61 protein-coding genes (2 of these 61 running past the window's edge) are annotated in these 53,867 nt (G+C 60.0%); 33 read left to right on the top strand and 28 right to left on the bottom strand.

Annotation, left to right across the window (positions count from 1 at the left end; genetic code table 11):
- Together ACR0A2_RS01895 and mazG are read right to left on the bottom strand one after the other, a co-directional pair.
- Positions 1-702 carry the 5' portion of a nucleoside hydrolase gene (locus ACR0A2_RS01895; protein ID WP_480833872.1) on the bottom strand. The gene continues 240 nt to the left of window position 1, outside the view, so 702 of the gene's 942 nt are visible here — the first part of the coding sequence; its start codon is at positions 700-702; the stop codon falls past the left edge of the window.
- 54 nt (positions 703-756) lie between these two features.
- Entirely contained in the window at positions 757-1,623 is an 867-nt protein-coding gene (mazG, locus tag ACR0A2_RS01900) for a nucleoside triphosphate pyrophosphohydrolase (RefSeq protein WP_480834455.1), read from the bottom strand.
- A 66-nt stretch (positions 1,624-1,689) separates the two neighbouring features.
- On the opposite strand from mazG, the gene ACR0A2_RS01905 reads away from it, so the two are divergent.
- The 4 genes from ACR0A2_RS01905 to ACR0A2_RS01920 all read left to right on the top strand — a co-directional run bounded on the left by ACR0A2_RS01905 (position 1,690) and on the right by ACR0A2_RS01920 (position 5,337).
- Positions 1,690-2,853 carry a M20 aminoacylase family protein gene (locus tag ACR0A2_RS01905; RefSeq protein ID WP_480833873.1) on the top strand — a complete coding sequence of 388 codons (1,164 nt, stop codon included), beginning with the start codon at positions 1,690-1,692 and terminating at the stop codon, positions 2,851-2,853.
- A 12-nt stretch (positions 2,854-2,865) separates the two neighbouring features.
- A complete protein-coding gene (speB, locus tag ACR0A2_RS01910; RefSeq protein WP_152458210.1) occupies positions 2,866-3,834 on the top strand; it encodes an agmatinase in 969 nt (322 codons plus the stop codon).
- Between the two features lie 87 nt (positions 3,835-3,921).
- Positions 3,922-4,869 carry an agmatinase gene (gene speB / locus ACR0A2_RS01915; protein WP_480618275.1) on the top strand — a complete coding sequence of 316 codons (948 nt, stop codon included), beginning with the start codon at positions 3,922-3,924 and terminating at the stop codon, positions 4,867-4,869.
- A 66-nt stretch (positions 4,870-4,935) separates the two neighbouring features.
- Positions 4,936-5,337 (top strand): DUF1499 domain-containing protein, encoded by a 402-nt coding sequence (locus tag ACR0A2_RS01920; RefSeq protein WP_480618276.1) that lies wholly within the window; start codon positions 4,936-4,938, stop codon positions 5,335-5,337.
- A gap of 15 nt (positions 5,338-5,352) precedes the next feature.
- On the opposite strand, the gene ACR0A2_RS01925 is transcribed toward ACR0A2_RS01920, so the two are convergent.
- Positions 5,353-5,634: a hypothetical protein gene (locus ACR0A2_RS01925; RefSeq protein ID WP_152458207.1), complete on the bottom strand. Its 282-nt coding sequence runs from the start codon at positions 5,632-5,634 to the stop codon at positions 5,353-5,355.
- Between the two features lie 62 nt (positions 5,635-5,696).
- Here ACR0A2_RS01925 and prfA point away from each other — a divergent pair, with 62 nt between their 5' ends.
- The 3 genes from prfA to ACR0A2_RS01940 all read left to right on the top strand — a co-directional run bounded on the left by prfA (position 5,697) and on the right by ACR0A2_RS01940 (position 8,414).
- Positions 5,697-6,752, top strand: coding sequence for a peptide chain release factor 1 (prfA, locus tag ACR0A2_RS01930; protein WP_171232029.1), 1,056 nt, complete (start codon positions 5,697-5,699; stop codon positions 6,750-6,752).
- On the top strand, positions 6,749-7,594 hold the full coding sequence (gene prmC / locus ACR0A2_RS01935; RefSeq protein ID WP_480833874.1) for a peptide chain release factor N(5)-glutamine methyltransferase: 846 nt from the start codon (positions 6,749-6,751) through the stop codon (positions 7,592-7,594). The genes prfA and prmC overlap by 4 nt, the downstream gene beginning before the upstream one ends.
- 241 nt (positions 7,595-7,835) lie before the next feature.
- Positions 7,836-8,414 carry a DUF4167 domain-containing protein gene (locus ACR0A2_RS01940; RefSeq protein ID WP_224852773.1) on the top strand — a complete coding sequence of 193 codons (579 nt, stop codon included), beginning with the start codon at positions 7,836-7,838 and terminating at the stop codon, positions 8,412-8,414.
- 54 nt (positions 8,415-8,468) lie between these two features.
- Here ACR0A2_RS01940 and rsmA read toward each other — a convergent pair whose 3' ends face one another.
- The 5 genes from rsmA to lptG form a co-directional block, all read right to left on the bottom strand.
- Positions 8,469-9,311 (bottom strand): 16S rRNA (adenine(1518)-N(6)/adenine(1519)-N(6))-dimethyltransferase RsmA, encoded by an 843-nt coding sequence (gene rsmA / locus ACR0A2_RS01945; protein WP_480833875.1) that lies wholly within the window; start codon positions 9,309-9,311, stop codon positions 8,469-8,471.
- 84 nt (positions 9,312-9,395) lie between these two features.
- On the bottom strand, positions 9,396-10,361 hold the full coding sequence (gene pdxA, locus ACR0A2_RS01950) for a 4-hydroxythreonine-4-phosphate dehydrogenase PdxA (RefSeq protein ID WP_171639361.1): 966 nt from the start codon (positions 10,359-10,361) through the stop codon (positions 9,396-9,398).
- Positions 10,358-11,611 (bottom strand): peptidylprolyl isomerase, encoded by a 1,254-nt coding sequence (locus tag ACR0A2_RS01955; RefSeq protein ID WP_152458202.1) that lies wholly within the window; start codon positions 11,609-11,611, stop codon positions 10,358-10,360. Before ACR0A2_RS01955 ends, pdxA begins: the two co-directional genes overlap by 4 nt.
- A complete protein-coding gene (locus tag ACR0A2_RS01960; RefSeq protein ID WP_480833876.1) occupies positions 11,602-13,764 on the bottom strand; it encodes an LPS-assembly protein LptD in 2,163 nt (720 codons plus the stop codon). Before ACR0A2_RS01960 ends, ACR0A2_RS01955 begins: the two co-directional genes overlap by 10 nt.
- Positions 13,764-14,864, bottom strand: a complete 1,101-nt coding sequence (lptG, locus tag ACR0A2_RS01965) for an LPS export ABC transporter permease LptG (protein WP_480834457.1) — start codon at positions 14,862-14,864, stop codon at positions 13,764-13,766. The genes ACR0A2_RS01960 and lptG overlap by 1 nt, the downstream gene beginning before the upstream one ends.
- A gap of 229 nt (positions 14,865-15,093) precedes the next feature.
- Between lptG and ACR0A2_RS01970 the strand changes: the two genes are divergently transcribed.
- Genes ACR0A2_RS01970 through ACR0A2_RS01980 form a run of 3 tightly spaced genes read left to right on the top strand, consistent with a single transcriptional unit; the run spans position 15,094 to position 18,101 of the window.
- Complete coding sequence (locus tag ACR0A2_RS01970; protein ID WP_480833877.1) at positions 15,094-16,560, top strand: leucyl aminopeptidase; 1,467 nt, start codon at positions 15,094-15,096, stop codon at positions 16,558-16,560.
- A gap of 4 nt (positions 16,561-16,564) precedes the next feature.
- A complete protein-coding gene (locus ACR0A2_RS01975) occupies positions 16,565-17,023 on the top strand; it encodes a DNA polymerase III subunit chi (RefSeq protein ID WP_171167813.1) in 459 nt (152 codons plus the stop codon).
- Positions 17,024-17,054: 31 nt separating this feature from the next.
- A complete protein-coding gene (locus tag ACR0A2_RS01980) occupies positions 17,055-18,101 on the top strand; it encodes an aldo/keto reductase (protein ID WP_480833878.1) in 1,047 nt (348 codons plus the stop codon).
- 76 nt (positions 18,102-18,177) lie between these two features.
- On the opposite strand, the gene ACR0A2_RS01985 is transcribed toward ACR0A2_RS01980, so the two are convergent.
- Positions 18,178-19,164 carry a GlxA family transcriptional regulator gene (locus tag ACR0A2_RS01985; protein WP_480833879.1) on the bottom strand — a complete coding sequence of 329 codons (987 nt, stop codon included), beginning with the start codon at positions 19,162-19,164 and terminating at the stop codon, positions 18,178-18,180.
- Positions 19,165-19,297: 133 nt separating this feature from the next.
- On the opposite strand from ACR0A2_RS01985, the gene bcoG reads away from it, so the two are divergent.
- The 4 genes from bcoG to ACR0A2_RS02005 all read left to right on the top strand — a co-directional run bounded on the left by bcoG (position 19,298) and on the right by ACR0A2_RS02005 (position 22,821).
- Positions 19,298-20,212: a 3-dehydrocarnitine:acetyl-CoA trimethylamine transferase BcoG gene (bcoG, locus tag ACR0A2_RS01990; RefSeq protein WP_152458196.1), complete on the top strand. Its 915-nt coding sequence runs from the start codon at positions 19,298-19,300 to the stop codon at positions 20,210-20,212.
- 61 nt (positions 20,213-20,273) lie between these two features.
- A complete protein-coding gene (locus ACR0A2_RS01995) occupies positions 20,274-20,591 on the top strand; it encodes a hypothetical protein (RefSeq protein ID WP_171231512.1) in 318 nt (105 codons plus the stop codon).
- An 8-nt stretch (positions 20,592-20,599) separates the two neighbouring features.
- Positions 20,600-22,066: a carnitine 3-dehydrogenase gene (locus ACR0A2_RS02000; protein ID WP_480833880.1), complete on the top strand. Its 1,467-nt coding sequence runs from the start codon at positions 20,600-20,602 to the stop codon at positions 22,064-22,066.
- A complete protein-coding gene (locus tag ACR0A2_RS02005) occupies positions 22,063-22,821 on the top strand; it encodes an SDR family oxidoreductase (protein WP_171639370.1) in 759 nt (252 codons plus the stop codon). Before ACR0A2_RS02000 ends, ACR0A2_RS02005 begins: the two co-directional genes overlap by 4 nt.
- 1 nt (position 22,822) lies before the next feature.
- Here ACR0A2_RS02005 and ACR0A2_RS02010 read toward each other — a convergent pair whose 3' ends face one another.
- The gene (locus ACR0A2_RS02010; protein WP_117868740.1) at positions 22,823-23,005 is read right to left on the bottom strand and encodes a hypothetical protein; all 183 of its coding nucleotides are present in this window, start codon (positions 23,003-23,005) and stop codon (positions 22,823-22,825) included.
- Between the two features lie 79 nt (positions 23,006-23,084).
- A complete protein-coding gene (locus ACR0A2_RS02015; protein ID WP_171639371.1) occupies positions 23,085-23,954 on the bottom strand; it encodes a helix-turn-helix domain-containing protein in 870 nt (289 codons plus the stop codon).
- Positions 23,955-24,062: 108 nt separating this feature from the next.
- On the opposite strand from ACR0A2_RS02015, the gene ACR0A2_RS02020 reads away from it, so the two are divergent.
- From ACR0A2_RS02020 to ACR0A2_RS02030, 3 genes are read left to right on the top strand one after another with little or no spacing between them, the layout of a single operon-like run.
- Positions 24,063-24,266, top strand: coding sequence for a DUF2061 domain-containing protein (locus ACR0A2_RS02020; protein ID WP_170344057.1), 204 nt, complete (start codon positions 24,063-24,065; stop codon positions 24,264-24,266).
- Positions 24,259-25,161 (top strand): fatty acid desaturase, encoded by a 903-nt coding sequence (locus ACR0A2_RS02025; protein ID WP_480833881.1) that lies wholly within the window; start codon positions 24,259-24,261, stop codon positions 25,159-25,161. Before ACR0A2_RS02020 ends, ACR0A2_RS02025 begins: the two co-directional genes overlap by 8 nt.
- 21 nt (positions 25,162-25,182) lie before the next feature.
- On the top strand, positions 25,183-26,085 hold the full coding sequence (locus ACR0A2_RS02030) for an EamA family transporter (protein WP_171639373.1): 903 nt from the start codon (positions 25,183-25,185) through the stop codon (positions 26,083-26,085).
- Here ACR0A2_RS02030 and ACR0A2_RS02035 read toward each other — a convergent pair.
- The 4 genes from ACR0A2_RS02035 to ACR0A2_RS02050 all read right to left on the bottom strand — a co-directional run bounded on the left by ACR0A2_RS02035 (position 26,082) and on the right by ACR0A2_RS02050 (position 30,937).
- Positions 26,082-27,428 carry a DEAD/DEAH box helicase gene (locus ACR0A2_RS02035; protein WP_480833883.1) on the bottom strand — a complete coding sequence of 449 codons (1,347 nt, stop codon included), beginning with the start codon at positions 27,426-27,428 and terminating at the stop codon, positions 26,082-26,084. The genes ACR0A2_RS02030 and ACR0A2_RS02035 overlap by 4 nt on opposite strands.
- 185 nt (positions 27,429-27,613) lie before the next feature.
- Positions 27,614-28,543: a glycosyltransferase family 2 protein gene (locus tag ACR0A2_RS02040; RefSeq protein ID WP_480833884.1), complete on the bottom strand. Its 930-nt coding sequence runs from the start codon at positions 28,541-28,543 to the stop codon at positions 27,614-27,616.
- Positions 28,540-29,283: a hypothetical protein gene (locus ACR0A2_RS02045; protein WP_480833885.1), complete on the bottom strand. Its 744-nt coding sequence runs from the start codon at positions 29,281-29,283 to the stop codon at positions 28,540-28,542. Before ACR0A2_RS02045 ends, ACR0A2_RS02040 begins: the two co-directional genes overlap by 4 nt.
- A gap of 49 nt (positions 29,284-29,332) precedes the next feature.
- The gene (locus ACR0A2_RS02050; RefSeq protein WP_480833886.1) at positions 29,333-30,937 is read right to left on the bottom strand and encodes a peptide chain release factor 3; all 1,605 of its coding nucleotides are present in this window, start codon (positions 30,935-30,937) and stop codon (positions 29,333-29,335) included.
- 109 nt (positions 30,938-31,046) lie between these two features.
- On the opposite strand from ACR0A2_RS02050, the gene ACR0A2_RS02055 reads away from it, so the two are divergent.
- The 8 genes from ACR0A2_RS02055 (at position 31,047) to ACR0A2_RS02090 (ending at position 38,481) form a co-directional block, all read left to right on the top strand.
- Positions 31,047-31,409, top strand: coding sequence for a SnoaL-like domain-containing protein (locus tag ACR0A2_RS02055; protein WP_480833887.1), 363 nt, complete (start codon positions 31,047-31,049; stop codon positions 31,407-31,409).
- Positions 31,410-31,482: 73 nt separating this feature from the next.
- Positions 31,483-32,262: an SDR family oxidoreductase gene (locus ACR0A2_RS02060; RefSeq protein ID WP_480833888.1), complete on the top strand. Its 780-nt coding sequence runs from the start codon at positions 31,483-31,485 to the stop codon at positions 32,260-32,262.
- Positions 32,263-32,264: 2 nt separating this feature from the next.
- Positions 32,265-33,377: a hypothetical protein gene (locus ACR0A2_RS02065; RefSeq protein ID WP_480833889.1), complete on the top strand. Its 1,113-nt coding sequence runs from the start codon at positions 32,265-32,267 to the stop codon at positions 33,375-33,377.
- Between the two features lie 106 nt (positions 33,378-33,483).
- A complete protein-coding gene (locus ACR0A2_RS02070) occupies positions 33,484-34,533 on the top strand; it encodes a methyltransferase domain-containing protein (protein ID WP_480833890.1) in 1,050 nt (349 codons plus the stop codon).
- 80 nt (positions 34,534-34,613) lie between these two features.
- Positions 34,614-35,708, top strand: coding sequence for an ABC transporter ATP-binding protein (locus ACR0A2_RS02075; protein WP_171231521.1), 1,095 nt, complete (start codon positions 34,614-34,616; stop codon positions 35,706-35,708).
- 114 nt (positions 35,709-35,822) lie between these two features.
- On the top strand, positions 35,823-36,605 hold the full coding sequence (gene surE / locus ACR0A2_RS02080; protein ID WP_480445317.1) for a 5'/3'-nucleotidase SurE: 783 nt from the start codon (positions 35,823-35,825) through the stop codon (positions 36,603-36,605).
- The gene (locus tag ACR0A2_RS02085; protein ID WP_152458180.1) at positions 36,602-37,252 is read left to right on the top strand and encodes a protein-L-isoaspartate(D-aspartate) O-methyltransferase; all 651 of its coding nucleotides are present in this window, start codon (positions 36,602-36,604) and stop codon (positions 37,250-37,252) included. The genes surE and ACR0A2_RS02085 overlap by 4 nt, the downstream gene beginning before the upstream one ends.
- Positions 37,253-37,314: 62 nt before the next feature.
- Positions 37,315-38,481, top strand: coding sequence for a LysM peptidoglycan-binding domain-containing protein (locus tag ACR0A2_RS02090; RefSeq protein WP_480833891.1), 1,167 nt, complete (start codon positions 37,315-37,317; stop codon positions 38,479-38,481).
- Positions 38,482-38,542: 61 nt separating this feature from the next.
- Here the strand turns inward: ACR0A2_RS02090 and ACR0A2_RS02095 are convergent, their stop codons facing one another.
- Both ACR0A2_RS02095 and ACR0A2_RS02100 read right to left on the bottom strand, forming a co-directional pair.
- Entirely contained in the window at positions 38,543-39,214 is a 672-nt protein-coding gene (locus ACR0A2_RS02095) for a helix-turn-helix transcriptional regulator (RefSeq protein ID WP_480833892.1), read from the bottom strand.
- 21 nt (positions 39,215-39,235) lie between these two features.
- Positions 39,236-39,541, bottom strand: a complete 306-nt coding sequence (locus tag ACR0A2_RS02100; protein WP_480833894.1) for a hypothetical protein — start codon at positions 39,539-39,541, stop codon at positions 39,236-39,238.
- A gap of 221 nt (positions 39,542-39,762) precedes the next feature.
- On the opposite strand from ACR0A2_RS02100, the gene ACR0A2_RS02105 reads away from it, so the two are divergent.
- The 4 genes from ACR0A2_RS02105 (at position 39,763) to ACR0A2_RS02120 (ending at position 42,280) form a co-directional block, all read left to right on the top strand.
- Complete coding sequence (locus tag ACR0A2_RS02105; RefSeq protein WP_152458176.1) at positions 39,763-39,978, top strand: twin-arginine translocase TatA/TatE family subunit; 216 nt, start codon at positions 39,763-39,765, stop codon at positions 39,976-39,978.
- 6 nt (positions 39,979-39,984) lie between these two features.
- On the top strand, positions 39,985-40,443 hold the full coding sequence (tatB, locus tag ACR0A2_RS02110) for a Sec-independent protein translocase protein TatB (RefSeq protein WP_480833895.1): 459 nt from the start codon (positions 39,985-39,987) through the stop codon (positions 40,441-40,443).
- Entirely contained in the window at positions 40,440-41,321 is an 882-nt protein-coding gene (gene tatC, locus ACR0A2_RS02115) for a twin-arginine translocase subunit TatC (RefSeq protein WP_480833896.1), read from the top strand. The genes tatB and tatC overlap by 4 nt, the downstream gene beginning before the upstream one ends.
- A 116-nt stretch (positions 41,322-41,437) precedes the next feature.
- Entirely contained in the window at positions 41,438-42,280 is an 843-nt protein-coding gene (locus ACR0A2_RS02120; RefSeq protein WP_170344072.1) for an ATP-binding protein, read from the top strand.
- 60 nt (positions 42,281-42,340) lie between these two features.
- On the opposite strand, the gene ACR0A2_RS02125 is transcribed toward ACR0A2_RS02120, so the two are convergent.
- Complete coding sequence (locus ACR0A2_RS02125; protein WP_170344073.1) at positions 42,341-42,985, bottom strand: SDR family NAD(P)-dependent oxidoreductase; 645 nt, start codon at positions 42,983-42,985, stop codon at positions 42,341-42,343.
- A gap of 42 nt (positions 42,986-43,027) precedes the next feature.
- A complete protein-coding gene (locus tag ACR0A2_RS02130) occupies positions 43,028-43,276 on the bottom strand; it encodes a hypothetical protein (protein ID WP_480445311.1) in 249 nt (82 codons plus the stop codon).
- On the opposite strand from ACR0A2_RS02130, the gene ACR0A2_RS02135 reads away from it, so the two are divergent.
- A complete protein-coding gene (locus ACR0A2_RS02135) occupies positions 43,275-43,550 on the top strand; it encodes a hypothetical protein (protein ID WP_480445309.1) in 276 nt (91 codons plus the stop codon). The genes ACR0A2_RS02130 and ACR0A2_RS02135 overlap by 2 nt on opposite strands.
- Before the next feature lie 24 nt (positions 43,551-43,574).
- On the opposite strand, the gene purF is transcribed toward ACR0A2_RS02135, so the two are convergent.
- The 4 genes from purF to ACR0A2_RS02155 form a co-directional block, all read right to left on the bottom strand.
- Positions 43,575-45,098 carry an amidophosphoribosyltransferase gene (gene purF, locus ACR0A2_RS02140; protein ID WP_171639384.1) on the bottom strand — a complete coding sequence of 508 codons (1,524 nt, stop codon included), beginning with the start codon at positions 45,096-45,098 and terminating at the stop codon, positions 43,575-43,577.
- Between the two features lie 642 nt (positions 45,099-45,740).
- Positions 45,741-46,334, bottom strand: coding sequence for a CvpA family protein (locus ACR0A2_RS02145; protein ID WP_152458169.1), 594 nt, complete (start codon positions 46,332-46,334; stop codon positions 45,741-45,743).
- Positions 46,335-46,374: 40 nt separating this feature from the next.
- Positions 46,375-47,739 (bottom strand): DNA repair protein RadA, encoded by a 1,365-nt coding sequence (gene radA, locus ACR0A2_RS02150; protein ID WP_152458168.1) that lies wholly within the window; start codon positions 47,737-47,739, stop codon positions 46,375-46,377.
- 121 nt (positions 47,740-47,860) lie between these two features.
- Positions 47,861-48,463, bottom strand: coding sequence for a DNA repair protein (locus ACR0A2_RS02155; protein WP_480833897.1), 603 nt, complete (start codon positions 48,461-48,463; stop codon positions 47,861-47,863).
- Here ACR0A2_RS02155 and ACR0A2_RS02160 point away from each other — a divergent pair.
- Positions 48,456-48,611 carry a hypothetical protein gene (locus ACR0A2_RS02160; RefSeq protein ID WP_480833898.1) on the top strand — a complete coding sequence of 52 codons (156 nt, stop codon included), beginning with the start codon at positions 48,456-48,458 and terminating at the stop codon, positions 48,609-48,611. The two genes, ACR0A2_RS02155 and ACR0A2_RS02160, sit on opposite strands and share 8 nt — an antisense overlap.
- Positions 48,612-48,793: 182 nt before the next feature.
- Here ACR0A2_RS02160 and ACR0A2_RS02165 read toward each other — a convergent pair whose 3' ends face one another.
- Positions 48,794-49,246: a paraquat-inducible protein A gene (locus tag ACR0A2_RS02165; RefSeq protein ID WP_224852706.1), complete on the bottom strand. Its 453-nt coding sequence runs from the start codon at positions 49,244-49,246 to the stop codon at positions 48,794-48,796.
- A 102-nt stretch (positions 49,247-49,348) separates the two neighbouring features.
- Between ACR0A2_RS02165 and ACR0A2_RS02170 the strand changes: the two genes are divergently transcribed.
- The gene (locus ACR0A2_RS02170) at positions 49,349-49,777 is read left to right on the top strand and encodes an acyl-CoA thioesterase (protein ID WP_152458165.1); all 429 of its coding nucleotides are present in this window, start codon (positions 49,349-49,351) and stop codon (positions 49,775-49,777) included.
- On the opposite strand, the gene ACR0A2_RS02175 is transcribed toward ACR0A2_RS02170, so the two are convergent.
- Genes ACR0A2_RS02175 through alr form a run of 3 tightly spaced genes read right to left on the bottom strand, consistent with a single transcriptional unit; the run spans position 49,774 to position 52,330 of the window.
- Positions 49,774-50,520, bottom strand: a complete 747-nt coding sequence (locus ACR0A2_RS02175; RefSeq protein ID WP_480833899.1) for an ABC transporter ATP-binding protein — start codon at positions 50,518-50,520, stop codon at positions 49,774-49,776. The genes ACR0A2_RS02170 and ACR0A2_RS02175 overlap by 4 nt on opposite strands.
- Positions 50,517-51,299, bottom strand: coding sequence for an MlaE family ABC transporter permease (locus tag ACR0A2_RS02180; protein WP_480833900.1), 783 nt, complete (start codon positions 51,297-51,299; stop codon positions 50,517-50,519). Before ACR0A2_RS02180 ends, ACR0A2_RS02175 begins: the two co-directional genes overlap by 4 nt.
- The gene (gene alr, locus ACR0A2_RS02185) at positions 51,296-52,330 is read right to left on the bottom strand and encodes an alanine racemase (protein WP_480833901.1); all 1,035 of its coding nucleotides are present in this window, start codon (positions 52,328-52,330) and stop codon (positions 51,296-51,298) included. The genes ACR0A2_RS02180 and alr overlap by 4 nt, the downstream gene beginning before the upstream one ends.
- 240 nt (positions 52,331-52,570) lie before the next feature.
- On the opposite strand from alr, the gene ACR0A2_RS02190 reads away from it, so the two are divergent.
- Entirely contained in the window at positions 52,571-53,110 is a 540-nt protein-coding gene (locus tag ACR0A2_RS02190; protein ID WP_480833902.1) for a GNAT family N-acetyltransferase, read from the top strand.
- Between the two features lie 46 nt (positions 53,111-53,156).
- Here the strand turns inward: ACR0A2_RS02190 and ACR0A2_RS02195 are convergent, their stop codons facing one another.
- A protein-coding gene (locus ACR0A2_RS02195) for a Hint domain-containing protein (protein WP_480833903.1) crosses the window boundary here: on the bottom strand, positions 53,157-53,867 show its 3' portion. The gene runs 336 nt beyond the window's last position; the window shows 711 of its 1,047 coding nt (coding positions 337-1,047); its start codon lies beyond the right edge, outside the window — the gene reads right to left on this strand; it ends in the stop codon at positions 53,157-53,159.

Here is a 53,867-nt window from a genome sequence, read left to right on the forward strand (position 1 = left end):
TTTTTCCTTGTCGAACCTCTCAAAAAAATCGGTCATCTCGGCGACAGCGATTCCGACTTTGTTTCCCAGCGCACGGAACGCATCATTGCGGGGTTTGGTGACCAGCGCCTTATGCGTCACATCCAGCGGCATGACCACGATAGGCCTGCCGGATTTGAAAACGATATCAGCGGCTTCTGGATCGACGTGAATGTTGAATTCAGCTGTCGGGGTGATGTTGCCGACCTCGAAATACGCTCCGCCCATCAGAACGATTTCCTGTACCCGGTCCACTATGTCCGGTGCTTTGCTGAACGCGGTCGCGATATTTGTCAGTGGCCCCAGCGGGCAAAGGGTTACCGTGTCCGGTTCTTCAGCGCGCAGGGTGTCGATGATGAAATCCACCGCGTGCCCCTCGGTCAGCGGCATCTGCGGATCGGGCAGGTCCGGGCCATCCAGACCTGTCTTGCCATGCACATGCTCGGCCGTGACCAGCGGGCGGTTCAACGGTCTGTCGCAGCCCGCATAAACAGGTATGTCGGTCCGGCCCGCCAGTTCGCACACGATCCGAGCGTTCTTGGCGGTCAATTCAAGGGGCACGTTGCCTGCGACCGCCGTGATGCCAAGAACCTCGATGTCCTCCGGGCTGGCCAGCGCCAGCAGGATGGCGACGGCATCGTCCTGTCCGGGATCGGTGTCGATGATGATCTTGCGAGAGGGCATGGGTGTCTCCGGTGGTCGTGAAGGTGGGACACTCGCAAGTGTCGGGTGCCTTGTCTACCCGTTTCTGGGTGCGGCCATGACATCAACCGGCGGGAGTTTGCCGTTGGCGCGATGCTCTTCGGTTTTGACCTCGTCCCAGAGCGCATCCATCTCGGTCAGGTCGCTTTGCGAGGGGGTCTTTCCCCGTTCGGCCAGCCGGGCCTCGACCTGTTCAAAGCGACGGGTGAACTTGGCATTGGTGCGGCGCAGGGCGGCTTCGGGTTCGATACCCAGGTGGCGGCCCAGATTGACCATCACGAACAGCAGATCGCCGAATTCATCCTCAAGCGCATCCGCGTCCATCTTGTCACGCGCCTCTTCCAGTTCGGCGGCTTCTTCGGTGATCTTGGCCAGTACGTGGCTGGCGTCGGGCCAGTCGAACCCTACGCGCGCGGCCCGTTTTTGCAGTTTGTGCGCCCGCAGCAGAGCTGGCAGGTTGGCGGCCACCCCGTCCAGCGCGCCTTTCTGTTCCTTGCCTGCACGTTCGGCGGCCTTGATGGCTTCCCAGTCCTTGGTCTGCTGTTCGGCGGATTTGTCGCGGGATTCGTCACCGAAGACGTGCGGATGCCGGGCCACCATCTTGTCGGACATGGTGCGAACCACGTCCTGAAAGGTGAAATATCCCGCCTCTTCCGCCATTTGAGCGTGGAAGACGGATTGGAACAGCAGATCGCCCAGCTCGCCCTTCAGCTCGTCCCAGGCCTCACGCTCGATGGCGTCGGCGACCTCATAGGCCTCTTCGATCGTATAGGGCGCGATGGTGGCGAAATCCTGTTCGATATCCCACGGGCAGCCGGTTTGGGGATCCCGCAGGCGGCGCATGATTTCCAGCAGGCGTTCGATCCCTGCGTCACTGTCATGGATCAGAGGATTATCGGCCATTGCGAACCCTTTCATTCCGGTGTCAGATGCATCCATCCCGCAGTCCCGATCAGGAGTCCACCCCAGATGCCCGTCGTCAACCGAATTGCCGATTTCTCTGCCGATATGGCCAGATGGCGCCAATATCTGCATACGATACCCGAGTTGGAGTTCGAGTGCTTTCAGACTGCCGCGTTTGTGGCCGAGCGTCTGCGTGAATTTGGGGTTGATGAATTGCATGAAGGGATCGCAAAGACCGGGATGGTCGCGATCATCAACGGGCAGGGCGACGGCCCGACCATTGGCCTGCGTGCGGATATGGATGCATTGCCGATCACCGAAGAAACAGGCGTCGAATATGCATCGAAGAATCCTGGAAAGATGCATGCCTGCGGGCATGACGGGCACACCACAATGTTGCTGGGCGCGGCGCGGTATCTGGCCGAGACGCGAAATTTCAGCGGCCGCGTGGCCCTGATCTTTCAACCGGCCGAAGAAGAGGGCGGCGGCGCGGGCGTCATGGTCGAAGAAGGCATCATGGAGCGGTTCGGGATCTCTGAGGTCTATGGCATCCACAACGATCCGGGGAATCCGGAAGGTACGTTCCACACGACGCCGGGGCCGATCATGGCTGCGGTCGATACGTTCGATATTCATATCCAAGGCGTCGGCGGCCATGGCGCCATGCCACATCAGACCCGCGACCCGGTTTTGGCGGCCTGCGGCATTGCGCAGGCAATCCAGACCATCGTCAGCCGCAACCACTATGCGGTGGAAGACCTGGTTGTTTCGGTCACTCAGATCCACGCCGGAACGGTGAACAACGTGATACCGGACACCGCCTATCTGAACGGCACGGTTCGTACATTCGATCCTTCGGTGCAGAAAATGGTGATGGAGCGGATGGAGCAGATCGTTCAGGGGCAGGCCGCGTCTTACGGTGTCGAGGCACGGCTGGAATATCAGGTGGGATACCCGGCGACGATCAACGATGCTGAAAAGGCAGCCTTTGCAGCGGCCGTGGCGCGCGAAGTGTCGGGGCCTGAACGGGTGGTCGACACAATGGGGCGCGACATGGGGGCCGAGGATTTTTCGTACATGTTGCAGTCGCGGCCGGGGGCCTATCTGTTCCTGGGGCAGGGTGAGGGTGCCGGGCTTCATCATCCGAAATACAACTTCAATGACGATATCGCACCGGTGGGGGCATCGTTCTTCGCTCGGATCGTGGAAAAGGCGCAGCCGTTGGGCTGATGGGGTAACGAAATGGCACTGGAAGACGCAAAAAACCAGGTGGATGAGGCGTTCACCAACCCGGACCTCAAAGGTCTGTCCTATGAAAACACCTTTGGCGGGGCGACCTCGTTTCTGCGCCGGCTGTATACCAAGGACCTGACCGGCGCCGACATCGCCGTGACCGGCGTGCCGTTTGATCAGGCGGTGACCAACCGCCCGGGCACCCGTCTTGGCCCGCGTGCGATCCGCGAGGCCAGCGCGCTGCAATCGCCCGATGCCCCTTATGGCTGGCCCTTCGATGCGCTGAGCGAGCTGGCAATCATCGACTACGGCGATATGGCCTATGACTATGCCAACATTCCCGCCTTTCCAGACACGCTGACCGACCATATCCGCACCATTCTGGCGGCGGATGTGGCCTCGGTCACGCTGGGGGGCGATCACTATATCAGCTTTCCGATCCTCAAGGCCTATGCCGAGAAATACGGGCCGATGTCGCTGTTGCAGTTCGATGCCCATACCGACACCTGGGCCGATGACGACATGAGCCGGGTGGACCACGGCACCATGTTCTACAAGGCGGTGAAGTCGGGGATCGTGGATCCGAAACGCTCGGTCCAGGTGGGAATCCGCACCACCAACGAGGACACGCTGGGCGTCAACATCATCGACGCACGCGAGGTCTACGAATCCGGCCCCGCTGCCGTGGCGCAGAAGATCAAGGGCATTCTGGGCGACAGCCCGGTCTATCTGAGCTTTGACATCGACGGGCTGGACCCGGCCTTTGCACCGGGTACGGGGACACCGGTCTGGGGTGGGCTCAGCTCCATTCAGGCGCAGATCATCCTGCGTGACATCGCCGGGATCAACATCAAGGGCGGCGACGTGGTCGAGGTGTCTCCGCCGTTCGATACGTCCGGCGCCACGGCGATTGCGGGGGCGCATGTGGCGACCCAGATCGTCTGCCTGTTGGGGTGGAACAAGCTGGCAAAAACATAACCGTTTGGATGCGCATTAACCATTGGTTAGCCATACTGCCGGTATGTGCTGGGTAAAGAAAGTTGAAGGGATGGGGATACAACGCGCATGACTGAATTCAATCAACCGGTCAGCGGCAATGATCTGGCGCGGTTTTCGGGGCCGAATACGTTTATGCGCCTGCCCCAGGCTGCCTCGTTGGCGGGGCTGGATGTGGCGGTTCTGGGGATTCCGATGGATATCGGCACCTCGTGGCGATCGGGCACCCGGTTCGGACCCAAGCAGATCCGCAGCGAAAGCGCAATGATAAGGCCCTACAACATGGCTACCTCGGCGGCTCCGTTCGACAGCTTGCAAATCGCCGACATCGGGGATCTGGCGATCAACACCTTTTCGCTTGCGGAAAGCCTGAGGATCATCAGGGAAAGCTATGATGCAATCCTGGCAAAGAACGTGACCCCGGTGGCGATGGGGGGCGATCACTCGATCACCCTGCCGATCCTGCGGGCCATTGCGGCAAAGCATGGGCCGGTGGCTCTGGTGCATGTGGATGCCCATGCGGATGTGAATGACGAGATGTTCGGCGAGAAAGAGACCCACGGTACCGTCTTCCGCCGCGCCTATGAAGAGGGGCTGATTGTCCCCGACAAGACCTTTCAGATCGGCATTCGCGGGTCGGGCTACGCGGCTTCGGATTTCACCGAAGCCAGCGATTGGGGTTTCCGCCAGTTCCCGGCCTGGGAATTGTGGCAGCAGAACCTGACGCAGATCGGCTCGCAGATCCGCAAGATCATCGGGGATCATCCGGTCTATGTCACCTATGACATCGACAGCCTGGACCCGGCCTTTGCACCGGGCACGGGTACGCCAGAGATTGCCGGGCTGACCACGCCGCAGGCGCTGCAATTGATCCACGCGTTGCAAGGTGTGAATGTGGTGGGGTGTGATCTGGTCGAGGTTTCACCTCCGTATGACCCGTCCGGCAACACGGCCCTGACGGCAGCCAACCTGATCTACGAGATGCTTTGCATCCTGCCGGGTGTGACGTCACGGTAAACCGGCCCGGAACGGCTTGCCCCGGCGCATGATCCGCATAGGGTTTCTGCAAGAGGGTAAAGCGGGATGAAAAGAATGGTTCTGTGGGCAGTGATCGCGCTGGTGCTTGGGCTGGGCGCTTACATCCGGCTGGCCCCGTCTGCGCCGACCCAATGGCATATTGCACCGGTTGCAGAGGTTGATCAGGACTTGCCGGGTGGCGTTCTGCGCGTTGTTGCAACCGGCCCGGAAGGGTTGCAAAAGCTCGATCGGATCGCCCGCGCCACGCCGCGCACCTCGGTTTTGGCAGGTTCGGTCGATGAGGGCATGATCACCTATGTCACCCGCACGAAATGGATTGGTTTCCCCGACTATACCACTGTTCGGCAGGACGGCGACACGCTGCGCATCCATGGCCGTTTGCGGTTTGGTCGCAGGGATTTCGGTGTGAACAAGGCACGGGTTGATGGGTGGTTGGAGCAGATGTAACTGTTCTACCGGCGCTCAGGACGCCTCATCCTGTTCAAAGTGATCAACTGGATCGCTCTGCAACCCGGACGATAAACACCCTTCCTGCACCTCGCGCCACATGGGCACGTTCAGGGACATCTGGCATTGTGCCGTGAACATGCGGCCGTCGACTTGCAGGCAGATCATCTCACCCAGTTCGATGCGGGACCCGGACGTGTCGGTGCAATAGCAATCGCGGGTCTTGCCGTCGGGGCCGATGTAATCGGCGAAAACCGGCGTGGACGTCAGCAGCAGGGCAAGCAAAATCCGTTTCATGACAGCAAGCTTAGCACGACGTGGCCCTTGACCAAAGCCCCCGGATGATAGACACCGCCGGGATGATCCCCGAAGAACGTCTTGAACAGATCACCCAGCGCTTCCAATACCTCGAAGCAGCCATGGCGGATGGCGCATCGGGCGGCGATATTGCGGCCTTGGCCAAGGAATATTCCGACCTCAAACCCGTGGTCGATCAGATCATGGCCTGGCGCCAGCTGGTGGCAGACCTGGCCGAGGCCGAGGCGATGTTGGCCGACCCGGATATGAAGGAGTTGGCCGAAGAGGAAATTCCAGATCTGCAATCGCGCATCCCCGAGGCGGAACACGCGCTGCAACTGGCGCTGCTGCCGAAGGATGCGGCGGATGCGCGCCCGGCAATGCTGGAAATTCGCCCCGGTACCGGCGGGGACGAGGCCGCTTTGTTCGCGGGCGATCTGTTGCGTATGTATCAACGCTATGCCGAGGCCCACGGGTGGCAGTTCGAGATCATCGAAGAACAGGCTTCTGATCTGGGCGGGATCAAAGAGGTGGTGGCCCATATCAAGGGCGACAACGTCTTTGCCCGGCTGAAATACGAATCCGGCGTGCACCGTGTGCAGCGCGTGCCCGAAACCGAAAGCGGCGGGCGCATCCACACCTCGGCGGCGACGGTGGCGGTACTGCCCGAGGCCGAAGATGTCGACATCCAGATAGACGCCAATGACATCCGTATCGACACGATGCGCAGTTCCGGCGCGGGCGGGCAGCACGTGAACACCACCGACTCGGCGGTGCGGATCACCCATATTCCGACGGGCTTGGTGGTCACAAGTTCCGAGAAGTCCCAGCATCGCAACCGCGAGATCGCCATGCAGGTGCTGAAAACGCGGCTTTATGACCTCGAGCGTCAGCGGATCGACAGCGAACGTTCCGCCGACCGGGCCAGCCAGGTGGGATCAGGGGATCGTTCGGAACGCATTCGCACTTATAATTTCCCACAGGGGCGGATGACGGATCACCGGATCAACCTGACGCTCTATAAACTGGATCAGGTGATGCAGGGGGATCTGGACGAAGTGATTGACGCGCTGACGGCGGATGATCAGGCCCGGTTGCTGGCCGAGATGGCGCAATGACGGGCCTGCAAACAGCAGCGCAGGCCATGGTGGCCGCAACCGCGCGTCTGAGGGCCGCAGGCGTGGATGACCCGGCGCGGGATGCGCGCCTGTTGTTGGCCCATGCCGCACGGATTGAAGCCAGCCGGGTGACGCTGATTGCCCCGGAAGAGTTGCAGCCCGAGATCGCTGAACGCTATGACCAGTTGGTTTCTTTGCGTGCCATTCGGGTGCCGGTGTCTCATCTGCTGGGCGAACGCGAGTTCTATGGGCGCAGGTTTCGTGTCAGTTCCGATGTTCTGGATCCACGCCCCGAGACTGAAACCTTGATCGAGGCCGCGCTGAGCGAACCTTTCGACCATGTTTTGGACCTCGGGGTCGGGTCGGGCTGTATTCTGGTCACACTGCTTGCGGAGCGTACCAGCGCTTCGGGCCTTGGGGTCGACCTGAGTGAAGCCGCCTGTCTTCAGGCCAGCGCCAATGCCGTGCTCCACAAGGTGCAAGGACGAGCCGAGATTGCGCAGTCAAACTGGTTTGAAGACATTGAAGGCCAGTTTGACCTGATTGTTTCCAACCCACCGTATATTTCCGTAACCGAAATGGAGGATCTTTCGCCCGAAGTGCGGGAGCACGAGCCGCGCATGGCGTTGACCGATGAAGGGGACGGGCTGGGCGCGTATCGGCAGATTGCGGCCTCGGCCCCGGATTATCTGCTGCCAGGCGGGCGAATACTTGTGGAAATTAACCCGACACAGGCAAATCTGGTGTCTGCCTTGTTTGATGCGGCGGGTTTGGCGGATATTCGCGTAATCCCCGATCTGGACGGGCGTGACCGCGTTGTCGGCGCAAAGATGCCGGGTTGAAACTGGTGTCTGAGGCCAAAAAACGCTGCCCCGAGTAAAAAAGCGTGTGAAAATTCGAGATTCCTCTTGTCTGCACGGTCAGGACATGTTTACTCAGGATTAGTCGGCGAGGTTGACGCTGTTGCAGCGCACCCCTGACGCCAAGCCCAAAAAAGTCGACATCCCGTCATGGCAAACGCCTCAGAGCAGTGCAAAAAACGGGTTGAGCGACAGCGCATTGATAAGGCTGACGTAAAGTAAGATGAGATCTTCCAAATCCCGCTCGCGGGCCAAGAACAACCGCAATCGTCCTTCCGGCGGTAACGTCGTAAACCGGGTTTTTGACAGCTCGGGCCCTGAAGGCAAGGTGCGTGGCACGCCGCAGCAAATCATTGATAAGTACAATCAGCTGGCGCGTGACGCTCAGCTGTCGAACGACCGCGTTGCGGCGGAAAACTTCCAGCAGCACGCGGAACATTATCTGCGCATGCTGAGTGAGGCGCAGCGCGAGATTGAAGCGCGCCGCGAAGAGCAGGAACGCCAGAACCGCGAACGCCAGGCCGAGCGTGACCGTGAGCGCGCCGAGCGCCAGGAACGTGAAGCGGCCCGACAGGCCGATCCCGCCGAAGCGCCGCAGCCGGACGTAATGGATTTCGCCGCACCGGACGCTGCTCCGGAAAGCGGTCTGGTCGAGACACCGGAAAGCAAAGGGGCCGAAGCCCCGGCGGCGGAGAAGAAGGAAAAGCCTGCGCGCAAGCCGCGGGCGCGCAAGCCCAAACCGGCGCCAGTGGCTGAAGATGCGCCCAAAACGGATGGCGACGCACCGGAAGCGGCTGAATAAGCCGGCATCAGAAACCGCAAAGCCCCGAGGTCAAGCCTCGGGGCTTTTTTGTGATCAGGGGTTCTGGACTTCGCGCGCCAGGGCACAGAACGCTTCAAGCGGAACCTGCTCTGCCCGTTCAGTGGGCTGGATACCTGCCGCCCGCAGGCGATCCTCGATATCCGGGGCAACGCCTTTGAGCGAGGCCCGCAGCATTTTGCGGCGTTGATTGAAGGCAGAGGCCACCACACGCGACAGGATCGCTGCGTCAGCAGGATAACGCGGTTCGGGCAGGGCGGTCAGGTGGACCACCGCGCTGGAGACTTTGGGCGGAGGGGTGAAGGCGCCGGGCGGAAGGGACATGGCGATGCGCGCCTCGGCCCGCCATTGGGCAAGGATGGCGAGGCGGCCATACGCCTTGCTGCCGGGCTGGGCCACGATGCGTTCGGCCACTTCGCGTTGGAACATCAGCGTCAGGCTCTGCCAGAAGGGGGGCCATTCAGGGGGTGTCAGCCAGCGCACAAGCAGTTCCGTGCCGACGTTGTATGGAAGGTTGGCCGCGATGCGGATTGGCGGGGTCAGGTGTTCCAGCGGGTTGATTTCGAGCGCGTCACCATTGATGACCTTCAGCCTTCCGGGATAGGCGGCGGCGATGTCGTTCAGGGCGGCGATGCAACGGGTATCTTTTTCGACCGCCACGACCTTGCGTGCGCCTTCGGACAGGAGCCCTCGGGTGAGGCCACCAGGACCGGGGCCGATTTCCAGTACGTCGCAGTCTGCAAGATCGCCAGCCTGACGGGCGATTTTGGCGGTCAGGTTGAGGTCCAGCAGGAAGTTCTGACCCAGGGATTTGCGCGCCGAGAGTTGATGTGTGGCGATGACCTCGCGCAGAGGGGGGAGATTGTCGATAGCACTCATGATCCGATTACCGTGACGCAGGCCGCAGGGGCAGCGCCAGAAGTTTTAAGCCTCCGGCGGGGATATTTTCAGCCAGATAAAGGATCAAGAGCCTTTTGCCATGCGTTGGGCAAGCTTCAGAGCTTCGATCAGGCTGGTTGGATTGGCGATGCCTTTCCCGGCGATATCCAGTGCAGTGCCGTGATCTGGCGACGTGCGGATGAAGGGCAGGCCAAGGGTGACGTTCACACCCCGGTCGAAATCCAGTGTCTTGATCGGGATCAGCGCCTGATCATGATACATTGCGATCGCCGCGTCATAGCGGGCGCGGGCAGCGGCATGGAACAGCGTATCCGCAGGGTGGGGTCCCGTCAGGGTCGCACCTTCCGGGTTCAGATCGGCCAGCATTGGGGCGATCCAGTCAAGCTCTTCGCGGCCCATTTTGCCGCCTTCGCCGGCATGGGGGTTCAGGCCGGCTATGGCGATGCGGGGGTGCTGTATGCCAAACTGGTCGCGCAGGCCGCGCGCGGTGATTTCGATCGTCTCGCGCAGCAGGTCGGGCGTCAGCGCGGCGGGAACCTGCGCCAAGGGAATGTGGATTGTCGCCGGGACAACCCGCAACTGGTCGCTGGCCAGCATCATGACAACCCGGCGGGTGCCCGACAGCGCAGCCAGAAACTCGGTATGGCCGGGATAGGTAAACCCGGCCCCGTCAATCAGGGCCTTCTTGTGAATGGGCGCGGTGCACAGAGCGGCCGCTGCCCCGGCCTTCACAAGATCGACGCCGGTTTCGATGGCATCAATCACCGATGGGGCATTGGCTGGGTCTGGCTGACCGGGCATGTTTGCAGCAGGGAAGTTCAGTTGCAGCACCGGCAAGGCCTGATCACAGACTGCAACAGCATCCGAAGGGGTTTGAATTTTCGCAATGGGCGTGCCAACAGGCAGGTGGTTGGCATCGCCGATAAAGAAAAACGGGCAGGTTTGGCGCAGCTCGTCCCATGCTTTGGCCGCGATTTCAGGGCCGATCCCGGCCGGTTCACCGCAGCTGAGCGCAATCGGGCGTGTCATTCCTGAACAATGGTGGCGTCAGCCCGCAGCTGCTCTACCAAGCTGGACGCAAAGGCCTGTAGCCGCTGCTGCGCCAGTGCATTCGCGACATCCGCCCGCGAGGTGTCTTCGCCCAGGTCGCGGACTCGGTTGCACAGCATCAAGAACACCAGCGTCTGCCCGTTGTTGCGGGTCAGGTTTGTTGACACCTCGAAGCGATCCAGCTTGGCCAGCTCTACGGCGAAATCGCGTGGTACTTCTGAAGGGCTGGCTTCGATACGGTCCAGGACTTCGACGGGTTGATCTTTGGCGATTCCATACAAGTCATCGCAGGTGTCGATCTCCTCCCGCAGGGCGGCAGCCCGTGCCAGGGTCTCGGCGCTGCGACCACCCGGCAGGTAATAGGCAGCATAATCTAGCTTGGAAATCCGCGGCGCAGCGGTCGCCACCTCGCGCAATCCGCGCAACTGAAACAGGGCAACGGCGTTTGGCAAACTGATGGGGTCGGTGATCTCGCCGTTCTGGAGCCCAAGAATAACCGGCTGCAAGGCGGGCGGCAGGTTGGAGATATTCAGCCAGTCCAGTCGTCCGCCTTCGTTGCGGGTTGCGGCTCCGGAATATTGCGCCGCTGCGGCTGAAAACGCTTCGATAGTTTCAAGTCGCGAGATTTCTTCCGCCAGCAATTCGGTCTGTGCAACGGTTTGCGGGTTCACCGGGATGATGATCTCGGACAGCAAAACCTGAAGGCCGCCGCCACCGGTTTGTCCCAGCGCGCGATCAATCTCGTCTTCGGTCGGACGGGCCTGCGACAGATAGCGCGAGCTGACATAGTCGCGCCAGGCCAGCTGATCTGCAACATAATCACGGACAGTTTCCGGGTCGACGCCTGCCTCACCCAAAAGTTGCAGGAACTGTTCGGTGGACAATTGCCCGCGCGAGGCGAACTCGTCGATACCCAGTTGTACGGCTTCCGGCGCAGCTTCCACGCCTGCTTCACGCATGGCCTGCTTGCGCAACTTTTCTTCGATCAGGGCTTCTCTGACGTCAGCTTCATTGCCGCCGGGCAGGCCCAGAACATTCAGGAATTGCAGGCGTTGTTCCAGTTCGTACCAGGTGACGATATCCTGATTCACGCGGATCGCTGGCGAGAACAGGCTCTGGGCGCTGACCTGCGGCGCTGAAAAAGCGAGGAAAACGGCGGCCAGTGCCGGCGTGACCGGTTTGTGCCAACCGGAACGAAGAAACCTGGAGAAACCTGATATCAACTGCATTTTCTCTTGTATGTGTTACCACCGCCTTCAAGGGCGTATCCTGTCAGCGATAGGGTAAAGCCGAATTCTGTCGAAGGCTCAATAGTGGATGTTGAAGTAAAGCGTCTGCTTACGGACATGTTAACCTGAACACATTCGTTCTGGTAGGTTACACCAAGCCCCAACCGGATTGGCTCTGACTGGTTCAGATCATAGCGTGCCTCGGCATTCGTAAGCCAGTTCTGGTCGACTTGATAGCGGCCCAGAAGCCAGATTTCCGAGATTTCATCCGCAATGTTTTCCGCCGGATCCTCTTCCTGCCAGATATAACTTCCGGACAGGCCGGCAAACTCGGATGCCCAGGCGCCGCGCAATTCAGCTTTGACGAAACTGAAATCGCTGTCGATCAGACCGCGCCCGCCGAGTGACCAACCGTTGGCCGTGGTGATTTGCCCCGCCACCAGCAAGTCGGACGTGGTGCCCTGCAACCCGGACGTCAGGGTGAAATTCGGGTCGGCATCCGCCCGAAACACCTGACCCAACGTTACAAGCGCCTGCTGTCCGTCTGCACCATAGCGGGCCCAGTTCAGGCCGATGACCCCGGTGGCACCGTCTTCGCGCTGATCTTCCGCAGGGAATCGGGACAGGGCCAGCAGGTTACCCTGATCGAATTCCTGAAACGTGCTTTCATCATCTGGCACATCAGTGTCCGAGACATGGGTCCATCCCAACTTTGCGATCGGTTCCAGAAGCTGAATCGCGCCGGTCTTTTCACGACGGGTCATCGGATAGCGAAGCGTCAACGCCGCGCGCGGCGTCGAGCGGGTCACATTGCTGGGAAAGTTGCTGTCATGGCGAATATTGAACGTATCCACCGATGCGCCCAGCGTCGCGTCCGCGCGCAGGCCCGATGCAAATGTCCAGCTTCGCAACCATTCGGCATCAACAGTTGCCCTTGCTATATCACGGCCAACGATATCGGCGTCGCTGGTGCGTTCATGTGCGTGGCCGATAAAAGCCAGCCGAACCTCGCCGCCAAGTGCGCCGGGGAAGAATCGCTTTTCATAATTCAGGTCGAATACGCGGGATGGGATTTCGTCCTGATTTTCACTGTCACGCAGTGTTTTGTAATGGATCAGGCTTGTTTTGAATGCGGTGTCGCGTTTGATCCGTTCCAGCGCAATTTCACTGCGCAAACGGTCCAGGTCCGGCAGCCCGTAGTCCGCCAGATAGGCGTCGTCCGAGGTGGTTTTCAGATCGAATGTCAGCCGGAAATCGTTCTTCAGGCTGAACCAACCCCCGGCGAACAGATAACCGCGATCCTGATCGGGCTGGACATCATCCCGGGTATAGGCCCCTTCAAGCTGAATGCGCCCGTTCACGAACGCCTGGCGATATCGATACCCCAGCGTCGTGGTCTTGCCCGACAAGTACGGCGTCAAGGTCAAATCCTTGTGGTCCCCCAGCTTGAAGAAATAGGGAACCTGAACCCCCGTTCCCAGTTGTGAGGTGCTGCGGATCGACGGCACCAGAAAGCCGGTTGCGCGATCCAAAGTGGGGTCCGGCAAGCGCAGATAGGGGAAATAGAATACCGGATAATCAAGCACCCGAAGCTGCGCGCCATCAAAGTACAATTGCCGCTCCAACTGGTCGTGGGTGACCTTGCGGGCGCGGATTTGCCAAAGGGGTGGCTTACCGTTGGTGCAGACATGGCAGGAAGTGGCCGAGACCTTGCTGAACTGCGTATAGCGACCCGCTGCCCGTTTCGCCTGAACCGAGGCAATCTGGATCTGCTGATCGAAAACCATCCGAGCACCGATCAGCAGACCGTTCTGGATACCGCTGTCCAGCTGTCCGGAATCGGCCAGAAGGGTCGACTGGCCCCCCTGATCAATGCGAATAGGTCCCTCCAGCGTCAGCTCACCCGTTTCCCGGTCATAGGTGACACGTTGGGCTGACAGCTTGGTATCTCCCTGAAAGGCTTCGACATTGCCTTCGGCCACCAGTTTTCTATCGGGTGTAATAAAGACTTTGTCGGCAACCAAAAGGGCGGGTTCGGCCTGTGACTGCGCAGCTTGCGGGTCACGCTCGGCCGACGTGGTTTGCGCCGCCAGAACGGTCGGTGCCGACAACGCGATTGCGCTGGTCAGCAGCAGGGAAATCATGCTCCGCATCAGCCGTCCTCCGCGTGTAGAAGCAGGCCAAGGGACAATAAGATGGCGGCGAAGGGCGGCGCCCAGGCCGCGATATAGACGGGCAATTGTCCGTTTTCCCCGAGGATTTGCGCAAAATTGCGGACGAAATAGATGGCAAAGCCAAGCAGTACGGCCGTCAAAACGGCAATTCCGGTACCGCCGAACCGAACGTGGCGCATGGTGAAAGCAGCCCCGATCAGCACCATCGAGACCAGAAAGAACGGCCTGGCCAGTTGCACCTGCAACCAGACTTCATATTGCTTGGTCGAAAACCCGGCTTCGCGCAGATCCTTGATCAGTTGCGGCAGGTCAAAAACCGATACTGAATCCTGTTGCCCCAGAGTGTCCAGAATCCGCTGCCGGGTCAGCGAGGTCGGCAACTCCAGCCGTTCATGCTCCACCGAACTGGTTTCGGGGTTCTGCCCATTCTGCAAATTCCAGATCTTGGCCCGCGACAGGACCCAGTTTCCGTCTTCCAGCACGGCCCTGTCGGCGACGATCTGCTGGGTGGGTTTGCCATCGCGCGCAAAGGTGATGATGGTCACGTCGTCCAGGCCAAGCGTATCCCCGTTCGAGGTGCCCCGGGCATGGATGACGGCCTGTCCGTTTTCCGCCGATTGACGCAGCCAAAGGCCTTCGCTGCTGATCGAAAGCGCTGAACTGCCGTTGTTGCGATAGGAATCAGACAAGCGTTGGAATTCCTGGGATGTGGCCGCAGAGATGGGGTTCAGCAATGCCACTGCAAGCGCACCGATGATCAGGGCCAGCGCCGCTGGCGCGACCAGTGCGCGGATACCCGAGCGACCCGTGGCGCGGGTCACCACGAGTTCAGAGGTCCGTGCCAGCCCTACGAACAAAGCGATGGTGGACAGAATGACCAGCAGGGGCAGCATTTCACTGATGGCGGCCGGTGTGTTCAGAAGCGTCAGGTGCAACAATTGGCCGAAGGACAGGTCGACTTCGTCAAATCGGCGGATCTGTTCGATTAGATCGATGAGAATCATTAAGGTCAGAAAAATACCGCCGATGACCAGAAAGCTCTGTAGAAAGCGGCGGGCGAAATAGCGGTCGAGGATCACAAGACTGCCCCCGCCAAGCCTTTTGCGCCGGAAAACGGGCCGAAATCGCGCGTGCATGTCTTCCTGCGCGACGGCGTATGCCTGCCCTCTCGTGTCACGTCTTTCTCCCCCGAGCCTGCCGGTTATTTTTTCGGGACCTTACTGCAATTGAAACGCGGGGAAAACTGCTATCTGGTCAAGTCGGGCGGCGCGGGCTAGGTCTTGGGGAACAGAATTCGAGGAGTTTGCAATGAGCAGTCTGATACCGGTCCGCTTTCAGGAGTTTGACTTGGATGCGATGGCGCTGGCCGAAGGGCGGGTGGCCATCATCATTTCGACGGACGGAAAAATGAACCCTGCGGCGCGCCGGGCCAATCGTCTGACGAAAGGCGCTGTGGCGCGGCTTGTCGAAAGTGAGAAATTCGGAAAGTCCAAGACCGGCGATGTCATCTCGATGGCCTGGCCGGCTGGGATGGCGGCCGAAGCGCTGGACGTCGTGGTGCTGCCGCGCCGCCCGGAAGCCGACGAGGCCCGCAAGGCTGGTGCCGCTTTGGCCAAATCCACAGGTGGCAAGGACATGCTGGTGATGGTTGGCAATCAGGCGCAGACCGAAAACCTGGCCCTTGGCATGGTGCTGCGCAGTTACGATTTCAACGCGCACAAAACCAAGGACAGCGAAGGCAGCGGTTCGATTACGATCGGACATTCAAAACCCAAGGAAGCCGAAGCAGAGTTTGCACCGCTATACGCGATTGCCGACGGCGTGCGGATGACCCGTGATCTGACCAACGAACCTGCAAATGTTCTGACGACCACGGAATTTGCCGATCGTCTTGTCGAGATGCAGGAGCTGGGTCTGGAAGTCGAAGTTCTGGAAGAGGACAAGCTGGCTGAACTGGGCATGCGCACTTTGCTGAGCGTCGGGCAGGGCTCTGCCAGCCCGTCCAAAGTCGTTGTGATGCACTGGAATGGCGGCGACAAGGACGATGCGCCCTTGGCTCTGGTGGGCAAGGGGGTGGTTTTCGACACAGGTGGCATTTCGCTGAAACCGGCCGGTGGCATGGAAGACATGACCATGGACATGGGCGGTGCCGGTGTTGTCGCGGGCACGATGCGCGCGTTGGCCAAGCGCAAAGCCAAGGCCAATGTGGTGGGCCTTGTCGGGCTGGTCGAGAACATGCCTTCGGGCAATGCCACCCGTCCGGGCGATGTGGTCAAGTCGATGAAGGGCGACACGGTCGAGATCATCAACACCGATGCCGAAGGCCGTTTGGTTCTGTGCGACGTTATGTGGTACGCGCAGGAGCGGTTCAAACCGGTGGGCATGATCGATCTGGCCACCCTGACCGGGGCGATCATCATCGGGCTGGGTCATGAGAATGCAGGTGTGTTTTCCAACAATGACACATTCTGTGACGCCTTCCTGAAATCGGCCCGGGCCGAGGATGAAGGTGCGTGGCGGATGCCGTTGGGCGATGCCTATGACAAGCTGCTCAAATCGCGCATCGCCGACATGAAGAACGTCGGTGGCCGTCCGGCGGGTTCGATCACGGCGGCGCAGTTTCTGCAACGTTTCGTGAAAGAGGATACGCCCTGGATCCATCTGGATATCGCGGGTGTGGCCTCGGTGTCGTCCGAGACATCCTATGCGCCCAAAGGTGCCACGGGCTGGGGTGTGCGCGCGCTGAGCCGGTTCGTGCAGGACAATTTCGAGTAAGCGAATGGGTGCTGTCTATTTCTACCACCTGACCCGCCAGCCGCTGGAGCACACCTTGCCTGTGCTGCTGGACAAGGCGCGACAGGCCGGGTGGAAGATTGCCGTGCGGGGCACCGATCCCGCACGGATGGACTGGCTGGATGAAAAGCTGTGGCTGGGCCCCGAGGACGGGTTCCTGCCGCATGGTCGCGAAGGCGGCCCGCATGACGCCGAGCAGCCGATCCTTCTGACCACCAGCGCCGAGGCCCCCAACGGCGCGGTGTGTGTCATGGCGGTGGACGGCGCGCCGGTCGAACCCGAAGAGGTGTCGGCCCTGGAGCGGGTTTGCATTCTGTTCGACGGCAATGATGACATGGCCGTGCAGCACGCGCGGGGGCAGTGGAAGACGCTGACCGGCGCCGGATGCGCCGCGCAATACTGGTCGGAGGAATCCGGGCGGTGGGAAAAGAAGGCCGAAGCCTGACGGGCCGTGCCATTTATCAGGAGATTTGAGGATGCAGATGAAGCCTCTGGGCCGCACCGGGATTGTCGTGAGCGATCTTTGCCTTGGGACGATGACGTTCGGGTCGCAGACCTCGGAAACGGATGCGCACCGGCAGATGGACATGGCGCTGGATGCGGGGATCAACTTTGTGGATGCCGCCGAGATGTATCCCGTGAATCCTGTCGCCAAAGAGACAATTGGTCGTACCGAAGAAATTCTTGGAAATTGGAACGCTGCAAATTCGTCGCGCCGGGCGGACTTCGTACTGGCGACCAAGCATTCGGGTGAGGGGTTGTCATATGTTCGCGACGGTGCGCCGATCACGGGAAAAACCATTCCCGAGGCCATCGAAGGGTCTTTGCGGCGGTTGCAGACGGATTACATCGATCTCTACCAGTTCCACTGGCCCAATCGCGGCAGCTATATGTTCCGTCAAAACTGGGATTATGCGCCCTCGGGCCACAATACCGCGGACGTTCTGGAAAATATGCAGGAATGTCTGGAGGCCTTGCAGGTTCAGGTCGACAAAGGCAACATCTGCGCTTTTGGTCTGTCGAATGAAAGCGCATGGGGTACGGCGCAATGGCTGAGACTGGCCGAACAGACGGGCACACCGCGAGCGGCGTCCGTGCAAAATGAGTATTCGTTGCTGTGCCGTCTGTTCGATACTGACATGGCCGAGCTGAGCGTACATGAAGATGTCGGCCTGATGGCGTTTTCACCCCTGGGCACCGGGCTGCTGACCGGGAAATACCAGGGCGGGGCCGTGCCGGACGGCTCTCGTATGTCGCTTTCGCCTCAATTGGGCGGGCGCAAGTCTGACCGGGTGTTTGATGCGGTCTCGGCCTATCTGGATGTTGCCGCGCGACATGGCCTGGATCCGACCCATATGGCGCTGGCCTGGTGCCGCTCGCGACCATTCATGATGTCGGCGATTTTTGGCGCGACCACGGTCGCGCAGCTTGAACACGTATTGGCCGGTGCGGATTTGACGTTGTCACAGGAGGTGTTGGCCGAGCTGGACGCTGTCCACAAGGCGCACCCGATGCCGTACTGAGGCGACGGGGCTCTGCCCCCGGCACGCTGCGCGTGCCTCCCCCGGGATATTTCTGGCCAGATGAAGTTGGATCCGGTCAGTGATGGGTGGGGTGCGCGCGCTCTTGCCTGAGGTCGCGGGCAGATTGGCCATGCGCGGTGCGGAAAGCGCGGGCGAAGCTGGATTGCGAGGCAAAACCGGTGGCCAGCGCGACATCCATCAAGGGAAGGTCGGTGTCGGTGACCAGACGGCGGGCCTCGGCCAGGCGCAGTTGCAGATAGTGATCCTGCGGCGTGGTGTTCAGGCGCAGGCGGAACTGTTGTTGCAGGGTGCGCGGGCTGGTGCCTAGCTGGTCTGCGATATGGGCCAGTGGCAGGGGGTCATCCAAGGATGCCTGCATCAGCGAATTCGCCTTTGCCGTCAGCGCGGTGTGGCGATGTGGAACGCCGGTGCGGGTTTGCGGTTTGCCCGGGTCCGGCGCGCCATCATAGAGGAACAGGCCCGAGACACGGGAGGCGAAACCCGCGCCATGACGGGCGGCGATGATGTGCAGCATCATCTCGACAGCGGGAATCGCGCCGCCAGAGGTCAGGCGACCGTCCGAGACGGTGAAACGGTCGGGGCGCACGTCGACGTCGGGGAAGCGGGAAGCGAAGCTTTCCAGGTCTTCCCAATGGGTCGTCGCGGGGTGGCCGTCCAGCAGCCCGGCCTCAGCCAGCAACCAGGGACCGCCGTCAATCCCGGCCATCGTCGCCCCGGCACCGGCAATGCGGCGCAGCCCGGCCAGCAGGCTGGGGGTGGCATGGCGGGCCAGTTGGAAGCCCGCAACGACAATCATGAGGTCGCAGCCTTGCAGACGAGCAAGCGGGATGCCGGGCACTTGCAGGGCGCTGGTCAGCATCGCGGGTTCGGCTGTGGCGGTTACATAGTCCCAGTCAAAGGCAGGCCGGTCCGCCAGACGGTTGGCCGCGCGCATCGGATCGACCGCCGAGGCGAAGCTGAGCGTGTTGCATTCATCCAGCACCAGAACGGCGGTTTTCAGGGCCCGATGTTCGGGTTGCAGTATGTTTTTTGCGGATTGCATCAAGTTCGATTCGCATTCTGCCAAGTGGTTTTCCCAAGGCTGCGCCAGAGTCGGGCCAGAACGCAAATCGGAATCCGGGGAGAAGCCTGGGGAAAACCCCAGGCAAAACCGGGTATAACTTGGGGAAAACGCCATGCCTCTGGAAATGAACCGCGAAGTCTTCATCACCTGCGCCGTGACCGGCTCGGGCGGAACGCAGGATCGCAGCCCTCATGTGCCGCGTTCACCGAAGCAAATTGCCGACAGTGCGATTGCCGCCGCGAAGGCGGGTGCGGCCGTGGTGCACTGCCATGTGCGCGACCCCGAAACGGGTGCCCCGTCGCGCGATCTGGCGCTGTATCGTGAGGTGACCGATCGGATTCGGGATGCCGAAGTGGACGCAGTGCTGAACCTTACCGCCGGCATGGGCGGAGACATGGTGTTCGGCGGTATCGAAAATCCGTTGCCATTGGCCGAGGCTGGAACCGATCTGGTTGGCGCGACCGAACGCGTGGCGCATGTGGCCGAATGTCTGCCCGAAATCTGCACGCTGGATTGCGGCACGATGAACTTTGCCGAGGCGGATTATGTCATGACCAACACGCCCGGCGCGTTGCGGGCGATGGGGCAGATGATGACCGATCTGGGCGTGAAACCCGAGATCGAGGCCTTTGACACCGGCCATCTGTGGTTTGCCAAGCAGCTGGTGAAAGAGGGAATTCTGGAACCCAACGCCCTGGTTCAACTGTGCATGGGCGTGCCGTGGGGCGCGCCGGATGATCTGAACACCTTCATGGCGATGGTAAACAACGTGCCCGATGACTGGACCTTCAGCGCGTTCTCGCTGGGGCGGCATCAGATGGCCTATGTGGCGGCCTCGGTGCTGGCGGGCGGCAATGTGCGCGTGGGGCTCGAGGACAACTTGTGGCTGGACAAGGGTGTGCTGGCCGAAAACTGGCAATTGGTCGAACGCGCAGGCACCATCATCGAGAACATGGGCGCGCGGGTGATCGGGCCGCAGGAAGTGCGTGAGAAGCTGGGTCTGGTCAAACGGGCGCCCAAAGGTTGACCTGCTTGCGTCCCTTGCCATGACCGGTAAGTGCGGGGGCGCCAGCAAAAGGAAGTGAGCAATGCGATCGGTGCTTGTAATCTGCGCGACGGTTCTGGCCGTATGTCTGCCCCGGGTCGGGGTGGCACAGACCGCGGAAGACCCTTTGGCCCGCAAGGACTGCGAAGCCAAAGGGGGAAGCTATGAGATAGGCGGGCGGATACGGCAGTTTATCTGCTTTGAACCATTGCCCGACGCTGGAAACTCCTGTGAAAAAGCCTCTGACTGCGCAGGGTTCTGCCTGTCGGACACCAAACAATGCAGCGCGGTGACACCGCAATTCGGATGCATTCCGCATCTGGATGAGGCGGGGCGCGCGCAGGTAATCTGTATCGATTAGAGGACAGCATGACAAAGACGGCAGCAATTATCGGGGGCGGTGTCATTGGCGGCGGATGGGCCGCACGGTTCCTGCTCAATGGATGGGACGTTCGGGTGTTCGACCCGGACCCCGAAGCAGAACGCAAAATAGGCGAAGTGCTGGACAATGCGCGGCGATCCCTGCCGGGGCTGAGTGACGTTCCGTTACCGGCCGAGGGCGCGCTGAGCTTTCATGACGACATGGCCGACGCCGTACAGGGCGCGACGTGGATCCAGGAAAGCGTGCCAGAGCGGCTGGATTTGAAGCTGAAGGTTTACAAGGGCTTGCAGGAAGCTTGTGATCCAGATGCGATCATCGGGTCATCGACCAGCGGGTTCAAACCATCCGAGCTTCAGGAAGGTGCTTTGCGGCCCGAACAGATCGTCGTGACGCACCCGTTCAATCCAGTCTATCTGCTGCCGCTGATCGAGCTGGTGCCGACCGACAAAAACCCACAGCAGATGATTGAACGGGCCAAAGAATTGCTGACCTCGGTTGGATTCTTTCCGCTGCATGTCAAAAAAGAGATCGACGCGCATATCGCCGACCGCTTTCTGGAAGCCGTCTGGCGCGAGGCGCTCTGGCTGGTCAAGGATGGTATTGCCACCACCGAAGAAATCGACGAGGCGATCCGGATGGGCTTTGGCATCCGCTGGGCGCAGATGGGATTGTTCGAAACCTACCGCGTGGCCGGAGGTGAAGCGGGAATGCGGCATTTCATGGCTCAGTTCGGGCCAGCCTTGAAATGGCCCTGGACCAAACTGATGGACGTGCCGGAATTCACCGATGAACTGGTCGACCTGATCGCCAATCAGTCAGACGCGCAATCCGGAATGCATTCAATCCGGGAACTGGAACGCATTCGCGACAACAATCTTGTTGGCATGATGCGGGCCCTCAAGGCGCAGAATTATGGCGCGGGGGCGGTGCTGAACCAGCATGATGCGCTGTTGAAACCGGGTGCTCTGCCGTCGCTGGATCAGGCGGATCTGAGCCAGCCGATCCTGACCCTGTCCCGCGCCGTTCCGTTGGACTGGACGGATTACAACGGCCACATGAACGAAGCCAAGTATCTGGAAGCCTTTGCGGCCGCCACGGACCGTTTCATGGAGATCATCGGTTGCGATATGGAGTATATCGCGTCGGGTGGCAGCTATTTCACCGCCGAGAACCACATCCGTTACATCGACGAGGTCCATGCAGGGGCGAAGATCGACGTGCTCACGCAGATGCTGTTGGGGCAGGGCAAGAAGCTGCATGTCTTTCACAGCATGTATGAAGGCGACAAGCTGTTGGCCACGGGCGAGAGCTTTCTGCTGCATGTCAGTCTTGAAACCCGCCGTCCCAGCCCACCGTCGCCCAGGATCGAAGCAGCGATGGCGCGGATTGCCGAGGCACAGGCCGCTTTGCCTTACCCTGAAGGGGCGGGTGCCGCCATCCGGAAGCCATCGTGACCAGGCGCGTACTGGTAACGGCCGGGGCATCGGGTGTCGGTCATGCCATGGCCGCGGCGTTTGACGCTGCTGGCTATGATGTCTGGGTAACAGATATTGACCAGTCAGCCCTGGATATCTTGCCCGACCATTGGGTGGCGCACAGGGCTGATGTGACAAATGAGGCCGACATGAGCGCGGTGTTTCAGGCTGTCGGGGCCGCAGGCGGGCTGGATGTTCTGTGCGCAAATGCCGGAATCGCCGGGCCGACCAGCGCGATCGAGGATATCGATCTGGATGCATGGCGCGCCTGTCTCGCAGTCAATCTGGACGGGGCCTTTCTGGCCGCCAAGCACGCGGCCCCTATGATGAAGTCGGCCCAGGCGGGCAGCATCATTCTGACCTCTTCGACAGCCGGTCAGTACGGCTATCCGTTCCGAGCGCCTTATGCCTCGGCCAAATGGGCGGTCATAGGGTTGATGAAAACGCTGGCGATGGAACTTGGGCCGCTGGGCATTCGCGCAAACGCCATTTGCCCGGGTGCCGTGGAAGGCCCGCGTATGGAAGGTGTCTTGGCCCGAGAGGCAGCCGCCAAAGGCATGACCCGCGATGAGGTCTATCAGGGCTATGCCTCGGGCACCTCTATGGGGCGCTTTGTGGAAGCGCAGGATATCGCCAATATGGCCGTCTTTCTTGCTTCAGACGCAGCACGGCTGGTGTCTGGGCAGGTGATTGCGGTGGATGGGCACACGGTCAACCCCGACCCGAAACTGTAGGTCAGCCCTGATTTGGTCCCCGGATCTGGCGGATGGTCTGACGGACCGCCTGCCAATCCTGCGCCTCTTTCTGGTTTCCGGCGGCTTCGCATTCGCGCATTTTCTGTGCGGCTTCCGCCTCGGCCCGGTCCCCGTGCGCTGCATATAGTGCGCGCGCGTATTGAGCGGTTTGAATTGCGTCCATTCCTGTGGTCCTCCGTCTGTGATCGGAATGCCCGTTGGTTCGCGCCAAGGGACGATAGCACAGGTTTTGCGCCGCTGCATCAATTCTTGCCGGATAAAGCCGTTCTGAGTTGTCGCAAGTGGTCCGGGAAATCGCGGGCGGCCACATCGGCCTCGCGCACAAGTGTGTCGAAGTGCCGTGAAAACGTCTCGATCCGGTCCCGGTCTCGGAACGCCATATAGTGACTGCCTGCATAAAAAACGCACAGCAGCGGCCCGAAAATCGTTACAGGGGCCGAATAAAGCCGTTTGGCATCGAACAGATAGATACGCATTCGGGGATAAAGCTGTTCACACAGCTCCAGCAGATGATCGATCTGCTCCTGACGAATCGCCGGGCAAAGGCCTTGGTAATACCCCGTGCCGCTTGCAAAGCTTTCGATCTCGAACAATGGCATTGCAATTTCGTAATCAGACTGCGCACTGCGCATCCAGGTCAACCTGTCTTCGGACGCACCGATGGCCTGATCCGCCGTGCGCCCCAGATGGGGGGCATATTCCCACTCCAGCACCGCGCGCGTCTTGAGCATGTCGGGCAGGGTGGCCGGAACATAGCGGATCTTGTACCCGGCGGCTTCCTTGTGCCAGTCGAAAATCCGCTCATCGACCAGGGCGCGGGGCGCTTCCGTAAAGGACAGGGAACTGGCCAGAATCTCTGCCGCGCTTTCCGGCCTGTCGGACAGGCCCAGCAACCAGTCAGCCGAAACGCCCAGTGCCGCGGCGCAGCCACCCACAACATGCGCATTGGGAAGACGCGCGCCATGATCGGTCAACAACTGAGATACGGTTGAACGGTCCACGCCGATATGGCGCGCAAGCGCGCTTTGGCTGACGTGACGGTCCTCAATCGCGCGGGCAAGGCGTAGGCGGAATTGAGCGGCGCGGTCGCGTTTGTCGATATTTTCCTGCATAAGATGAAAAATATCATAACTGATGAGTTTTGTTAATCATATTCAGAATTTTCAGCACGCGCACTGAACGGTAACCCCTTTGTAAAAGCAAAAAGAATGGGGTTCGGAATGGAAACGCGGCGAAGATCTGTCGTGAAAGCAATCGTGTGGAATGCCATGGGGCTGGCGACCATGACGCTGGTGGGCCTAATCGCCACAGGCTCGGCCGCCGTCGGCGGGGCATTGGCGCTGGTGAATACCGCCATCGGCCTGACGCTTTACATTGTCTATGAAAGAATTTGGGCCGGAATTTCGTGGGGGCGCAATGGCTGAGCCCTCAACACCCAAGTCGCCCGAATGGGGTACATTTGCCCTGATCGTCGGCTGCTTTGCCGCATGGCTGGTCGGGCTGTTCTGGTTGGCGGATATTTCGCTGTGGTTGACGGTGCTGGCTTTGGGCTTTGTTGCGGCCCTGCATTCGTCTTTGACGCACGAAGTCCTGCACGGGCACCCGTTCCGAGCCAAATGGCTGAATGAGGCGCTGATGGCGCTGCCGCTGACCCTGGCCATTCCCTATAACCGTTTTCGCGATCTGCATTTGGCGCATCATCAGGATGCCACTTTGACCGACCCGTATGACGACCCCGAATCCAACTATCTGGATCCCAAGGTTTGGGCGGACCTGCCGCGCGGCGTGCAGGCTGTGCTGGCCCAGAACAACACGCTTCTGGGGCGGATGGTTCTGGGCCCGGCCATTGGGCAGGTGCTGTTTCTGCGCGACGAATGGCGGGGGCTGCGGCGCGGCGACAGGGCGATCCTGCTGGCCTGGGCATTGCATATCCCCGGCGCGGTTGCAGTACTGTGGATCGTTGCACAGTCGGCCATGCCGATCTGGGCCTATCTGATTTCGGCCTATATCGGGCTGGCGTTGCTGAAAATCCGCACGTTTCTGGAACACCGCGCGCATGAGAAGTCCCGCGCGCGGACCGTGATTATCGAAGACAGTGGGCCGTTGGCGTTTCTGTTTCTGAACAACAACCTGCATGTTGTTCATCACATGAATCCCGCCGCGCCATGGTATCGGCTGCCGTCTTTGTATCGGGATGGCAAAGACCGGTATCTGGCCTGCAACGAGGCGTATGTTTACCGCTCCTATGCACAGATTTTCCGGCAGTATCTGCTACGCGCCAAGGACCCGGTGCCGCATCCGCTCTGGCCAAAGTCTTGATTTGACGACACAACTGGGGACATGAGTCTCTGGATTCCTGTCACCATCGCCGCCGCCAGTTTTCAGACTGTGCGGTTCATGCTGCAAAAATCCTTGAGCAGCGTGAAACTGTCCGCCGCCGGCGCGACCTTTGCGCGATTTGCGTATTCCATGCCGTTGGCCGTTGCCGGGCTGTTTGTGGCGATGCTGACAACGGGCGCCAGCTTGCCTCCGATTGGCGGAGTGTTCTGGCTGTACGCTGTCATCGGAGGCACGTCGCAAATCCTGGCGACGATCTGTGTTGTGGCGTTGTTCAAACAACGAAACTTTGCGGTCGGGATCACCTTCAAGAAAACCGAAGTCATTCAGACCGCGATCGTCGGATTTCTGGTTTTGGGCGACAGTGTTTCCAGCGGCGCGCTGGTTGCGATCCTGTTGGGGTTGATGGCGGTGCTTTTGCTGTCGAAAACCCCCGGAGGAGGCGGCGCCTGGTGGCGGCATCTGACCAACCGCGCGTCCCAATTGGGGCTTGGATCAGGGGTTTTGTTTGCGTTCTCCGCCGTCAGCTATCGCGGGGCCTCGTTGCAATTGGGTGATGCCGACGCCTGGTTCCGCGCACTGATCACCCTGGCCGCCGTCGTGACGTTTCAGTTTGTCAGCATGGGCCTGTGGCTGTTGTGGCGCGACCGGGCCGAACTGCGCGCGGTGTGGCAGACCCGATCCACCGGCGTGTTTGTCGGCCTGACCAGTCTGGGCGGTTCGTTTTGTTGGTTCTGGGCCTTCACCCTGCAAAACGCAGCCTATGTCAAAGCGCTGGGGCAGGTAGAACTGATCTTCAGCCTGATGGCCTCGATCCTGTTTTTCCGCGAGACGATCACCCGGCGAGAAATCGCCGGGATGTTGCTGTTGGGTGTCTCGATACTGGCCTTGGTGCTGGCGATTTAGCCGGCACGACGCTCGTCAAAACTCAGGGCAATGAAGCTGGGCAGGTGATCGCCCATACCCACCACGGCCCGGCCATTGTCTTCCTTGCGCCCGCGGCCACGCCCTTTGGGCTCTCGCTCTTTCCGGGTGTCTTTCTTGGCTTCGGAGTCCCGGGCTTTTTTCTCGGGCTTCGGCCTTTCTGGCTTGGGCTCTTCCTTGACCGGATTGTCGATGCGCGGGATGTCCTTCTGGATCAGCTTTTCGATCGCAGCCAGGGCTTTTTCATCGCGGACCGAGCAGATCGTGATGGCCTTGCCTTCGCGCCCGGCGCGACCGGTGCGGCCGATACGGTGCACGTAATCCTCGGGGTGGCCGGGGACGTCGAAATTGAACACGTGGCTGACGGCTGGAACATCCAGACCGCGCGCAGCGACGTCGGATGCAACCAGCAGACGCAATGATCCGTCGCGGAACCCGTCCAGCGTCTTCATCCGTTGCGATTGGTCCAGATCGCCATGGATCGCGGCAGCGTCATAGCCGTATTTCTTCAGCGATTTCGCGCAGATATCGACATCGGTCTTGCGGTTGCAGAAGATGATTGCGTTGGTGCACTTTTCGCCCTCTGCGTCGATCAAGGCGCGCAGCACGTTGCGTTTCTGGCTTGCTTCACGGTCCCGACGGCCGCCTTTGAACATGACAACGCCCTGTTCGATCGTCTCGGATGCGGTCGCTTGCCGGGCGACTTCAACCCGGGCAGGGGCGGACAGGAAAGTATCCGTGATGCGCTCGATCTCGGAAGCCATGGTCGCCGAGAAGAACAATGTCTGCCGCGTGAACGGCGTCAGCGAGAAGATGCGTTCGATATCAGGAATAAAGCCCATATCCAGCATCCGGTCGGCTTCGTCCACCACCATGATCTGAACACCGGTCAGCAGCAGCTTGCCACGTTCGAAATGGTCCAGCAGGCGGCCCGGAGTGGCGATCAGAACGTCGACGCCGCGATCTATCAGGGCCTCTTGCTCTTTGAAGCTGACACCGCCGATCAACAGTGCTTTGGTCAGTTTCAGGTGTTTGGTATAGGTGTCGAAATTCTCGGCCACCTGGGCGGCCAGTTCCCGCGTCGGACACAGCACCAGCGAGCGCGGCATGCGCGCGCGGGCGCGGCCACGGGCCAGCAGGGTGATCATCGGCAGTGTGAAGCTGGCGGTCTTGCCAGTGCCGGTCTGGGCGATCCCCAAGACATCACGGCCTTCCAGAGCGGGCGGAATCGCGCCTTCCTGGATCGGAGTGGGGGATTCGTATCCGGCCTCTTCAATGGCTTTGAGGACCTTCGGGTTCAGGTTCAGTTCGTTGAATTTTGTCATGTATGTCCGGTTTTTGCGGACACTTGACCTAGCCCGCGCGTCAAAGATGTGCCGGGCCCGGATGGCCATGCGCGTAATGCGACATTTCGGCTTGTACGCGGACATAACAAAAACGTTGATCGGGGTCAAATGAAGAGAATTTCACCTGACCCTGCCTGTTGCTTGCGGTGAATTTCAGCAACAATTCAGCAACTTCCGGGGAAGTGTTTCTGTATTTTTTCGTCCAGGTTCAAAGGGCGGTGGCGCAGCAGGCCGTGGCGTTCCAGGTTGGCGCGCACCTCTGCGTCCGCGCCGCTCATTTCATTGTAGAACGCACGCAGCCCGACCATGCCCTGTTCGGCCTCGATCCAATTGAGCAGTTCGTTCTTGCTCAGCCCCCCCTGTTCGCGCGGAACATTCGGAGCCATGCCGGCCTGATACGAGCCACGATCCATGCGGAACTGGTAGTGCGCTATCCAGTGGTCCCAGTCCGGGGCATGACGATGGCACAGATCGATCTGTGGAAGCTCGTATTTGCAGGGCAGCAGCACCTTGTTCTGAAACAAGTTGTGGATGCGGATGCTCAGGTTCTTCAAGCCGGTGCGCACGAACAGCTTTCCCTGCACGTGACTCAGGAAACCGCCCATGACGAAAGCGCCGTAATTCGGGTAAATGGTCTCGACCAGCGATTCGCGGTTCGGGCCATGCGGGATATGAGCTTTGTACAGGTTATCGCCCCCGGCCAAGGCCTCCAACGGGCGGACGCGCACCGCGGGAACCGTGTCTGGAACATCGCGCAGAACATCGGAAATGGGGGCCGCCGGCCAAAGAAACTCATCCACATCGATATGTGTCAACCAATCCAGCCGAGTGTTTCGATAGGCAAAAGTGGCGTGAACCGACTGGCGCACCTGATGCTTTTCCGGCCGTGCGCGTCCGCGTTTTTCCCAAAAGGCGTCATCACAGTTACGGACCCGGACCTTGGGATGCATTCTCAGAGCCCTGAACGTGCGGCGGTTGGGTTCGTCCATGTAGATATATATGAAATCCGCCCCCAGTTCGAGGTGATGGGCCACGAACCGAAGGACGTCTTCGGTTGGCCCCCGGACCATGGAAACAATGCCCCAGGTGGTCATTTGCGCGGTGCGCGGGCGTCGCGCATGCGTTTCAGGCGTCGAAAAATTCCACCTGGGTCCTTGTTCAATTGGATCATCAGGTGATCCACCAGCGGAGCAATCGTGGGATCGTTCATCGCCTTGGTCCAGATCGGAGCGATGAGATTGACGTCCAGCCCGCCTTTTTCAAAGGAAAAGCCTTTCATCTGATAGGGCAGCGGGACGTGGTTCCTGTCCTTGAACTGAAACGGCGTTTCCGGGGCCAGCCCCGAGAAGAGCCGCTCGAACTCATACAGCTTCATCATGCTGAAGAACACGCGCAAGGCATGTCCGACCTCGCGCTGTGTCGGCGTCTGACCGTGATCCGCAAAGGTCTGAACAGACGACACCAGCCAACGCAGGTCGAGGACGGAAAGAAGATGGTCGGATTGTTCGTCCCACAACCGGCAGAACAGCGCAGGGGCCTGACGCGGAAAGGAGCGTTTTCTGAGATTCGAGATCAGCTTGGCGTTCAGGAAGGCAAGCTCTGACTTTCCGACGAATTCCCGCGCGATCTGAACACGTTTGCGATCCCAGGTGGTGCTGCGCCCGGGTGGCAATTCGGTGGCGGTGTCGGGCACGATGCGTTTGGCCAGATCATCCAGATCGACGTCAAGCTCGGGCAGGGTCAGGGTGCCGAACTGAAACGGGCTGCGCCGGTTCTCATAGCTGTCCAGCATGTCGGGCAGGCCGCCGGGAAAGGTCAGATCGTCATCGCTCATGCGCGCAGGATTGCACAGCCGGAGTCTGCTGTGCAATCAACCCTTTGCCTCAGGTCATCATCTCTTTGGTCGCCGTCAGCGTCAGGTCGGGATAATCGCGGACAACCCGGTCGATATCCCATTGCAAACGCGTCAGATAAACAATGTCGCCGTCATGGTCATGGGCGATGTGCTGCTTGTTGGCGTTGACGAATTTGTCAATCGCCAACTTGTCACCACTGACCCAGCGGGCCGAGGTGAACTGAGACGCCTCGAACCGAACGGGCAGGCCGTATTCCATCTCAATCCGGCTGGCGAGAACCTCGAACTGCAGGGCGCCGACAACGCCAACGATGAAGCCCGAGCCGATGGATGGTTTGAACACCTTAGCCGCGCCTTCCTCGGCGAATTGCATCAGGGCCTTTTCCAGGTGCTTGGCCTTGAGCGGATCACCCGCGCGGACTGTTTGCAGAAGTTCCGGCGCGAAAGAGGGGATGCCGGTCACCCGCAACGCCTCACCCTCGGTCAGAGTATCACCGATGCGCAACTGGCCGTGGTTCGGGATGCCGATGATGTCACCGGCCCAGGCCTCTTCGGCCAGTTCCCGGTCGGAAGCCAGGAACAGAACCGGGTTTGAGATCGCCATCGGTTTTTTCGACCGAACATGAGTCAGCTTCATGCCGCGCTTGAAGTGGCCGCTCGCCATTCGAACAAAGGCCACCCGGTCGCGGTGCTTGGGGTCCATGTTGGCCTGCACTTTGAACACAAACCCGGCGACTTTCTTTTCGTCTGGTGAAATCTGGCGGGGTTCGGCGGACTGAACCTGCGGCTGCGGGCCATAGGCGCCAATGCCTTCCATCAGTTCCTTGACGCCAAACGAGTTGATGGCCGAGCCGAACCAGATCGGGGTCATGTGCCCCTCAAGCACCGCCTGCGGGTCAAGTGCGGGCAGCAGCTCGCGGGCCATCTCGACCTCTTCCAGCAGTTTGTCCAGCAAATGCTCGGGCACGTGTTCCGCCAGTTTGGGGTCGTCCAGCCCGTTGATTTCGATGCTTTCGGCCACCTTGTTGCGGTCGGCGCGATCCATCAGTTCAAGCCGGTCGCGCAGCATGTCATAGCAGCCGATGAAATCGCGCCCCACGCCGATGGGCCAGGCGGCGGGCGTGACGTCGATGGCCAGCATTTCCTGGATTTCGTCGATGATCTCGAACGTGTCGCGGCTTTCGCGGTCCATCTTGTTGCAGAAGGTCAGGATCGGCAGATCGCGCAGGCGGCAGACCTCGAACAGTTTCTGCGTCTGGCTTTCCACACCTTTAGCGCCGTCGATCACCATGACGGCCGCGTCTACGGCTGTCAGCGTGCGATAGGTGTCTTCCGAGAAATCGCTGTGGCCGGGTGTATCCACCAGGTTGAACCGGAAGTTCCCATAGTCGAACGACATCGCAGAAGCCGAAACCGAGATACCGCGATCCTTCTCCATCTGCATGAAGTCCGACCGGGTCCGCCGCGCCTCGCCCTTGGCACGGACCTGACCGGCCATCTGGATCGCGCCCCCGTACAGAAGGAACTTTTCCGTCAGCGTCGTCTTGCCCGCATCCGGGTGCGAGATGATGGCGAATGTCCGGCGCCGGGCGATCTCGGGCGGCAGGGTGGGTTGGTTCGAGGTATCAAGCATGAGCGCGCGTATATGCGGGGAATCCTGCCGAAGCAAGACAAAGGGGCTGGTTCGAATCATACGGCTGTGGCAATAAGAACATATAGTGAACAAATGATGGAGTGGATCAATGAATTTGAAAGAGATTGCAGATGAACTCGTGGCTGGTTGCCGGGAAGACCGGGCCAAGGAAAACCTGTCCAAGCTGTATGCGCCGGATGCCGTTTCGGTCGAAGGGCAGGATTTTCAGGGAATGGGTCGGGAAACCAAAGGGATCGACGCCATCCGTGGCAAACATGAGTGGTGGGAAAGCGCGCATGAAGTGTCTGGTGCGTCTGTCAGCGATCCGCTTTCTCATGGCGAAGACCGTTTTGCCGTGATTTTCGAAGTGCAGGGCAAGGTGAAGGAAACCGGCGAAGCGTTCGATATGCGCGAGGTTGGTGTCTATCACGTCGCCGATGGCAAGATCATCCGGGAAGAGTTCTTCTATTGATCGACGATCTGTTTCTGGTCTTCCCTGTCTGGCCGGTGCTAGACATGCGGCGATGACTGACAGGGAGGATCCGATGGATCTGGGAATCCAAGGAAAACGCGCGCTGGTCTGTGCCAGCAGCAAAGGATTGGGTCTTGGCTGCGCCGAGGCGCTTGCCGCGGCTGGCGTGAATCTGGTGATGAACGCACGCGGCCCCGAGGTGTTGGAGGCTGAAGCCGCACGCCTTCGGTCAGAACACGGCGTCGAGGTGAAGACCGTGGCCTGCGACGTGACCACGCCCGACGGTCAGGCGCAGGTGATCGAGGCCGCGCAGGGCGTTGATATTCTTGTGACAAATGCCGGTGGGCCGCCGCCCGGATCGTGGTCGGACTGGGAGCGTGATGATTTCATCAAGGCGCTGGATGCCAACATGTTGACGCCGATTGCATTCATGAAAGCCCTGCTTCCTGGAATGATGGAAAAGGGTTGGGGCCGGGTGGTGAATATCACCTCGCAATCCGTGCGTGCGCCGATTGCGGTTCTGGGCCTGTCAAACGCGGCGCGTACAGGTCTGACGGGCTATGTGGCCGGAACCTCGCGTCAGGTGGCGCCACACGGGGTGACCATCAACAACCTGCTTCCGGGCATCCACGCCACGGACCGGGCGGATTCTCTGGACAGCGGTGTGGCGGCGCAACAGGGTATTTCGATTGACGAAGCGCGTGCCAACCGTGCGGCGACGATCCCGGTCAGGCGCTATGGTTCACGGCAGGAATTTGGTGCGACCTGTGCGTTTCTGTGTTCGCAACATGCGGGCTTCATCGTTGGCCAGAATATCCTGCTGGACGGCGGTGCGACCAACCTGACGATGTGATCATGGCGCAGGGGTTTTCGTTGAAAGATCAGTTGTTCAACGCTGAGAAGGTCAGCTTTCTCAGCGACTTGTTCTTGGGTGCTGAACCGGGTTTCGACGCCTCTGCGTTTCAGGCGCAGGTCATGTCACGTCTGCCTGAACTGGAACTGAAGCAGCGTATGTGCTGGATCGCGACATGCCTGCAACAGGCCGTGCCGGGTGACTTGCCGACAGTCGCCCCGGTGATTTTACGGTCTTTGCCGCCTCCGCTGGACCCTGCCAGATCGGATGATGATTTCGGCGATTTCATTTTCGCGCCGCTGGGTGAATGGGTCGCGGCCATCGGGCTGGATCACGTAGATCTGTCTTTGGATGTGTTGGAGGAGCTGACGCAGCGGTTTTCGATGGAATGGGCCATTCGGCCTTTCCTGAACCATGCCCCGGACAGGGTGCTTGGGCGGATGCAGGACTGGTGCACCCACAGCAGCTATCACGTGCGCCGATTGGTCAGCGAGGGAACGCGGCCCCGTCTGCCATGGGGGCAGGGCATCGGTCTGGGTCTGACGGACCCGTTGCCGCTGTTGGACAGGTTGCACGGCGATCCGACCCGGTATGTGACGCGGTCGGTGGCCAACCATTTGAATGATATTGCCAAGAAAGACCCGGGCTTGGTCCTGGCGCGTCTGGACAAGTGGCGCACCGAGGCGCGACAGACAGCGGCAGAGCTGGAGTGGATGACCTCTCATACGTTGCGCGGATTGGTCAAGGCCGGGCACCCTGAGGCGATGAAGATGCTGGGATATGACCCTGCTGCGGATATCGCCGTGACAATTGATCTGGGTTCCGAGGCCCGTATCGGCGAAGCGCTGGAGTTTTCCGTTGATCTGACCGGGGCAGGGAAACAACCGGTTCTGGTGGATTATATTATTTATTTTCAGCGCTCAGCGGGAAAAACATCACCTAAGGTGTACAAGCTGAAACAGGCGGCTTTGAACAACGGCAGGCTCACATTGGCCAAGCGTCACAGGCTGAAGGGTGATGCGTCTACCTTCAGGCTAATCCCCGGCGCGCATCGGCTTGAGGTTCAGGTGAACGGCGTTGTCCGTGCCGGCGTGGACTTTGAGTTGCTGGGGTAGTTGCGCGCAAGAAAACTCACGCTTTCGTCAGAACGACCGTGGCCGGATTGCGAATGCAAGGTCGCTGCACTAGCTGCGTACAGGCAAGCATGACGGGGAAGCAGCGATGAAACACGATTCGGTACGGAATTATTATGGTGAAGTCCTGCAAAGCAGTGCGGACTTGCAGACCAACGCCTGTTGCACGCCGGACGACATGCCGGATCATTTCAAGCGGATAGTGTCCAGGATTCATGACGATGTGCTGACCCGTTATTACGGGTGTGGTCTGATCGCGCCTCTGGATCTCGAGGGCATGTCGATCCTCGATCTTGGCTGTGGTGCGGGGCGCGACGTCTATGCGCTGTCTGCCATGGTTGGCGAAAAGGGCCGGGTCGTCGGTGTGGACATGACGCCCGAACAACTGGACGTTGCCCGCGCGCATCAGGAATATCACGCCAAGGCGTTTGGATACACCAAAAGCAATGTGGAATTCCATCACGGCTATATCGAGAAGCTGGAGGAACTGGATCTGGAACGCGGATCGTTCGACATCATCGTCTCGAACTGCGTCATCAACCTGGCGACCGACAAGGATGCCGTGCTGCGCGGCGCGCACCGGTTGCTGAAAGAAGGCGGCGAGATGTATTTCTCGGACGTCTATGCCGACCGCCGTGTCCCGAAGGCGATGGCCGAGGATGAGGTTCTTTATGGCGAGTGTCTGTCGGGTGCATTGTACTGGAATGATTTCCTGTCGATGGCGCGCAAGGCAGGTTTCGGTGATCCGCGCCGGGTGACGTACCGCCCGCTGACCATCGAGAATCCTGCGCTGGAAGAACGTGTTGCCCCGCTCAGGTTCCTGTCGGCGACCTACCGTCTGTTCAAGCTGCCGGCGCTGGAACCGGCCTGCGAGGATTACGGCCAGGCGGTGGTCTACAAAGGTACTGTTCCCAACGCGCCGCATGCGTATGTTCTGGACGATCACCATGTCATCGAAACCGGCAAGGTCTTTCCAGTTTGCGGCAATACCTGGATGATGCTGCGGGACACGCGGTTTGCCCGCCACTTCGACTTTATCGGTGATTTTTCCACCCATTTCGGCATTTTCGAGGGCTGCGGCGGCGAAAGCCCGTTCGAGGCAACAGGTGAAATCGCATCATCCGGCGGTTGCTGCTGATCTCTTGCACCTGAGGGGCGGGGTTGCTATCCCCGCCCAAGCCCGATGGATTTGATCGGGAAAGGCAATGGGGTCCATCGGTGACAGGAAACGCAACTCCTCCGCGTCTGGAAATTCGCAACATTATTCGCCGGTTCGAGGGGCGGGTTGTTGTGGATGACGTTTCATTGACCGTGCAGGCCGGCAAGGTGACGTGTTTGCTGGGGCCGTCAGGTTGCGGGAAATCCACCACCCTGCGCATGATCGCCGGGGTCGAGATGCAAGACTCGGGCGAGATCTACGTCGATGGCAAACTGATCTGCGACACCGTGTTTCGGGTGCCCCCAGAGCGGCGCGAGATCGGGTTGATGTTTCAGGACTTTGCGCTGTTTCCTCATTTGAGCGTGGCCAACAACGTGGCCTTTGGCCTGAAAGGCAGCAAGGACGAAAAACGAGCCCGGGTCGAAGAGCTTTTGCGCAAAGTGGACCTGATGCGGTTCATCGACGGGTTCCCACATCAGCTGTCGGGCGGCGAGCAACAACGTGTGGCCCTAGCCCGCGCTTTGGCGCCACGGCCCCGGATCATGCTGATGGACGAGCCCTTTTCGGGCCTCGACAACCGTCTGCGCGACGGTATTCGGGATGAGACGCTGTCCATTCTCAAGGAAGAGGATGCGGCCGTTCTGCTGGTTACGCATGAACCGGAAGAGGCGATGCGGATGGCGGATGAGATCGCGCTGATGCGGCGCGGCAAGATCGTCCAGCAGGGCGCGCCATACAATGTCTATACCCGGCCGGCGGACAAGGCGGCCGTGGCCTTTTTCAGTGATGTCAACGTGTTGCGGGCGCAGGTGAACGGAGCGCTGGCAGACACGCCGTTCGGCCAGTTTCTGGCGCCGGGTATTCCGGATGGAACGGATGTCGAGATCGTATTTCGCCCCCAGCATGTCAAACTGGATTTCGACCGCAACGGAAAGGGCCCGCTGCCGACCGCGACCGATGGCGTTGCCGCGCGGGGCGTGGTCGAGCGTGCGCGTTTTCTGGGAAACGAAAGCCTGGTCGAGTTTCGCATGGACTACGACGGCTCGATCCTCAGGGCGACGGTCCCCAATGTCTTTGTGCCCAATCCGGGCCGTGTCATGTGGCTGACCATTCGTCGCGACAAATGTTTCGTTTTCCCCGAGGCGCAGAGTTAACCTCGCGATTTCCGTGCAAGTGGTGCGCGAAAGCCTCAGATTGCAGGGTCGCGTCGCTTGCCGCATCGCGGGGCTGGGTCTATCAAGGGCCAAACGCGGGGGTAAATCGGGCACATGCGTATTCTTCTGACCAATGATGACGGGATCAACGCTCCGGGCTTGATCACGCTGGAGGCGATCGCTGCCGAACTGGCAGGTCCGGATGGTGAGGTCTGGGTGGTCGCGCCCGCCTTTGAACAATCGGGTGTCGGGCATTGCATCAGCTATACCCATCCCACGATGATCGCCAAGCTGGGCGAACGGCGTTATGCGGCGGAGGGGTCGCCTGCGGATTGTGTATTGGCGGGGCTGCATGACGTGATGTCAGACAGCCCGCCGGATCTGGTCCTGTCCGGCGTGAACCGGGGCAACAACTCGGCCGAGAACACGCTTTATTCGGGCACTATCGGCGGAGCGATGGAAGCGGCGCTGCAGGGGGTTCCTGCGATTGCTCTGTCACAGTATTTCGGCCCGCGAAATCTGGGGCTGGACGACCCGTTCGAGGCTGCCGCGCGGTTCGGGGCCGATCTGGTCCGGCGTATTTTGGATGCAACCCCGGCCGAGCAGGGCGATTACCGCCTGTTTTACAACGTGAACTTCCCACCTGTCCCGGCAGATGAAGTGCGCGGTACGCGCGTTGCCGCGCAGGGTTTCCGGCGCGACACGCATTTTTCGGTGGAGCCGCACAGCTCGCCCTCGGGGCGGCGGTTCCTGTGGATCAAGGGCGGCTATCAGCATAACCCGACTGCGCCGGGAACGGATGCTGCGGTCAATCTGGAAGGCTATATCTCGGTTACGCCGATGCGCGCCGACTTGACCGCATATGACATGCTGGAGGCATTGAAGGCGGTCGAATGAGCGGACTGGACCCGGAAACCGTGATGCAGTTCCTGTTTGCCCTGCGCAAACGGGGGGTCACGGATGCGCGCGTTCTGGAGGCAATGGAACAGGTTGATCGGGGCCGCTTTGTCACCGGCCTGTTCGCAGATCGCGCTTACGAGGACATGCCATTGCCGATCTCCTGCGGTCAGACGATCAGTCAGCCGTCGGTCGTTGGTCTCATGACGCAGGCGCTGGACGTTCGGCCGCGCGATACCGTGCTCGAGATCGGAACCGGGTCAGGTTACCAGGCCGCAATCCTGTCGAAACTGGCGCGCAGGGTCTATACGGTCGAACGCCATCGGCGGCTGGTCAGCGAGACAGGGAAGCTTTTTGCCGATTTGGGGCTTACGAATATAACGGCCATGTTGTCGGATGGATCCTTTGGCTTGCCGGAACAGGCTCCGTTTGATCGGATCATCGTGACGGCCGCGGCCGAAGACCCTCCGGGACCGCTCTTGGCGCAGCTGAAAATCGGGGGTATTATGGTTTTACCCGTGGGTCAGTCGGACACGGTGCAGCAGTTGATCAAAGTAACGCGCACCGAGGCCGGTCTGGACTATGAAGAATTGACGTCGGTCCGTTTCGTGCCTCTGCTTGAGGGGCTTGGCAAGGACGAGGCGTAACAGGCTTGATAAATTGGTCGTCGAAACCCCGGACAACAGGGGCAGGCGTTGAGGACAGAATTATGAGTGCAGTATCCAAATCAGCTATGCGTCGCTGCGCGACCGGAGTGGCCGCTCTGGCCATTCTGGCTGGGTGTGAAGGGCCACTGGATTATGACCTGCGCGGTCAGGTCGGCGGATTTTCGACCACTGATGCAGTGCAGTCGGCAACAACGTCGCGCCCGTCGCCCGACAGCCGGGGGGTGATAACCTATCCGAACTACCAGGTTGTCGTGGCCCGACGCGGCGACACGGTGCGCGATGTGGCCGCGCGTGTCGGCCTGCCCGAGGGTGAGCTGTCTCGGTTCAACGGCCTTCAGACAACCGACACCCTGCGAGAGGGCGAAGTTCTGGCCTTGCCGCGTTCGGTAGGTGCAGGCAGTGGCGTAGATATCGCATCAGTTGCCGGAGCCGCCATTGATCAGGCCCCTGAAACGGGGGGCGTCCGGACAACGACGCTGGAGCCTGCCAAGCCAGCCCCGGCGCCCGTCGCAAGCGGGCCGGAACCTGTCCGCCACAAGGTCAAGCGCGGCGAAACGGCTTACACGATATCGCGCCTCTATCAGGTGCCGGTGGAATCGCTGGCGGAATGGAACGGCCTGGGGTCCGACTTCACCGTGCGTGAAGGTCAGTTTCTGTTGATCCCGGTCAAGAACCAGTCCGCGCCACGTCAAAGCGCTGCTGCAGCGGCACCGGTTGCGGCCACCGAGGTAACGGAGCCGGGGCAGGGGTCGCCGACGCCGACGCCTCCAAGTGCCACGCAGCCCTTGCCCGACGAAAAGGTCGCGCCGCGCGCTGAAGCCCCTGATGTGACGGCCGAAGCCCCGACAAACACGCGATCAACGGCCTTGTCGATGCCGGTCAGCGGCACCATCATCCGCGGCTATAAAAAGGGCAAGAACGAAGGTATCGACATCGCTGCGGCCCCCGGCACAGCCGTGAACGCGGCTGAAGCCGGAACCGTTGCGGCGATTACCGCGGACGCGGATCAGGTGCCGATCATCGTAGTCAAACACAAAAACGATCTGCTGACGGTCTATGCCAATGTTGATGACATCACCGTCAAGAAAGGGGATCGTGTGCGCCGTGGACAAAAGCTGGCGCAGTTGAGGGGTGGAGACGATGCCTATGTGCATTTCGAGGTGCGCAAGGGGTTTGAATCGGTGGATCCGGACCCCTACTTGAAATGAGGGTGTATGGCCCTTTCGGGCCATGCCTCCGGCGGGAGTATTTTTGAAAAGATGAAGTGTGTCAGGCGTTTGGGTCGTAGTCGCTCAGGCGTTTGCCGGGTTCGTCTGCAAAGATCTCTGGCAGCGGCGAGACGGATTCGATCAGGTCGATGCGGAAGACGCGGAAGCCGTTGCGCAGTTCGCACCATGCCGTGAGCGTCCAGACGCGGCCCCAATACTCCATGTGAAGCGGACGGATGGTGCGTTCAGTCAGAACGCCGTCAATGCGACGGTAGGACAGGTGAAGCTTTTGGCGTGATTTGATGGCCGCGCGGATCGGAGCCATATGCGCAAGCCCGCGGGCTGCATCTGCAAAAGGGTAGACAGCGAATCTCCAGCTATCGGCTTCGGCCACAACCTGTGTGGGCAGAACGGCATCGATCTTGTCTGCCAGTGAGTTGGCGGCGGCTTTCAGGTCTGGATCTGCGGCTTCGGCCACGATCGCCATGCCGAGGTTCAGGGCCTCAAGCTCGGCCGGGGTCAGATTCAGCGGCGGCAGGGTGATCTGCTCGCGCACCATGTAACCCACGCCGCGCTCTCCTTCGACCGGAACGCCCGAGGCGACCAGCGTGTCCATGTCGCGATAGATGGTACGGACCGACACTTCCAGCTGGTCCGCGATGTCCTGCGCGCGGTGCAGTTTGCCGTCGCGCAGGATCTGGATGATATCGAACAGGCGGTCAGTTCGGCGCATGACTCGCCGTCCGGACCGCGCCTAGGCAGTCATGTTCCATAATACAGCCTCATGGCGCATCTGAACGCTTTCAGGGTTGATGGCCGCCATCATGCCAGCTGCACATTCCTGTTGCGGGAACTGCGCCGCAGCGTCCTGCGCGGCCTTCATATCCGTCCAGACGACATAGTCGGTCCAGCGGCCGTCTGCGCCATGGCTGAGCTGTCGATGGGCAAAGCCAGGTGCGCTGCGAACAAAGGCTTCGGATGCCTTGCTGAGCTTTACGAACTCTTCAGGGGTGGTGCCGTTGGCAAGAGTGAAGGTGACGATTTCAGCAACATGGGTCATTTGAGTCTCCGTTGACCAGGTTTCGATGCCATCGTTCTAGCCACTTCCAACTGACATAAACCTGTCAGTTGGAAAATGCGAGCCCATAGTTTTTGCAGATGAGGTCAATTTTCGCCCTCAATCTGTGCCGGATCCCTTTTGGGACAGGGCCTGGGGGCGTAAACACGGACCCAGTTCATATTCCCGGCGCACAAGGGCGCCGATGAAAAAGGAGAAATGAGATGCTGAACAATATTGGCCTTCCCGGTCTTCTGCTGATCGCCGTTGTGGTTCTGGTTCTGTTTGGCCGCGGCAAGATCAGCTCGCTGATGGGCGAAGTCGGCAAAGGCATCACCGCGTTCAAGAAGGGTGTGAAGGACGGTTCGGAAGAACTGGAACAGGACGCGTCGGAACTGGCCAAGGACGTGACGCCTGAAACCGAGAAAGACAAGGCGTAAGCGCAGATGTTTGATCTGGGCTGGACCGAACTTCTGGTCATCGGCATTGTCGCCCTGATCGTCGTCGGGCCGAAGGACCTGCCGGTTTTGTTCCGCAATGTCGGGCGGTTTGTCGGCAAGGCCCGTGGCATGGCACGCGAATTCAGCAGCGCCATGAACGAGGCCGCCGATCAGGCCGGTGTGAACGAGATCAAGAAAGGTCTCAACGCCGCCGCGAATCCGGTTGGCTCGGCCATGGACGGCGTGAAACAAGCCGCGCAGGATATGGCAAAAAGCATGGATCCCACCAAGTTCGATCCTGACAGCGAAACCGGTAAACTGGCAGCCGAGCGAGCCGAACAGGCCAAGAAAATTCAGGCCTCAACGGCCCGCGCTGCCGCCGAGCGCAAGGCCAAGGAAGCTGCCGAGGCCCTGGCCAAGGCCGAAGAAGCCGAAGCGGCGCTGAACACTGAAGGCGAAACATGACCAAGACCGACGAGATCGAAGATACCTCGGCCCCATTGATCGAGCACCTGGCCGAGCTGCGTACGCGGTTGATCCACTGCGTCGTGGCTTTTCTGGTCGGGATGATCATCTGCTTTACGGTGGCCACGCCGATCTTCAATTTTCTGACCAACCCTTTGTGTGAGGTCCTGACCGAGCGCGGACAGGATTGCGGCCTGATCTTCATCTCGCCGCAGGAAGGGTTCTTTGTCGCGATCAAGGTCTCGCTTTTGGGGGGCTTCATTTTGGCGTTTCCCTATATCGGGATGCAGATGTGGCGCTTTGTGGCTCCGGGCCTCTACAAGTCAGAGAAGAATGCATTTCTGCCCTTCATGCTGGCCTCGCCCTTCATGTTCCTTCTGGGCGCCAGCTTTGCCTTCTACGTTGTCACGCCTCTGGCCTATGACTTCTTCCTTGGGTTCCAGCAATTCGGTGCTGAAGGCGAAGCCGTGGCCGATGGCGCGACGGCCGCGCCGCTGAGCGTGGTGTTTCAGGGCTCGGCACAGGAATACCTGAACCTGACGATCAAGTTCATCGTGGCCTTTGGGCTGTGCTTCCAATTGCCGGTTCTTCTGACCCTGATGGGCAAGGCAGGGCTGGTCAGCGCCGAGGGGCTGGGGGCCGTGCGCAAATATGCGGTGGTCGGCATTCTGGTGCTGGCGGCGATCGTGACGCCTCCTGACGTGATCACGCAGATTATCCTTTTTGTCGTGGTCTATGGCCTCTACGAGATTTCGATCTTCCTGGTGGCCCGGGTTGAAAAGAAGCGGGAAGAGCAGTTGCGGGCCGACGGCTATTATGACGATGAAGAAGCCGAAGCGGACGAAGATCTGGTGCGGGAATTCGAAGACGACAAGTAACCTGCTGAAACAACAGCCGAGGCGCGCCCCGTTCGGGCGCGCCTTTTTCGTTCGCGGGCCTTGTTGCGCCAATCAGAACATGCTTTGAACCGATCCGTATCTGACCGGAGGAGCCGATGGACGATCAAGCCCTGAACCGTATTGCTGCCGCGTTGGAGCGCATGGCGCCGGCACCTTTGGCCACACCGGATTTCAACGCAGCCCCGGCCTTTGTCTGGCATGTGGAACCGGAACGCCTGGAACCGGTCGAACAGGTCAATCGCGTCGATCTGGATCTGCTGGTCGGCATCAATCGGTCGCGCGACACGTTACTTGACAACACCCGCCGCTTCGCGGCCGGCTACAAGGCAAACAATGCACTGTTGTGGGGCGCGCGCGGGATGGGCAAATCCAGCCTCGTGAAGGCCGTCCACGGCACGCTGAGCGCAGATCATCCTGACCTGAAGCTTGTGGAGCTACAGCGCGAGGATATGGGCTCGGTCGCGCGTCTGCTGAACCACCTGCGCGCGGCGCCTTATCGGTTCATCCTGTTTTGCGACGACCTCTCGTTCAGTCACGATGACCAGCATTACAAATCGCTCAAGGCCGTTCTGGATGGCGGTATCGAAGGTCGCCCGGAAAACGTGGTGTTCTACGCGACCTCGAACCGCCGTCACCTGATGCCGCGGGACATGATTGAAAACGAACGTTCCAGCGCCATCAACCCGTCAGAGGCGGTCGAGGAAAAGGTTTCTCTGTCCGACCGCTTCGGTTTGTGGCTGGGATTCCACCCCTGCGATCAGGACGAATATCTTGCCATGATCGACCGTTATTGCGCGGCCTATGGCGTTTCGGTCGATGCCGAAATCCTGCGCGCCGAAGCAATCGAATGGCAGGCCACGCGCGGATCGCGTTCAGGCCGTGTCGCGTGGCAGTTCTTCGTCGATCTGGCCGGGCGCAACGGCGTTCATATCGCCTGATCCCGGCTTCATCTGGCTAAAAATATTCCCGCCGGAGGCATGGCCCGTCAGGGCCATTTCCTAAAGCAGCGCCAGTATCCGGGCGGCCTCATCAGCCGTGCTCGTCAGTGCATCGCGATCTTCGCCCGGGTGGAACCGGGCACGCACGGCGGTCGGCATCGGTGCTGGTTCCACGATCGAAACGCGCGGACCGGTGCGTTCGGTCTCGGCCGCCCAACTGCGGGCCAAGGCCATTTGCGCGGCCTTGGTGGCACCATAGATGCCATAGAATTTCTCACCGGCCTTTGGGTCATCGAAAAACACCGCGTGGCCGTTTTCACCCAGCAGGGGCGAGACATATGGGATCAGAACCGAGGTTGCGTTTGCATTCGTGTTGACTGCCTTGGTCCATTCCTTGGGGTCGACGAAATGTACAGGCGTCAGCGCCGAGGTGTGAATGGCCGTATGCAGCCACAAATCCACCTTGCCCCAACGGTCATGGATCCCGCGGCACAGGGTTGCCATCGCGTTCGGATCGGTGATGTCCATCGGTGCCAGCGTGGCAGAGCCACCCTTGGCTTTGATGCGATCATCCAGTTCTTCCAGCCCACCAGTGGTCCGGGCGACGGCGACGATGTGGTATTCGGGCGCCAGCGCTTCGGCCAGGGCAGCGCCCAGCCCGCGCGAGGCCCCGGTTATCAGGGCGATTTTGGTCGTATCGGTCATGCCTGCGGTTTGAACCCCCGCGCGCGGGGCGTCAAGATGTGATCAGCCGCCGGGGATGGCGATACGCCGGGTCTGGCCGCTTTGTCGCAGCATTATGCCATGCTCATCAATCGCGACAACTGTGCCCGAGGCAACGCGGCTTCCGGGTTTTACTTCTTTCACGCGGCCTGATGTCAGTCGCATCAGGGCGCGCATATCCGCTTTCGGCCCGAATACGCCCAGAACCGAGACGGAATTCTTCTTCAGCGCGCCCCGCTGTGTGGCCGCGCTTTGGACTTTGGCGTTTGACATGATCCGCGGACCGGGCCGTGGCCCGAACCCCTTTTTGAGTGAGTGGTCGCGGCCAGATAGCAAAACGCTCAAGCGAACAAAAGCGCTGCACGGACAGGTGTCATCACGATTTGGCGCCCTTGAAAAAAGCCCTTGTGATTGCGTGGAATTCGCCGACTGGTTGTGGCAAATTTCCACTCATCCACATCCCATGACAGCAATCAGGCCGGTCGACAGCTATCGGCTGGCCAGGATGTTCCGCCGTTTTGATTCGCTTTTCAGAACGGAAAACTGACTGTGTCAGTCCCGTTTCGTCCGCTCAGCCCGAGGCCAGTTTCGCCGCGTTCCAGGACCCGCCCGGAACCTGCATGTCGGCGCGCTTCTGGCTGACACGGCTGCTGTTCTCCAGATTGTCCAGATAACCTTCGCTGACGCTGCCCGTGATGTATTTGCCGTCAAAACAGGAACAGTCGAAGGCTTCGATCTCGGGATTGCCCTCCTTGGCGGCCCAGATCAGATCTTCCAGGTGCTGATAGAACAGGGCGTCGGCACCCAGTTCTTCGCGGATCTCTTCGATTTCCTTGCCGTTCGCGATCAGCTCGGCCTTGGTAGGCATGTCTATACCGTAGACATTGGGGTATTTCACCGGCGGCGAGGCGCTGGCGACATAGACCTTCTTGGCCCCGGCATCGCGGCACATCTGAACGATCTTCTTGATGGTGTTGCCCCGTACGATGGAATCGTCGATCAGCAGAACACTGTGGCCGTCGAATTCCAGCGGCACGGCATTCAGCTTGCGGCGGACGGATTTCTGCCGTTCCGCCTGACCCGGCATGATGAACGTACGCCCGACATAACGGTTTTTCACCAGCCCTTCGCGATAGGGGATGCCGGTGATCTTTGCGGCTTCCAGGGCCACGGGGCGGGCGCTGTCGGGCACCGGGATGATCCGATCTATTTCCAGCCCTGAATCCTGAATCTGTTTCGCCAGCGTCTGGCCCATGCGCATCTGCGTCTTGTAAACCGAAACACCGTCCAGCAAAGAATCCGGGCGCGCCAGGTAGACATACTCGAATATGCAGGGTGTCAGCTTGCCTTCGACCGCCTGAAACTCGTGCATGTTGCCGTCCAGATCGATCAGGATCGCCTCACCCGGGCGAAGATCACGCAGCTTTTCAAAGCCGTTGATGCCAAACGCCACGTCTTCCGACGCAAAGGCATAATCATCACCGTCTCCGTCCACTTCGCGTTTGGCGACCGAAAGTGGGCGAATGCCAAACGGATCGCGGAAGGCCAGCATACCGACACCCGCGACCAGACAGATCACGGAATAGGCGCCCTGAACGCGTTCCATCGTCATCTTCACACCGGCAAACAGATTGCGGATGGGTTCGCCGTTGCCATTCACCTTGATCGCGTCCGCCACTTTGTCGGCCAGCACGTTCAAAAGGATTTCAGAGTCTGACGTGGTGCGCAGGTGCCGGCTGTATTTGCCGGTAACCTTTTCGCGCTGCTCAGCGGTGTTGGTGATGTTGCCGTTGTGAACCAGATAGATGCCGTAAGGGGCGTTCACGAAAAAGGGTTGCGCTTCGGCCGCGCTGAGGGACCCCGCCGTCGGATAGCGCACATGACCCATGCCCACACGACCCAACAGGGTTTCTGCATCCTGGGCGTTGAACACATCCTTGACCAGACCGTTGGCCTTCTTTTCGCGGAAGAACTCGCCGTTGTAGGTCACGATCCCTGAGGCATCCTGACCCCGGTGCTGCAACATCAGCAGCCCGTCATAGATTTCGGCAAACACATCATGTGTCCGGCTTGCGATTCCCAAAATCCCACACATTTACGGGGCTCCAACTTCTATGACGATTTGACCTGAGGGTTGACCGCCGTTCGGCTTCGGATCCTCTGCAAGGCGCGTGCTGTCAGTTTGGTGGCAGGCGACAACGACGCCAATAGGGCGACCATCACAACGACCAGCGCGCATTCGAACAGAAAGAACAAGATCGGTGGCTCCGATTCCGTGGCGGGTTGGCCTCCACATAATGCCTAATGGCGTGGCTGTCATCAAAGGATCACACTCTCCTATTGCCGCAGGTCAGGATTTCGCAGATCGGGGCAAGTTCACGAAGGAGATGACATGTGCAATCATATGTGCTGTCATGCCAATTAATATGTGCAAATCAGGATGGGTGAAGCACGCAAAGGGCCGGAATGTGGCAACATAAGCCTCAAAAGAAGCAGGAGCGGATCAAACAACGGTGCCACAGGTGCCGGGGAATGGGCCGGGCGCCCTGTCAGATCTGCAACGGGGCGGGCGAAGTTGTCAAAAGCCGGGATATTCTTGGAAAACCGATTTCCAGCCGGTGCGACGGGTGTTTTGGGTTGAAAACGATCCGCTGCACGGTTTGTGGCGGGGAAGGGTACATTTGAATCGAAAAAGCCCGGACAGTGCCGGGCTTTGATCACGCAATGCACCCTGACTTTACCCGTCAGCTGGTGCCGTGGTTTCGGGTTGTTCGTTTCCTGCCGTGCAGCTGGCGACAAGTTCTTCGTATTGTGCAGTCACCCAGCCCAGAGCGGCTTCGGGGTTTTGCTCTTCAATCTGGCTGCTGAACTGCTCGAATACCTTGGCCGAGCGGCTTTCGTCTACGATTGTATAGGACTGGCCAGTCATGACCGTGTCATAGACAAAGAAGGCGATTGCAACCAGCAGAATGCCGCGCGCGATGCCGAAGAACAGCCCCAGCGCCTGATCCAGGCCGCCCAAAGCCGAGCGCTGGACCAGCGACGAAAACAGCGGTGTGAAAATGCTGACCACAATCAAAGCCAAGGCAAAGACGGCTGCAAAGCCGGTGATCACCGAAAGTTCACAGCTGTCGCGCAGGAAATCTCCGACCACCGGGATTTCTTTGACCAGCGGTACAGCCTGTGGGGCAAAGATGAATGCCAGAACGGCCGCCGCGACCCAGCCTGCAATGGCCAGAACTTCGCGCATGAAGCCACGTGAGTAGGCCAGCAAGCCCGACAGCACGATGATCAGGGCGACGACCCCGTCAATTATTGTAAAACCTTCCATGGCCCTCGCCTGTTCTTTTTCTGCCCCTCAAGGCGCGACTTTAACCTGCTCCGAAGGTTTCGCCAACAAACCCCACCAAATCAGAGGGTCGGGTGAGTGTCAGACCTGCCACAGTGCCGGTTTTGCCACCAGCCGGAGCAATTGCCGCCGTGAAACCAAGTTTTTGCGCTTCTTTCAACCTGTTTTCGGTCTGTGGGGCCGGTCTAAGTGCCCCGGACAGCGAGATTTCTCCGAATACGACGGTGTCGGCGGGCAATGCTGTGTCTTCTCGGGCACTGAGAAGGGCGGCAGCCACAGCCAGATCGGCGGCGGGTTCGCTGACTTTCAGACCTCCGGCAACGTTGAGATAGACGTCGAGCCCGGCAAAAGGAATGCCGCAGCGGGCCTCGAGCACCGCAAGGATCATTGCCAACCGCCCGCTGTCCCACCCAACAACGGTGCGGCGGGGCTGTGAGTGGGGCGAGGGTGCGACCAGAGCCTGCAATTCGACCAGCACGGGACGGGTGCCTTCAATGCCCGCAAAAACAGCAGAGCCGGGGCTTGGCCTGCCACGTTCGGACAGGAACAGGGCCGAGGGGTTGGTCACTTGCGCCAGACCCTTGCCGGTCATCTCGAATACGCCGATTTCGTCCGCTGGCCCAAAGCGGTTCTTGACCGCGCGCAGGATGCGGAACTGGTGGCCGCGCTCGCCCTCGAAATATAGGACGGTATCAACCATGTGTTCGACCACACGAGGGCCCGCGATCTGGCCTTCCTTGGTGACGTGGCCAACCATGATGATCGAAACACCGTGCCGTTTCGCAAACGTGGTCAGTTCATGGGCGGCGGCCCGGACTTGTGATACGGAACCGGGTGCGCTGTCGACATTGTCTGCCCACATCGTCTGAATCGAATCGATGATGGCCAGGCCCGGTTTTTCGGCTTCCAGCGTCGTGAGGATGTCGCGCAGGTTGGTTTCGGCGGCAAGTTGAACGGGGGCGTCCTCAAGCCCAAGACGGCGGGCGCGCATACGCACCTGTGCGCTGGCTTCTTCGCCCGAGACATAGATGGTTTTCACGCCCGCACGTGCGAAACGCGCTGCGGCTTGCAGCAGCAGGGTAGATTTCCCGATGCCGGGGTCTCCGCCCACCAACAGGGCGGAGGCCGGGACCAGCCCGCCGCCCAAGACGCGGTCCAGCTCCTCGACCCCGCAGAGGGTGCGGGGCGGCGGTGTTTCCTCGGTGGACAAATCCGTGAGTGCGATGGACTGGCCGCGTTTGCCGCCGAGGGATTTTCTGGCCGGGCCAGTCGATATGGGCGCGTCCTGAACAATGGTGTTCCATTCGCCGCAACCGTCGCAGCGTCCGGACCATCTTGTATGCGTCGCACCGCAGGCCGAGCAGGAAAAGGATGTCGTCTTTGCCATGACGCACTTGGTGCCCGAGCTTGGGCGGTTCTTCAAGCCCTTGCGGGCGTTCCTCACCTCCGATGGCGCGCTGCGGCCTCAGGCCCGGTTGGGCCATCACCCGCAGCGGGCGCTGACGCGCCTATTCCGCCGGTCGAAGGGGCGACATTGCAACCACGCTGGACGCCTTTGAGGCGCCCTTGTTGCGCGGTGTGTGCAGTTGGGTCGACAATTCGGGCAGAAGCTCGAACAGCTCATCCCTTAGGCGGGTAAGTTGCGACCTGGCGATCGTCTCTTCCATTTCCACATCCCGCGTCCATTGGCGCAATTCGTTCTGGATGACCTGCGCCTCTTCCAGACGCTGTTGAAACAGTTCGATCTCTTCCTGTCGCTGTTGCAGGAACATCCGCGCGCGTTCGACCTGCGCATCGCCATAGGTCCGGGCCAGTTCCTGACTGATCTGGCTCATCTGCGCGGCCAGTTCCAGGATCTCAGGCTCGAGCGATTGCAGGTCGGGGTGCTGGCGCAGAAACCCCATACGTTCCTTGACGGCGTCAAACTCGGACGACATCATGAACAGCCCGCCGCGATCGGCGGCATGAGCCATTTGGTACGCGTCCGCGATGTCATGCATATTGAGCGCAAATTTGCGGTGGTTGTTTTCCAGCGCCATCATTCGGGCATTGGCCGGCAGGTAAAACGCCAGCATGAGAATCAGCGCTGTCAGGCCAATCTGGATGAACATGCCGGCATCCTTCGCCGGTGCCTCGCCAAATCCGGCCTGCATTGAGAGCCAGGGCAATACGCCAAAAGCGGACAACAACGTGGCTGAAACGGCCAACAAGGCCGCCAAACAGATCAGGAAAAAAGTCAGTCTTAAAAAGGCATTCTGAAATTGCAATGTAATACTGTGGAGGGCGGCCATGATCGTCGAACTCCTTCTTCAAACCGGTACACACCGGGCCCAAGCGGAAGGTAATCAAACGATTGCGTACGATCCGCTGCGGACCCGAAAACTACAAAACACTGCTGCTCGAAATATAAAGATGATACTTAGATTTGTGTTTTCAATCAATTAGGTCTGAGCTTTTCGTGAAGTGGATGTCATCTCTGTAATATGGCCAAGCACGATGGAGGCCAGAATGCAGGCCGTGAACAGGTAGAGACCCCATGCGGTCTCAACGGTGGCGTATGAGATGCCCTTGGCCAAAGTGATGTAAAGCGCGATCAGGAAAATGTCGGCCATGGCCAGTTTGCCAAGGATATTGAGCGCGGGTTGGACGCGGGCATCCAGAAGATTCCATTGGATCAGCGCGGTGCCGATGGTTTTGATGTAGGGCGCGAAGAGGGCGAAGATGGTGACGATCAGCGCGAGGAAGACGTCGGATTTCCACAAGGATTGCAGCCCGGTGATGACACTGATTTCGCTGAGGCCGAAGATCGGCAGGAACCCCGCGCGCATCAGTGGGGCGAACCACGCGATGGGGTAGAGGATCAGGAGGGAGAGGGTGGCGAGGCGGAGGGTCATGACTGGGCGTCTAGGTAAGATTTCGAAATTTGCGGCGATGATTTGATATGGTTACCTTAAACCAGCACTCGCCACTGAGTTATTTTTAGACGGGGAGGAATGATGTCGGGTTTTGTGGCCTTCAAGTCAATTGTCGATCCATCGGACTGTGATTTTCTGGGGCATATGAACGTGTCCAAGTATTTTGCGGCATGTTCGGATTCCGTTTTTGCGTTGCAGGCAGAGTTGGGGCTGACGTCCGAAGACATGCGGTCAGGAAGAAAGCTATCCTTTGCGGTGGTCCATGCAGAAAGCAATTTCCTTGCGGAGTTGAGTGCCGGCGAGGCGATCCAAATGGAAAGCGAAATCCTGAAAGTAGGAACGAAGTCCATGACTTTCAGCCACAAATTAGTTCGAGTGATGGACGGTGAGACGACATTTTCGACCGTTTTTAAATGCGTCTTGCTCAACCTGCAGACAAGGCGCGCCGAAGCTATTCCTCAGGACGTTATCGAACGCTCGGCAAAGTGGCTGGCAAAGAGCGAAGATTAACGCACAGCCTCAATCGGCCCCTCTGCACTCCCGCTGATGAACTGCTCGACATAGGGATCACCCGAGGCATCCATCTGGCTGACCGGGCCGGTCCACTGGATGACGCCTCCGTGCAGCATGGCGACGTTGTCGGCAATCGCGCGGACCGAGCTCATGTCGTGGGTGATGGTCATCGCGGTGGCGCCCATCTCGGTCACGATCTCGCGGATCAGGTCATTGATGACGCCGGACATGATCGGGTCGAGGCCGGTGGTGGGTTCGTCGAAAAAGATGATTTCGGGCTCGGCGGCGATGGCGCGGGCAAGACCCACGCGTTTTTGCATGCCGCCTGACAGTTCCGCCGGAAAGCGGTCGGCGACGTCGGATTTCAGGCCCACGCGGCGCAGTTTTTCGATGGCGATTTCGCGGGCTTCCTCGGTGGGACGTTTCAGAGAACCACGCAGCAGGCGGAAGGCGACGTTCTGCCAGACGGTCAGTGAATCAAACAGCGCCGCGCCCTGAAACAGCATGCCAAACCGGGCCAGAAAGGCATCTCGGTCGCCCTTGCTGGCGTCTTTGCCGTCCACATAGATCATGCCGCTGTCGGGTTTGATCAGGCCCAGAATGCACTTCAGAGCGACCGATTTTCCGGTGCCCGAACCGCCGATGATGACCATCGAGGTGCCCTTGGGGATCTCAAGGTTCATGCCTTGCAGCACGTGGTTGTCGCCAAAGGCCTTATATACGTTCTCCATCCGGATCATAGCGAGAAGAATACCCCTGTGAGAACGAAGTTTGCGGCCAGGATCAACACCGCCGCGGCCTCGACCGAGCCCTTGGTGGCGCGGCCCACGCCTTGTGCGCCACGGCCGGAATTCATGCCGTAGTAACAGCCCATGATCGCCGCGATCAGGCCAAAAGTCGCGCCTTTGACCAGCGACGAGACGATGTCGCGGGCTTCAAGGAAATCGACCGTGTTTTTCAGATAGGCGGCCGGGTTGAAGCCCAGATTTTGCGTGGCGACGGTGTAGCCGCCGGCAATTCCGATGATGTCACCCACTGCCACCAAAGCTGGCACCGTGATCAGGGCGGCCAGAACGCGCGGGACGGTGAGGTATTTCATCGGATGCGTGGACAGCGTGACCAGCGCGTCGATCTGTTCGGTCACTTTCATTGTGGCGATTTCGGCCGCGATCGAGGATGTCACGCGCGCGGCAATCATCAGGCCGACCAGAACCGGGCCGAGCTCTCGCACCATGCCGATGGCGACGATCTGGGGCACCACTGCTTCGGCGTTGAAACGCGCGCCGCCGGCGTAGATCTGCAACGCCAGCGCACCGCCGGTGAAAATCGCGGTCAGGCCGACCACGGGCAGAGACAGCCAGCCGATGTTCAGCAGGGCCATGCCAAATTCGCGCGGATAGAAGGGGGGGCGCAGAATATGCGAAATCGCATCAAGCGCGAACAGTGCCACCCGGCCAAAGGCCGCAAGCAGGCTCAGAACCGTGCGGCCCAGACCTCCGAGCGCGGTGAGCGGGTTCATTCCACATAGCCCCGCGAATAGCGATTGCCCATTGATGTGAGGATTTCATAGCCAATTGTCCCGGCAGCTTCGGCCAGGTCATCGACGGTCTGATGGCCATTCAGGATACGCAGGCGTTCCGGGTCTTTTGGCAGGTCGGTGACGTCCACCGTGATCAGGTCCATCGAGATACGGCCAACAACCGGGCAGGGCTGATTGCCTGCGAAGGCGTCGATGCCGCCCCCGATGGCGCGATGCAGGCCGTCCGCATACCCGGCCGCGACGGTGGCGATACGGGACGGCCGACGCGCTAACCAACTGTTGCCGTAACCAACGGTTTCGCCCACGGTCAATCTGCGCACCTGAATGACAGGCAGATCGACGGTGACAACGGGTTTGGCATCCACAAAGGGGAGGCCGCCATACAGGCCGATGCCCGGGCGGCAGAAATCGAAATGGAACTCGGGCCCCAAAAGCATACCGCCGGTCGCAGCCAAAGAACGCGGCGCGGCGATGCCGTCGGTCATCTCGCGGAAGGTTTTGAGCTGCTGCCGATTCATCGGATGGTCCGGCTCGTCCGAGCAGGCCAGATGAGACATGACAACGGCTGGGTTCAGGGCCTCGGCCCTTGGACGCAGTTCGGCCCAGTCGGCGGGTTCCAGCCCCAGCCGGTTCATGCCACTGTCCAGCTGAATGCCAAAGGGATGGTCGGGCAGGGCCTCCATATGGCGCTGATACTGCTCGCCCGAGTTGATCAGCGGCGTCAGGTCGTTGGCGCGCAGAAGGTCTGTGTCGCCCTCCATATGGCCGGAAAAGACTAAGATCATCGGGCCGGGGCCGACCGCCTTGCGGACAGCGGCGCCTTCTTCTGCGGCAGCCACAAAAAACTTGCGAACGCCTTCCTCGGCCAGCGTATCGCTGACGGGCCCGGCACCCAGCCCATAGGCATCGGCCTTGACCACGGCGCCGGTTTCGACCCCGGTTTTCGCGTCGAGCGCCCGCCAATTGCTGGCGAGCGCCTGAAGATTGATCGTCAAACGTGCAGTACTCATGGCACTGTTCATGACATTGCGCCGTCCAAGGTCAAGAGGGAATGGCGCTTTTACCTGTCGGTTTATGTTGGTGTTTGGTCTGTTGTTACGGAAAACACCATAAAACCAGAAGAAATGGCAGCATTCCGCCATGGTTGCACGTTTTGGGGATTGTCTTCACATCAACGTTAAAGCGATCTTGGGAACCGGATCGTTCGGTTTCGGTAAAGACCGGGCGCAGCGTCAACTCATGAGGAAGCCATGGATTTTTCTTCCGGTTTGACCCGGGACCCGTCAGAGATCATCCGTCTTTTTGCAGACGTTTTTTCCGCATCGGAAGGGCCAGGGGAAGGGGCGGAAATAGGTGCATTCGTACGTGAATTGCTCAACAGCACGCCGCCTGAAGATATCCTGGTGTGCACGGCTCAACACGATCACGAGCTGCTTGGCTGTGCCATCTTTTCCCGGATGACGTTTTCGCAGGATACGCGCAATGTGTTCATACTCTCGCCGATGGCCGTGCAAACGGGCAGGCAAAAAACAGGTATTGGACAGGCGCTGATTTCCTATGGTCTGGATCGCTTGCGGGCGGCAGGTGTGGATGTGGCACTGACCTATGGCGACCCGGCCTATTATTGCAGAACGGGTTTTGTGCAGATCACCGAGGATACTGCCCAGCCACCGCTGAAACTAAGCCATCCGCACGGCTGGTTGGGACAGGCGCTGGACGGTTTTGACCTGAAACCGCTGAAAGGCCCGTCGCGATGCGTTTCCGCGCTGAACAATCCATTGCTGTGGTAGGCGGGATCGGTTTTTTCGCTTTGGTCAATGGCCTTGGTTCCACAGCCTAGAACAGGGCCTCATCTATGATCGCCTTGCTGTTCCGGACATGTCGGGCCACCAGCTTTTTCTGTCGCCTGCCGCTGGGGATATAGACGGCAGGGTCCATATCCTTATTGCAGTCGAGACCGGGAAAAATCTGCGACAGCTCGTGCAACGCTTCGGGCGGAAGGGATTTGAGCGCTTCGGGGCCGGTAAACAGGCTTTCACTCGGCGCGCCTTCGGCAAAAAGAACCACGTGACGGTCACAGACAACGTGATGATAAACCACCTGCGTCGCATCGTAATCCACGTAAACGCCCGGCAGGTCTGTCAGCCGGATGGCCGAGACCAAAACGTCTCTTGTGTCGAACATGCGCTGCGCGATGTCCGATCGGACCAGCATTCTGTGCTGTCGCGAAACCGTCAGGTCCCGGCGGGGCAGGCCGTGCCCCAGGGCGCCGGCCGTGATGCAAACTGGGCGCAGTTCGGGGGATTTCAACAGATCGGCCTGGCGCAGGGACCGGGACAGAACAAGCCGAACGGTGGTCGCGCTGCCTTTGGTCGTCATCACTTTGTCACCGGGGCGGATATCCTGAACGCTGATTTCGCCGCGGTCCGTCAGGATCAGGGTGTCCGAAACAAAACAGGGTGCGCCGGGGCTGGGATTGGGATCCTCAACAAAGTTCACCCCGTCCTTCGATGACAAAGACGCGGTATCGTCCGTGCCGTTGCTGCC

The sequence above is a fragment of the Ruegeria sp. H8 genome, assembly GCF_056532905.1.

Excerpts from the sequence above, each read along its gene's own strand:
- ACR0A2_RS02120 (WP_170344072.1), top strand. The coding sequence starts at position 41,438 with ATGGACGATCAAGCCCTGAACCGTATTGCTGCCGCGTTGGAGCGCATG.
- ACR0A2_RS02180 (WP_480833900.1), bottom strand. The coding sequence starts at position 51,299 with ATGAACCCGCTCACCGCGCTCGGAGGTCTGGGCCGCACGGTTCTGAGC.
- ACR0A2_RS02130 (WP_480445311.1), bottom strand. The coding sequence starts at position 43,276 with ATGTCAAACGCCAAAGTCCAAAGCGCGGCCACACAGCGGGGCGCGCTG.
- ACR0A2_RS02100 (WP_480833894.1), bottom strand. The coding sequence starts at position 39,541 with ATGACCCATGTTGCTGAAATCGTCACCTTCACTCTTGCCAACGGCACC.
- ACR0A2_RS02020 (WP_170344057.1), top strand. The coding sequence starts at position 24,063 with ATGGAAACGCGGCGAAGATCTGTCGTGAAAGCAATCGTGTGGAATGCC.
- purF (WP_171639384.1), bottom strand. The coding sequence starts at position 45,098 with ATGTGTGGGATTTTGGGAATCGCAAGCCGGACACATGATGTGTTTGCC.
- ACR0A2_RS02050 (WP_480833886.1), bottom strand. The coding sequence starts at position 30,937 with ATGCTTGATACCTCGAACCAACCCACCCTGCCGCCCGAGATCGCCCGG.
- ACR0A2_RS01905 (WP_480833873.1), top strand. The coding sequence starts at position 1,690 with ATGCCCGTCGTCAACCGAATTGCCGATTTCTCTGCCGATATGGCCAGA.
- ACR0A2_RS02175 (WP_480833899.1), bottom strand. The coding sequence starts at position 50,520 with ATGATCCGGATGGAGAACGTATATAAGGCCTTTGGCGACAACCACGTG.
- ACR0A2_RS01920 (WP_480618276.1), top strand. The coding sequence starts at position 4,936 with ATGAAAAGAATGGTTCTGTGGGCAGTGATCGCGCTGGTGCTTGGGCTG.
- ACR0A2_RS01985 (WP_480833879.1), bottom strand. The coding sequence starts at position 19,164 with ATGCAATCCGCAAAAAACATACTGCAACCCGAACATCGGGCCCTGAAA.
- ACR0A2_RS02095 (WP_480833892.1), bottom strand. The coding sequence starts at position 39,214 with ATGCGCCGAACTGACCGCCTGTTCGATATCATCCAGATCCTGCGCGAC.
- ACR0A2_RS02190 (WP_480833902.1), top strand. The coding sequence starts at position 52,571 with ATGGATTTTTCTTCCGGTTTGACCCGGGACCCGTCAGAGATCATCCGT.
- ACR0A2_RS02145 (WP_152458169.1), bottom strand. The coding sequence starts at position 46,334 with ATGGAAGGTTTTACAATAATTGACGGGGTCGTCGCCCTGATCATCGTG.
- speB (WP_152458210.1), top strand. The coding sequence starts at position 2,866 with ATGGCACTGGAAGACGCAAAAAACCAGGTGGATGAGGCGTTCACCAAC.
- bcoG (WP_152458196.1), top strand. The coding sequence starts at position 19,298 with ATGCCTCTGGAAATGAACCGCGAAGTCTTCATCACCTGCGCCGTGACC.
- ACR0A2_RS02030 (WP_171639373.1), top strand. The coding sequence starts at position 25,183 with ATGAGTCTCTGGATTCCTGTCACCATCGCCGCCGCCAGTTTTCAGACT.
- ACR0A2_RS02015 (WP_171639371.1), bottom strand. The coding sequence starts at position 23,954 with ATGCAGGAAAATATCGACAAACGCGACCGCGCCGCTCAATTCCGCCTA.
- ACR0A2_RS01995 (WP_171231512.1), top strand. The coding sequence starts at position 20,274 with ATGCGATCGGTGCTTGTAATCTGCGCGACGGTTCTGGCCGTATGTCTG.
- ACR0A2_RS02170 (WP_152458165.1), top strand. The coding sequence starts at position 49,349 with ATGTCGGGTTTTGTGGCCTTCAAGTCAATTGTCGATCCATCGGACTGT.
- tatB (WP_480833895.1), top strand. The coding sequence starts at position 39,985 with ATGTTTGATCTGGGCTGGACCGAACTTCTGGTCATCGGCATTGTCGCC.
- ACR0A2_RS01925 (WP_152458207.1), bottom strand. The coding sequence starts at position 5,634 with ATGAAACGGATTTTGCTTGCCCTGCTGCTGACGTCCACGCCGGTTTTC.
- mazG (WP_480834455.1), bottom strand. The coding sequence starts at position 1,623 with ATGGCCGATAATCCTCTGATCCATGACAGTGACGCAGGGATCGAACGC.
- speB (WP_480618275.1), top strand. The coding sequence starts at position 3,922 with ATGACTGAATTCAATCAACCGGTCAGCGGCAATGATCTGGCGCGGTTT.
- ACR0A2_RS02085 (WP_152458180.1), top strand. The coding sequence starts at position 36,602 with ATGAGCGGACTGGACCCGGAAACCGTGATGCAGTTCCTGTTTGCCCTG.
- ACR0A2_RS02025 (WP_480833881.1), top strand. The coding sequence starts at position 24,259 with ATGGCTGAGCCCTCAACACCCAAGTCGCCCGAATGGGGTACATTTGCC.
- ACR0A2_RS02040 (WP_480833884.1), bottom strand. The coding sequence starts at position 28,543 with ATGACCACCTGGGGCATTGTTTCCATGGTCCGGGGGCCAACCGAAGAC.
- ACR0A2_RS02135 (WP_480445309.1), top strand. The coding sequence starts at position 43,275 with ATGATCCGCGGACCGGGCCGTGGCCCGAACCCCTTTTTGAGTGAGTGG.
- ACR0A2_RS02045 (WP_480833885.1), bottom strand. The coding sequence starts at position 29,283 with ATGAGCGATGACGATCTGACCTTTCCCGGCGGCCTGCCCGACATGCTG.
- ACR0A2_RS01960 (WP_480833876.1), bottom strand. The coding sequence starts at position 13,764 with ATGCGGAGCATGATTTCCCTGCTGCTGACCAGCGCAATCGCGTTGTCG.
- ACR0A2_RS02070 (WP_480833890.1), top strand. The coding sequence starts at position 33,484 with ATGAAACACGATTCGGTACGGAATTATTATGGTGAAGTCCTGCAAAGC.
- ACR0A2_RS02055 (WP_480833887.1), top strand. The coding sequence starts at position 31,047 with ATGAATTTGAAAGAGATTGCAGATGAACTCGTGGCTGGTTGCCGGGAA.
- ACR0A2_RS01940 (WP_224852773.1), top strand. The coding sequence starts at position 7,836 with ATGAGATCTTCCAAATCCCGCTCGCGGGCCAAGAACAACCGCAATCGT.
- ACR0A2_RS01955 (WP_152458202.1), bottom strand. The coding sequence starts at position 11,611 with ATGCAGTTGATATCAGGTTTCTCCAGGTTTCTTCGTTCCGGTTGGCAC.
- ACR0A2_RS01975 (WP_171167813.1), top strand. The coding sequence starts at position 16,565 with ATGGGTGCTGTCTATTTCTACCACCTGACCCGCCAGCCGCTGGAGCAC.
- ACR0A2_RS02160 (WP_480833898.1), top strand. The coding sequence starts at position 48,456 with ATGAACATGCCGGCATCCTTCGCCGGTGCCTCGCCAAATCCGGCCTGC.
- surE (WP_480445317.1), top strand. The coding sequence starts at position 35,823 with ATGCGTATTCTTCTGACCAATGATGACGGGATCAACGCTCCGGGCTTG.
- ACR0A2_RS02125 (WP_170344073.1), bottom strand. The coding sequence starts at position 42,985 with ATGACCGATACGACCAAAATCGCCCTGATAACCGGGGCCTCGCGCGGG.
- ACR0A2_RS02155 (WP_480833897.1), bottom strand. The coding sequence starts at position 48,463 with ATGTTCATCCAGATTGGCCTGACAGCGCTGATTCTCATGCTGGCGTTT.
- ACR0A2_RS02065 (WP_480833889.1), top strand. The coding sequence starts at position 32,265 with ATGGCGCAGGGGTTTTCGTTGAAAGATCAGTTGTTCAACGCTGAGAAG.
- ACR0A2_RS02105 (WP_152458176.1), top strand. The coding sequence starts at position 39,763 with ATGCTGAACAATATTGGCCTTCCCGGTCTTCTGCTGATCGCCGTTGTG.
- prmC (WP_480833874.1), top strand. The coding sequence starts at position 6,749 with ATGACGGGCCTGCAAACAGCAGCGCAGGCCATGGTGGCCGCAACCGCG.
- ACR0A2_RS01970 (WP_480833877.1), top strand. The coding sequence starts at position 15,094 with ATGAGCAGTCTGATACCGGTCCGCTTTCAGGAGTTTGACTTGGATGCG.
- ACR0A2_RS02060 (WP_480833888.1), top strand. The coding sequence starts at position 31,483 with ATGGATCTGGGAATCCAAGGAAAACGCGCGCTGGTCTGTGCCAGCAGC.
- ACR0A2_RS02090 (WP_480833891.1), top strand. The coding sequence starts at position 37,315 with ATGAGTGCAGTATCCAAATCAGCTATGCGTCGCTGCGCGACCGGAGTG.
- ACR0A2_RS01980 (WP_480833878.1), top strand. The coding sequence starts at position 17,055 with ATGCAGATGAAGCCTCTGGGCCGCACCGGGATTGTCGTGAGCGATCTT.
- rsmA (WP_480833875.1), bottom strand. The coding sequence starts at position 9,311 with ATGAGTGCTATCGACAATCTCCCCCCTCTGCGCGAGGTCATCGCCACA.
- prfA (WP_171232029.1), top strand. The coding sequence starts at position 5,697 with ATGATCCCCGAAGAACGTCTTGAACAGATCACCCAGCGCTTCCAATAC.
- radA (WP_152458168.1), bottom strand. The coding sequence starts at position 47,739 with ATGGCAAAGACGACATCCTTTTCCTGCTCGGCCTGCGGTGCGACGCAT.
- ACR0A2_RS02035 (WP_480833883.1), bottom strand. The coding sequence starts at position 27,428 with ATGACAAAATTCAACGAACTGAACCTGAACCCGAAGGTCCTCAAAGCC.
- ACR0A2_RS02165 (WP_224852706.1), bottom strand. The coding sequence starts at position 49,246 with ATGACCCTCCGCCTCGCCACCCTCTCCCTCCTGATCCTCTACCCCATC.
- ACR0A2_RS02000 (WP_480833880.1), top strand. The coding sequence starts at position 20,600 with ATGACAAAGACGGCAGCAATTATCGGGGGCGGTGTCATTGGCGGCGGA.
- ACR0A2_RS02010 (WP_117868740.1), bottom strand. The coding sequence starts at position 23,005 with ATGGACGCAATTCAAACCGCTCAATACGCGCGCGCACTATATGCAGCG.
- alr (WP_480833901.1), bottom strand. The coding sequence starts at position 52,330 with ATGAGTACTGCACGTTTGACGATCAATCTTCAGGCGCTCGCCAGCAAT.
- pdxA (WP_171639361.1), bottom strand. The coding sequence starts at position 10,361 with ATGACACGCCCGATTGCGCTCAGCTGCGGTGAACCGGCCGGGATCGGC.
- tatC (WP_480833896.1), top strand. The coding sequence starts at position 40,440 with ATGACCAAGACCGACGAGATCGAAGATACCTCGGCCCCATTGATCGAG.